The organism is Pseudoalteromonas sp. MER144-MNA-CIBAN-0113, assembly GCF_040308965.1.
In the GTDB taxonomy this organism is placed as follows: Bacteria; Pseudomonadota; Gammaproteobacteria; order Enterobacterales; family Alteromonadaceae; genus Pseudoalteromonas; species Pseudoalteromonas tetraodonis.
The window spans coordinates 1-57671 of record NZ_JBEOOG010000016.1 but is presented as its reverse complement, the minus strand read 5'-3'; the positions used below and the strand labels follow the sequence as shown (position 1 = coordinate 57671).

The following is a 57671-nucleotide window of genomic DNA, read 5'->3' as shown; positions in this document are numbered from 1 at the left end:
GCACAGCAACTAAAGATAGATTTATTTTGGTGGCAATGTGATGGTATTTGTATTGATAATTTAAGCGCTAAGTCGATTAAATTAACCTTGCCAAAAAGCGCTGAGAATAAAGACGATACGCCAACCGAAGCATTAGAAAAAATAACCTTACCCTTTAATATTGCATTAAAAAATCTAGCTATTGATGAATTTATTTTAAATCATTCAAGTGCAAATGTAACACTTAACACTCTGCAATTGTCGGCAAAGGCTGAAGGGTCTGATGTTACAATTAAACGCTTGACCATTCCTCGTATTAATGTGGTATTAAAAGAGCAAACCGCAGCTCAACAAGCAGCGGCTAATCAACAAACAACAACGGCTATTAAGAAATTACCAGCTTTACCCAATATCGATTTTATCTCGCCACTTAACATCAATGTTGAGCAGTTCAATATCACCAACGTGACAATAAATCAGGGCGAGCAACACTATTCAATTGATGATATTGCCCTGCAAATGAGCGTAGAAGATGCCACTATTAAGGTACAGTCACTATCGGCAGGTTATCAGCAGTGGCAGTTAAATACTCAGCTTGATGCAACACTGGAAGGGGCTATGCCTATTAACGGCAACATTAGCTTAAAAGGGAATGAACACGGAGCTACTCTTGATATAAATGGTGATCTAGCCAAGCTTAACATTGCGCTTGATACCACAGGATTATTTCCTTTAAATTTGAGAGCAACAGCCAACCTCAAACAGAAAAATTATCCCTTTAGTGTTAATGGCAAAATTAATCAATGGCTTATTAATACACAAAATAATGAGCTAAAGGTTAAAAAGATCAATTTAAGTGCCCAAGGTAATGCTAACGACTATCAATTAAGTTTAACGGGTAATACTCAGCTAGATGCTTATCCAAGTGTAGATTTAAATGCTCAGCTAAAAGGCACACTAACCAACGCGACGCTTGAAACGCTTGCTTTAAAAACTAACGATAGCGCTGCGAATATTCAAGCACAGCTTGATTGGCAACAGGGAATTAAAGCGGACTTTACCGGCGTTTTATCAAATTTAAAAGCGCAATACTTAACCGATGCCCTAACCAGTGATGTTTCAGGGACGTTTAAAGGCGTATTTAACGCTCAAGCCGATACCTGGCAGCTACAAATGAACAATACTAAGCTAGCTGGCTTTTTAAACAACATTCCCTTAGAGTTTGCTGCAAACTTTAAGTTAGATAATCAATTAAAAGCGGATATCGATAGTTTTTATTTAAGTAGTGGTGCTAACAAGTTAACTTTGAATGGGCAGGTAGATGATACATGGCAAGTTGACGGTGATATTACACTTAATAGTGATGAGCAGGCTAACCTTCCTTTTATTGCTAACGGTAAAGCGGATTTAAAAGTACGCGGCAATAGATTAACCCCTTCGGTTAACTTAGCCGTCATACTAGAGCGTTTTATTTTTAATGAGATAAACATTAATAAACTTGCTATAAAATCTCAACTAGATACGGCCGCTGATTGGCAAACTGATCTCAGTGTTAATGTTGCATCTGCACTGGTCGCTGGGCAGCAAATTAATAATATAAACATAGCTGCCAGTGGTGATAAAACAGATCATCAACTTAGCGCGTCGATTGATGCCGAAAAAGGCGCGGTGGAACTTGAGCTTAATGGCAAAATGAAAAATGCCATTTGGAATGGTGAGCTAAGTGACATAACCCTTAGTGATAAAAAGCTGAGTTTTAATAATACTAAAAAAATATCCGTTATGGTGAATACACAAAACGGGGATTTTGATGTGAGTGCTCATTGTTGGCAATCAGCTCAAAGTAAGTTGTGTATAGATACCTTGTCGCAAACAAAAGCGCTAGGGCAGTTTAATGCAAAGCTTGCTAACCTCTCACTTGCAGAGCTTAAGCACTTATTACCAGATAATATTCGCACACGCGGAGACTTAACAGGTGATTTTGCTGCTAATTGGCAGTCAGGTGCACTTAAAACACTCAGAGCTAATGTAAATTCTAATGGATTAAATGCAGTGCTAACCTCAGAAGAGGATCGATTTAAACTCCCAATAGAAACACTCAGTATTCGTGCTTTTTCAGATTCGCAAGTTGGTAAAATTAAAGCTAACTTGGCATCCAGTGTGCTAGGTAAAATAGCTACCGATATAAATATTGACGACATTCAAAACACACAAACACTCTCTGGTAACGTTAATATAGATAAAATTTTACTCTCAGACATTCAGCCATTTTTAGATACGCTTGAGCAACTTAAAGGGGCAATCAGCGGACAGGTTACATTAGCAGGAACGCTCAAAGATCCTCAGTTAGATGGTGAGCTTAAGATAGCAGACATTAATTTAGAGGGAGAGCAATTACCCGTTGCACTTAAAGACTCTAATATACATATTTTATTTAATAAAACCACGGCAACGATTAAAGGTAACTTAAGTGATCCTCAAGGCGGGCAAGTTAAACTTACCGGTGATGTTGATTGGCAAGGTGAGCAACCCGCGGTTAATGTTGCAGTTGTTGGCAATGAGTTTTTTGTTAGAGCGCAGCAGGGTGTGATATTTAAAGTATCACCCGATCTAAAAATCGGCATAGCAGATAACGCGCTTAACCTTGTTGGTGAAGTGGTTGTACCTTATGGGCGTATAGAAATTGAAGAGTTGCCCGAGGGCGCAGTGCAAGTAAGCGATGATGAAATAATTATTGATCAAAAAACACAAGAGGCTAAAAAAGTCCCTTTTGATTACGATATAGACTTAAAAGTAACAGTAAAAAATGATGTAAAAGTCGAATCGTTTGGACTCAAGTCTAAAGTAACTGGTGATTTAGCGCTTAAAATGAGCCAAGGTACGCCAATTATTGCAACCGGAGAGCTTAATTTAATAGAAGGGACGTATTTAGCCTTCGGGCAAGACTTGATAATTAGAACAGGGCAAGTAGGTTTTAGTGGCGCAATCGACAAACCGTATCTCAACATTAAAGCGATTCGTAACCCAGATAATACCGCTGATGGTGTGATTGCCGGGGTGACTTTAACCGGCAGTGTTGAGCAACCTACGTTAAAAGTATTTTCTGAGCCTGCGATGGATCAAGCCCAAGCCTTAGCCTATTTACTCAATGGGCAACCATTAGGAGAGGGCGACAGCTCTACAGATGCTATGTTAACTCAGTTATTACTTTCTCAAGGTGTGAGTCGCAGTGAGGGAGTGGTTTCTAAGGTGGGTGAAACCTTTGGTTTATCTGATGTAAGCTTAAGCTCTAAAGGCAGTGGTGAGCAAACAAAAGTAGAGATATCAGGTTATATAGCCCCAAGCTTACAGGTTAAGTACAGTGTCGGGGTATTCGACTCACTCAGTGAAGTGGCTGTGCGCTACCAGTTACTCTCTAAACTATACATAGAAATAACCAGTGGCTTATACCAAAACGTAGACATACTGTATAAGTTTGATTGGGACTAATAGATAACTATAAAAAAGGAAAGGTATGAAAAAGTGTGTAGTGACCCTTTTAGTGTCGGCCTTGTTAGGTGGGTGTGCCCAGCAAAGTACTCAATCATCAGCCTCATCGGCTAAAAAGCTAACAAGCAGTGAGATTATTGCGGCGGCTAAAGATGATGAATGGCGATGGGTCGAATCAGAGAATATTCTAAAGTTAACCCTGCCCACAGGCGCCGCATATATTGAGCTTAACCCCAAACTTGCGCCTAAACACACTGCGAATATTAAAAAACTGGCAAGACAAGGCTTTTATCAAGGTACTCACATTTACCGTTTTGTTGAAGGGTTTGTAGCTCAAGGTGGCGATAGTACGGGTAAAAAGTTAGCCAAAACTAAACATAGCACGGTGCCAGCGGAATTTTATTTAACCACCACTGAGCCACTTTCAATAACCGAGATGGGCAGTGATGGTTATGCACCCGTAACGGGGTTTTTAGGTGGCTTTGCGGTTGCACAAAACCAAGCGCATACACAAACGTGGCAAGTCCATTGTCATGGCATATTTGCAATGGCGCGCGATAACGATATAAACAGTGCCAGCAGTGAGTTTTTTGTCACCATAGGTCAAGGGCCGCGTTATTTAGACAAAAATATTACCGTGTTTGGTCGGGTGCTTAAAGGCATGGCACATTTTCATCAGCTAGCGCGAACGCCAACTGAGAATACCGAGTTTAACCCCATTACAGATCTACAAGTATTAGCGGATGTAGCAGACGATAGCAGTCAATTTAAAGTAATGAAAACAGACTCTGATTCATTCAAACAATTAATTATTGCTAGGGGTAACCGCAGCGAGGAATGGTTTGCGTACAGCCATAATTATATTGATGTGTGTGGCATGGCGGTGCCAACTAAGCAACTTAATGACTAAAAAAGGAGCCTCAGGCTCCTTTTTTGTTAAGGTAACGCGACACTTATTGTCGGTTTATTTTTACCGCAAATGGGGTTTCGTTATAATGTGTTGAGCGATATGGGTTTATATCAAGCCCACCACGGCGCGTATAACGAGCGTATACTTCAAGTTTTTTAATATGGAGTTGAGTGGTTAAGTCGCTGTAAATACGTTCCACACATTGCTCATGAAACTCATTGTGAGTTCTAAATGAAATTAAATAGCGTAATAATGACTCACGACAAACTTGCTCACCGGTATAGCGAATAATAATACTCGCCCAATCCGGTTGTGAAGTAATTAAACAGTTAGACTTAAGCAAGTGGCTATGCAAAGTTTCGGTGACTATTTTATTGCTTTGTGATTTAAGTGAATGGGCATCAATATGGTAGTTATCTATCTCAATATCTAACTCATCTATACACTCACCTGGCAGTGGTGTGCAAGGAATACAATTGTAGTCATCAGCGCTGTATAAGGTTACCTTTACAGGGCTGTTTACCGCATTGGATAAGTCGTCAATTAAATGTTGTTTAACAATTTCAATACTCCCAAAACGGCTTTGATTAAAGCTGTTTAAATAAAGCTTAAACGACTTTGATTCAATAATATGACTACTTTGACATTCGAAAGTAAACAATGCCACCGCAACTTGAGGCTTACCTTTAGTATTTAACCAAGACAGTTCGTAACCTGTCCATATGTCTTGGCCTTTAAACGGCAGCGCAGTTTCATCAATACTTAATGAATCACGATTAAGCTTGCGAGCAATAGGAAAAAGCAAGCTGGGCGTGTATTGATCGACATACTCAGTAGATTGACCAAGTACGCTGCCTTTAAGATCAGGAGAATTGCTGTAATCTGTCATGTTTGCTCTTAAATAGTTACAATGGGGGCATTATATATAAATTAAATGAGTTTCACAGTATGTCTGTTGCAATGCAATTAGCTCAACTTCACGAAAAATTTAGCCAACAAACGATTACTAATACACAAAAGCGCCCATTAATCGTCCACGATGAGCAATGGCCAAGCCCATGTGAAATAGGTAGCGCCGATGAACATGGTATGATCCAATGGCAAGCGATAGTTAGAGAGCCTTCAGGTTCATTAACCGATCTCGCTAACGCATTGGAGCTTGAGTTTCCAGAGGCGTTGAGTCAATTTTATGGTCATATGTTTGCTGGCAGTGTTGTAGCCAATATTGACGGACATCAAGTGGAATTATTACAAGCGTGGAATGAGGATGATTTTGACTTACTGCAACAAAATATCACGGGTCATGTTTTAATGAAACGTAAACTCAAACAAGCGCCAAGTGTATTTATTGGGTTAACCGACCAAGACGATTTGCTTGTTACCGTATTAGTAGAAACAGGTGAGGTGTGCCTAGAGTATGTAGGTAAAAAACCACATCATGTACTTGCCAAAAACCTCAGTGAATTTATAGCATCGTTGACAGTATAATTATAAGGTAGTTTTAAGGTGTGATGTTTTTAGACATAGCACCTTAAGTGTGGGATTTATTGAAAATCCCACGAAATATTAGAGACTATACCACACGGTTCACACCTAAAATCAAACAAGCCAAACCAAGGCTCGGGTAATTTCCATTCACCATGGCAACTCGGGCATTTACGCTCAAGTTCAGAGGCTTTATCAACCCCCCCCACACGGTATAAATAATAGTAAACAGGCTTTTTAGTTAAAAAACTAATCCGTTTAGTTATATCTTTACCACGGCGGTATAAATCACTTTGGGTGCTGGCTATTTCTTCAAGCGCTGGAAATTCACAGCGTGTTGCACCATTAATTTGAATTTGATCGCACGCTTGCCAATCTTCTTGCCATTTAATTAGTGTTTTATAGTCACCATTAGCAATCGCAGGAATATTAAATAGCGGCACGGGTAAAAAGTCATCGCCACAATACAGTGGGCTACATGTATGCACATAGGTGGTATATAAAATATAGCTTGATGGCTCTTTACAGCCATCGGCACCATTGGAGTGAATATCTTGGCCGATGACCTTTACTTTGGGAGCAAGCAAACCAGCGCCATGAAGCTTTTCAACACTGTGTTTAACAAACGCACTGTTATTAAGTGGGTGCATGGCGTCTTCGGTCGGGCACATTACACGAGTAATAAAATAGCCATCTTTTAAAACCGTTGGAAATTCCTCTCCAATGATTTGGCCATTAAAGCGTAATGCATTCACTAAGCGGTTTATTGCCTGCTCGGCTTGCTCTAGGGTTGTGTCTTGGTAGCAATCAAATGTTAAATCAACAACAAACATTTATAGTCTCAAATTATTTTTGCTCTAGCAAAGCAAGTAATCGGTCAAGTTTTTGCTCAATTCTATCTAACTGAGTGTTTTTAGGATCTGAGTTACTTGCTTGCTCGGGGGTTTTCATTAAATTATAAATTGAATCAGGATTATTCTTATATTGACTCACCGCAGCAATAATAACCGGCATTGGGGTCGGTGTTGTTAAACGACTTTTAGTTAGTGCAACAGTGGGAACTTTGCCTTCATCAAGAAGGACTTTAATAGCTTCAAATACAGCAGCATTCATTCAATTATAACTCTTTTATAAAGTAAGCTCGCAACATAGGCGCTGCGAGCGGGTATGGTATCAATAAAGTGGCTAAGGCACATTAAAATGCGCATTAAATTAATTATTTTTGACGAAGCCGTACGTCTAGTTCATCAATTACTTCACTCCAATCGCCATCAACCGCTAGCGATTCGGCAATAAAATGTTGTTGGGCTTCATCCCAAAAGGGAGCATCTTGCAACAAGGTTGTATCGGCAATGGAGTGCGAGGCAATAAATGCATCTATTTGCGCTTCTGAATCCGGTAGTCCTAGTTGGGCGAACAAGGTATTAATAGTATGTTTTGTTGTATCCATAATAATGCTCCTAAATGAATTAATACTTAGTACTTATTAACTCTAGGGGGGAATGGTATATCTAGCCAGTTTAACCCTTACTGAATTTACGCTTTATTTATTCAGTAGTAAGTCGCTAAAGCATGATCTGGCTCAATGCAGTGGATGAGCGTACTAACTAAAATGTAAATTCGCTTATTTGTCTCACTTAGGTATATAGTTATATAAGCATTTGGTCATCGTTGTAGTTCAAAATTAATCCCAAACAAGTTACGCGGCGTAATGACAACGGGTATAAAATAATAAAGGAAATAAAATGACAGCCACAGCAGAATCGACAGACGCCTTTAGTGTTCAGCATATTGCACCAGAGGATATAAGCACAGCAGCCAGCCTGATATATCAGGCATATCAAAACGATCCTATTTTACAAACTCTGCTAGGGTATAACGAAGACAACCCGCTCGATTATGAAAAAAAATTACGTGCACTTATTCGTGAAGAGCTCAGTAGCTTTTGGCAAGAGAAGCAGCCTTTAATTGGCCTTTACCGTAATGATAAATTAAAAGCGGTTGCCTGTGTGTTTGAGTCAAATAGCCAATTACAAGCTGAGCGTTATTGGCATTGGCGATTAAAGCTGATGCTAAGTGCAGGTTATTTACAAACGAATCAATTAATTGAAAAAGAAAAAACCATTCGTGACGCCTTAAAGCCGCAAGGGAATTATTACTTTTTAGCGTTTATTGCGGTTGATCCACACTTTCACGGGCAAGGGTTTGGTCGCACTTTACTTAAAGGTTTAGATGGCTTAATACACGATAATCCTGAGTCTTCTGGTATAGCGGTATTTGTGACTCGTGACGAGCATACGAAATTTTTTAAATCGCAAGGCTTTGAGCACTTTAAACAACTTTCATTTAACCAAGTTAAGGGTGAATTACTATTTAAAGTTGCTAATGCTCAATAAAGGTAGTTGTTCATAATGGCGTATCTTTAAGCCTATGTTCCAAATCGGGCACACCAGTGTGAGATATATCCTACATTAGTGTGCTCTTTGTCAGTTTAAATCCATTATTTATCCGTTTATAAGCATCAAGCTTCTGTTATTTATAGCTATTTTTGTTTTTTCAATTTTATGACCGTAATTTTTTTTGTTTTCCTCACTATCATACGAAGCCGTTTGCTTTAAACTTTACCTTGTCAAGACGACATAGCCCAATGATTGAGCTACTGCCACGGATAAGGAATCAGGCAGCATAGTAGTGACTAGCAGGAAGCGCAAAGGACAAGTTAACACGGATGCAGGGATGAAACAGGAAGTACACGGAGTACTAAAATAGCTGGGAGCTATTTAAAGGACACCAAGGATGATGCGATAGGAAATTGCAGGAGCGTTAGTTTACGCAGGATAGCCAAGGCGGCAAGTGGATATTGCAGGATGTAATGGAGAGTAAACACGGTAGTTTGCTCGTTCAGAGGATGATAAACAGGGAACAGGTAAAGGATACCTTACAGGATGTTTGCAATTGGGGCGTAACTGAGGTTACCCCTTAGTTTTTTGTGCTAAGAAATTATATTCTATGTGGTGGCACAACCACACTTTTTAGTTTTTCATCTTCCATGATTAATACCCCTTGGTAGGCGTTTTCACCGTCACTTGAAAATTCAAAAATAAATTCGCTTTTCATGCCCGGTTTGCCACTTTTTAAAATGCCAAATCGACGCTTGTTGCAAGCTACACTCATAAGTTGCACTTGCAATTGCTCGCTTTGGCGTTTGGCATGAACGTTCGCTGCTTCGGCTATTTTACGATTTAGCCAAAAAAAATAAATTACAGCACCAATAAGTATGAACGTCCATAAACTAGTCATTTAAGAGAATAACCTTCCAATTGCGCGAGCTAATGTCTCGCTTCTGTTTTCTTCACGTAATAAAGCTAATAAGTGAGGGCGAATAGTCGCAATTGCAACTAAATCTGCAAAAACGCTAGGAAATAATTCAGCTATTTTCTCATGATGCGCACAGTTATCCATAAACACATGTAAACGCTGTGGTTGTTCTAACTGTTTAAAGCAGCGACCAGCAATGGTCAACAAAATATCAGAATCTTGCCCTAAAGGTGAGTTAAGCGCGCAGTCAACAAGTTGTGCGCTAAGCCCTGCTGCTTGCCCTGATGATATTGCACGCAGCGCGGCAGAAGCCGTAACCACATCATTATTCTTAAGAGCGGTTTGTCCATAACTTAACATTAACTCACTTAACGTGGGTGGTATTTCGATGTGTTCAAGCATTGCGCTTAATGGTTGTAATACTTCAACAGGTAAATTAGGCCACGCAGCGTGTAAGTGTTTTAAGTTATCAGCACTGTTGAGGCGATAAGCAAAATCAGCAATACCTTGTAGTGCCACACTTTGCCAATTATCAAAACCAATCTGGCCACTAAAATAAAGCTGGGCATGCTCATAATACTGTGAGGCTGGTTGTTTTAATAACACTTTAACTTGTGCATTAAACGCCGCTAATTTATTAGCATTAGGAGTAAATACGTAAGGGTTGTTATCGAGTTTGCCATCGGCTTGTTCGCCGGTAATTTCTGTTCCTAGTGCTTGAATTACCATGTCTGCAAAGTGGTCGCGGCTGGCACTAACGAGTTTACTTTGTTCATCAAGTGGGAATTTTAAAAACCACACATAGGGTTCTTTGCTAGCTTTACTGTCCCAAAATTGAATTGCTAGCCATGCATGGCCTGCTAATGGGTAAGGGTAAGGAACTTGTGCTTGTTCAACAGCTAAAAATTGTTGTTTATCAAGCTTGGTAATATGCCTGCCAATATCAAAAGCACGCCATTGAGTTCCTGCACCGTCTAAAAGCTGGCCTAATGTGGCTATATGTTCACTCATGAATTTCCAACTGTTTTTACTACAAAATTACGCTAATTATACGCCATAGCGACTGTTGAGGGAACAGGGTATAATTGTGCAATATACAAAGTAAAGGGTGATTATGACTGAGCAAACCCAACTCTATTTAACACAATTAACTGCGCTACTTAAAAAGTATCAGCTTTGGCAGAATGAGCCGATTGACCCTGCATTGTTGCATTCAAGCGTCCCTTTTTGCCATGATACGCTTGCATTTGAACAGTGGTTACAGTTTGTATTTATAGAAAAAATTCAACAGATTATTACAATGAAACAACCGTTACCGCGTAATTTTGCAATTGCTCCTATGGCGCAAATGACACTCATTGATAAATCCGGAAGCGAAGAGATTATTTCTTTGCTGACGCAATTAGATTCATTGCTTGGAGAGTCAGATGACTGAACGTCCAGCGCCAGTTGAATACGGCGAACTGAACATTCTCTATCAAGATGAGAATTATGTAGCGATTGATAAACCATCAGGCTTACTTGTTCATCGCTCCTTTTTAGATAAGCATGAAACTCAATTTGCAATGCAAATGCTACGCGATCAACTCGGTCAGCATGTGTTTCCTGTGCACCGTCTTGATAGGCCGACATCGGGTGTGTTGCTGTTTGCTCTAAGCTCAGAAGCCGCGCGTGATATGAATCAGCTGTTTATTGAGGGTACGATCTCAAAGCGTTATTTAGCTTTAGTACGCGGATTTGCGCCTGAATCTATTTTTTTAGATAAACCGTTAAAAGAGGAGCTAGACAAAATTGCTGATAAATTTGCCGATCAGAATAAAGATGCTCAAGAAGCACAAACTCAGTTTAATTGTTTGCATCAAGCTGCGTTGCCTATCCCTATAGGAAAATACCCAACAGTTAGGTATTCTTTGGTAGAGTGTTTCCCTAAAACAGGACGTAAACATCAAATTCGTCGCCATTTAAAGCATTTGTCGTTACCGATAATTGGCGATGTAAATCATGGTGATAACCAGCACAATCAGTTTTTTAGAGAACACTTTTCTCTTAGGCGATTAATGTTATTCGCCACAGAACTGCGTTTTGTACATCCTTACAGTAATGAATCGATAATAATTAAAGCGCCACTAGGTGATGCAATGTTGAGTATTTGCAACCAGTTAGGGTGGCCAAGCGAAGAAAAGGATTATTAATGGCACATATTAGTATTTTTGTAGGCAGCGTGTATGGTGGTGCTGAACGTTTAAGTGAGCAAATAAGTGATACCATTGAGCAAGCCGGCCATCAGGTAAGCGTATTTGCAGCGCCAAGTTTAGAAGATCTAAAAAATGCATCGCATATTTTAATTGTCACCTCAACAACAGGACAAGGCGATATACCCGCTAACTTGGCAGAGCTTTATAATCAGCTTAACAGCACCTTTCCAATGTTAACTAATAAGCCATTTGGCATTGTGGCTATGGGTGATAGAAGTTATGGTGATACGTTTTGCGGTGCAGGGCGTAGCTTTGATGAACTATTACGTGACTTACAAGCCAAACCTGTGGGTAATCGATTAGAAATTGATGCCTGTGAAGACTTTGAGCCTTGGCCTGTCACCGAGCCGTGGTTACAAACTTGGCTTGATAAATTATCCTCTTAAATGCGCAGACTCTAAATGAAAAAATATAAACTGAGTTTAATTGTGCTTGCGGGTGGCTTAGGTAGTCGCTTTGGTGGCAATAAACAAATTGCAGAAATTCCAGGGCTAAATTGCACTATTATGGAGCTGAGTATTATTGATGCGCATGCTGCAGGCGTGACGCAGGTGGTGCTGATCATAAACCAAGCGGTACGTAGTGAAATAGAGCGTACTATTTTGCCACGATTACCTAGTGATCTTGATGTGGTGCTGGTGGAGCAACACATTGAACAGGTGCCCGAACAATTTAAAGCAACACTTTGCCAGCGAGTAAAGCCTTGGGGCACAGGTCATGCTCTGTTGTGTGCCAAAGCCCACATTAATAACCCCGCTATTGTGATCACTGCAGACGATTATTATGGCGCGTCTTCATTTTTATTGCTTAGTGAGCATTTCAAAAAAAGCGCTGAATGGGCAATGGTAGGGTATCCGATTATTGATACTCTTTCTGAGCACGGTGGTGTAAATCGTGGGGTATGTAATATTGCGAATGGAAAGCTTGTTGCCGTAACCGAGTATTTGAATATTCAACAAGAATCTGAGCATATTTTTGGCGATAACCCACAGGGTTTACGTGAAAAAGTTAGCCCAAATGCGCTTGGCTCTATGAGCTTTTGGGGGATAACCCCTTGCTTGTTTGACTATTTGCAACAAGGCTTTGAAACGTTTTTACAGCAATATAACGTGAATACTCAGCAAGAGTACTACTTACCTGATCAAATCCAGAAAGCTATTAATGTAAAAGCAAAGCCTGTATTTGTATACACTGCAAAAGAGCCTTGGTTTGGTGTTACCTATAAATCAGAACTGACAAACATTGCGGCTACTTTGTGCGCATTACGTCAAGCATAAAGATGGTAGTACCAATTTTATTATAAATATGATCAATCTAGCATGTTAAATAACCCGCTACATGCGTTAAAAATTATTGTCGCCTTGGGCGAAAAGAGTGAAGTAGAAAATGAATACAGTTCCTATAGAAGTTTATTTATCTGAGAGTTTTGGCCTTGACGAGAAGCATGCGAGCATAAAACCCATAGGCAGTGGGCATATAAATACTACTATGTTATTAAGTACTTCGAAGCGGTCACTGGTTGTACAAAAGCTCAATACGGTGGTGTTTCCAAAACCACAGTTACTTGTTGATAATGCGCGATTAATAGAGCAACACTTAAGTAAAAAACAACAAGCAGGTGAATTCAATCTAGCAATAGTACGCCATGTAGCGACGACTCAGAATGACTATTTAGTTAATAATGATGATGATACTTGGCGAGCACTTGAGTTTATTGGTGGCAGCTACAGTGAAGATGTGGTTAATACTGCTAGCCAGGCACAAACAGCGGCCAATGCATTTGGCCAATTTGCGCAAGCGCTACAAGACTTTGACGCGAACAATTTACATGCGGTTATTCCTAATTTTCATAACTTGGCCATGCGTGCAGAAGTCTTCAAGCAAGTGGTTAGCACCGATCCTCATAAACGTTTGGCTCATTGTCAGGAAGAGGTTGATTTTTGCCTGTCGCAGCTTTCACTTATCGATGAGCTTAATGCCCTTGAGGGAAAAGTGCCTATTCGTGTGTGCCATAACGATACTAAAATAAACAACATGCTATTTTGCTTAGACTCTAATAATGCAAAAGCGGTGATAGATTTAGATACCTGTATGCCTGGTTATTGGCTTAATGATTTTGGCGATATGGTCAGAACATTTTGCTCTGCAGAGCAAGAAGATTCAACGGCGCTTGAAAAGGTAGGTGTTCGTGAAGATATTTTTGCAGCGATTGTTAAAGGCTATGTTGAGCCACTAAAGGGGGTATTAACACCCGCCGAGAAACAAAGCTTTTGGTTAGGTGCTAAAGTAATGCCCTTTATGATTGGCTTACGCTTTTTAACTGATTATATAGATGGTGATAATTACTTTAGCGTTAAGCATAAGAGACACAACTTAGATCGCGCAAAAAACCAATTTGCCTTATACAAGGATATAGTAAGTAAGCAGCAGGTCTTAAAGGAGATTTTGACTCAGGTATAAACCCAATTAATTATATTGCTCAAAGCGTTATAACTAAAACTTTGAGCAATATAAATTGAGGTTAAACATTGAAAGTATGTGTTAACTTCCAACATCTCAATTTTTTACTTATTAAGCATCTGCTAGTTTTACACGGATTTTGCTTTTGTCTACTGTGGTTTGATTAAGCGCTTTTATTGCGCCCTTAACTTCAATGTCATTAGGCATTTCTACAAAGGCAAAGCCTTTAGATTGGCCTGTTTCTTTATCGAGTACCAAGTTACAGGTGGTCACTTTACCGTGAGCCGTAAATAACGTACGAAGTTCATGCTCAGTAGTGGCACGTGATAAGTTACGAACTAATAATTTCATATATAACCTAAATAATGGGTTCAAGCATAATTATCTCAAGTAACCTTGCTTTAACCTAACGTTATTTTATAAACAGTAAAAATAACTATTAAAAAACAAAAAAACCGCCTAATGGCGGTTTTTTATACATTGCGAGAGATTACTTTACTTCTTTACCCGCTGCTTGTTGATCTGCATGATAGCTTGAACGTACAAACGGGCCTGAAGCGGCGTGTGTAAAGCCAATTTCATCAGCATATTCTTTTAATGCGTCAAATTCAGCTGGTGGCACGTAACGCTTAACGGGTAAGTGATGCTTAGACGGTTGTAGGTATTGCCCTACAGTAAGCATATCAACGTTATGAGCACGTAAATCGCGAAGTACTTCCTCGATTTCGCTAATTTCTTCACCAAGGCCAACCATTAAGCCTGATTTTGTTTTAACCTCAGGATGGGCTTCTTTAAAGCGACGTAATAATTCAAGAGACCATTTATAGTCAGCACCTGGGCGCGCAAGTTTGTATAAACGTGGCGCCGTTTCTAGGTTGTGATTAAATACATCTGGCGGCGTTTCAATTAAAATTTCTAACGCTCTGTCCATACGGCCACGAAAATCGGGCACTAAAATCTCAATGGTAATTTCTGGATTATGCTTACGAATTTCGCGGATACAATCAGCAAAGTGCTGAGCACCACCGTCACGTAAATCATCACGGTCTACAGAAGTAATAACCACATAGCTTAACTTCATGTCTTTAATGGTCAGTGCCAGCTTTTCAGGCTCAGCGGCATCAGGTTTTAATGGGCGACCATGTGCAACGTCACAAAATGGACAACGACGTGTACAAATAGCCCCTAAAATCATAAAGGTCGCTGTACCGTGGTTAAAACACTCTGATAAGTTAGGACACGAAGCTTCTTCACATACAGAGTGAAGGCCATGTTTACGCATTGCTTGTTTTATGCCGTCAATCCGCTCGGTTGACTTAGGTAAGCGAATTTTAAGCCACTCTGGCTTACGGAGCATTTCGGTTTTTTCTGTTGGTAAAACTTTAACGGGGATCAACGCCATTTTTTCTGCGTCGCGTAGTTTTACACCTGGTTCCATTTTGACTGGTTTATTCATTCGTTTTCAAACCCTTCAGTATGCTTAACCTGTGTTGCATTAAGCTTCTTGATCATGTGTTTTACCAGCCCTTCACCTGCAGCTTCAAGGTTTTGAGGGCCATTTAGTTCTTTAGTTTGCACCATATTCATGCCCGCATAACCACATGGGTTAATGCGTAAAAATGGACTTAGATCCATATTAACATTTAATGCCAAGCCATGAAATGAGCAGCCACGACGAACTCGTAAACCTAAAGAGGCAATTTTACTGTCGTTAACGTAAACACCAGGGGCATCCGCTTTCGCGTATGCATCTATGGCGAACTCTGCAAGGGACTCAATGATGCACTCTTCAAGCCAAGTAACTAGCTCTCGCACCCCAATTTTTAAACGACGTAAATTAAATAATACATACATCATTTGCTGACCAGGGCCGTGGTAAGTCACCTGTCCACCGCGGTCAACTTTAATCACTTCAATGTCACCTGGGGCGAGTAAGTGCTCATCTTTACCGGCTTGGCCTTGGGTAAATACACTTTCATGCTCTACTAACCAAATTTCATCTGGCGTATTTTCATCACGGGTGTCGGTAAAGTCTTGCATTTTTTGCCAAATCGGCATGTAACGCTGACGACCCAGTTGGCGTACGATTAGGGTGTTTTCGCTCACAACAAATCTCAACTATAGCTTAAAGCATATGGCGCACGTCATCGATATTGCTGATCACGTTGTAAATTTCTTCAATGTGTTTGCCGCTTGTTACTGTGGCTACTAAAGTGACTGACTCATAGTTACCTTTACTGCTCGGTTTTACTTTTGGCGCATAATCACCCGGAGCGATAGGTTGTAACTTTTCTAAAATTTGATCAGTTAAGTTTACGTTTGCTAAACCCATAATTTTAAATGTAAACGGGCAAGGGTACTCTAGGTACTCATCAAATTTAGTGTTTTTAACAGGTTCAACCACGACGGGAACTCCTCAAACAAAAGTGTTGGCTCAACTTATACGTTAAGCTTAAAACTGACAGGCTAATGACAATCTTGAAATGATGTTACTTTTGACCTAAGCCAACGATAGTCATTCAATACGATTGGTATATATGGGGCGCATTCTAGCACTTTTCAAGCAAAAAAAAACGCCTCAAGAGTGAGTATATAGTAAAAACAGTGTCTATTCGCGTGTGAGTGAGTGGCAGCCCTTTACTGGAAATGCTTCTTTGGGGTATATAAAGCGTACATACTATGTATAATGGTGTGTACGCTTTTTTTATCCCTGAAGGCTTAGCAAGGCGATGGTCTCACTGCGTGAAGACCATCACCCTGCCAAAAGGGTATTTAAGGAATGATGGTCAAGTAAAATAATAAAGCCACTCCTGACGCTCGCACAGCTCACTACTCGCTAGGCATTTATGATTTTTCTTGACCATCCGCTGAAACACGTTTCTGGACAAAAATGAGTTATGACGAATGCGTGCTTTGTGCCATTTGCAGACATTAGCAACGCCTGAGCTCAGGTGCATTTGAGACAACGCCTGCTTTTGCGTTAGCAAAAAAGTGGGTGGCGGATCAAATGTCATCTGCAGAGACTTTTTAGGCAGCGTTCACCGTATTCTAGGAACGAGCGTTTACGAGGCACGTGCCGAACTGGCCTTTATGACTTTTGTAAACAACAAAAAAATATTTGGATCAAACTTCGTGTCCACTTCATGCTTCAAGATATTCATAGTTTCAAGGTGCGATTTAGCCATGCGGTATGGCCTGCTAGTCGTCAGTGCATCATACGCATCAATGATCGAAAGTATTCGACTACTCAGGGGAATATCGGCACCAGCCAGTCCGTCTGGGTATCCGCTTCCATCAAATGCTTCATGATGATGTCTGACAATAGACGCGACCTCGTCTCTGTTTGTCAGGAATGTCTCACTAATTATTCTCTCACCGATAACCGAGTGAGCCTTTATCTCTTCTCTTTCATCAGGTGTGAGCTTTCCAGGCTTCGAGAGAACAGTATCACGAACTCCAATCTTACCCACGTCGTGTAATTGACTGGCAATACGCAAGTCATCTAATGAGGGGGCACTCAAATCGGCCGCACGCCCCACTTCCAACGCAAGCGCACAGACGCGGTCACAATGGCCTCTAGTATACGCATCGCGCGCGCACAATGCCGTAATGAGTGATGGGTAAGCATTTTCTTGATCTGGTGCGAGGGCAAAAGCCATTGAATATCTCTCCTTGTTCAGCAACGCCTAACAATTTAATAGTGCGCTCATCACGCATATTTTTGCTGACTTCAAGCTCATCTATCCACATTCCAACAAATAACCGAGGGTATTTCAAGATTTTAAATAAATTTAAATGTAGGATATACGCGTTGCTCGTTTGCTTGACTATATGAATAAACGACACAACTTTATCTATTAATTAGCCCTAAATTTAGCCATCCTCAATGACCGGTTATCGCTCTTTGCCGAAGTTTGGCTAAGTGCCATAAGCGGATATTAATAAAGCGCCTTACCTTGATTTGTTAAGTTGTTTTGCTTTCTTTTTATCCCTAATCCATAAAACTGAGCCATTTGTTTTTTTCATCTCAAACAAATCTATAGCTTGAAATAAATCACTCAACTTCTTAAAGCCATAATTACGCTGGTCAAAGGATGCGTGATTTGAAATATGTGTACCGATTGGTCCTAACATGGCCCAGCCATCGTCTTCTTCGACAGCCTCAATTGCTTGCCTAAGCAAATTAATTAACTTGGTGTCACTTTTTATGTTCTTTTTTTGTTTTTGTATAGGAGGGTCTTTTTCGCTATCTTCGTCAAGATAGAGGAATAGTGAACAACTATTAACGAAAGCTAGTGGTGCTTTACGTTCACCAAAACCAATCACAAATTTACCATCAGCCAAAGAACGAGTTACCAAGGGAGTAAAATCACAATCGGACGACACCAGGCAAATAACATCAATGTCTTTAGTATACAGCACATCCATAACATCAATTACTAATGCCATATCTGTGGCATTCTTGCCTTTGGTAAGATCGAACTGTTGCATCGGCTGTATTGCAAATTCATGAAGCACGTCTTCCCACGGTTTCAGGTTTTGATTTTTCCAATTTCCATATGCTTTACGAATGTTGACTACACCATATCGCGCCAACTCGGATAGCACTTTATCTATCTTTTGAGCAGGTGCGTTATCTGCATCAATAAATACCGCAATTTTCTCTTTATCTCTCACAAAAGCTTCCTTGAAACTTAAAATCTTATTGACCACTACAGTAAACAGTTTCTCGACTTTTTCTAGTAAATACTTAGGCTATTATTTTCCATATTCCAGCCAAATAACAGTATTGTAGTGGCTTGGTTAATTTGGGACCCAAATTAGAGGCGTCTCCTTGTTGGTCATCTGCTGCTAGTTGCAACCATTTGAACTAATTAAATTGTTTATAAATGTTTTTTCTATAAGGTTTTCTTGGAGCCCATATTTAATTTTTATGTGTCTCCATTTTTTTACGTACTTACAATGAAAGTGCTTATCAAGTATATTTACTCATGTTTTTTAAAATATAAATTTTATGTTTTAGATCACTAAATGCTTAGTAATGATAGGTTACTTTGTAGTGGGGTAGGCTACTTTTTTAAGCTCTAAAACAGCTAAATGGTCAGTAACTTTATACGATTAATATAAGGTTTAATTTTTTCGAGGGGCACTATGAATTTAAAAAATACAACAACTCATTACAATACACTCTCCATTGCTTTGCATTGGCTTATGTTCATATTGATAGTCGCTGTTTACGCAAGCATTGAACTGCGCGAATTATTCGACAAAGGAACAGCAACCCGAGATGCCTTTAAAATGTGGCATTTTATGCTTGGTTTATCGGTTTTAGCCTTAGTAAGCGTTAGGCTAATTGCTCGCATAGTAGGTGGTTCGGCTCCTGATATAAAACCACAGCCAGCTAAATGGCAAAATAACCTGGCCAAACTAGTGCATGTTATTTTGTATGGGTTCATGTTTGCTATGCCTATTGCTGGATGGTTAATTTTGAGCATGGCGGGCAAACCAATTCCGTTTTTTGGTCTAGAGCTGCCGCCATTGGCCAGTAAAGATTTAGACTTAGCTAAAACCATAAAAGAGCTGCATGAAACCGCTGGGGAAGTTGGCTATTACTTGATTGGACTACATGCAGCCGCCGCCTTATTCCACCACTATGTTTTATCTGATAATACGGTTGCACGAATGCGTTTGCCTAAAAAAATAAGGGTATACGGATTTAATGGTTGATGGGGCACCTTTACCCCACCAACCTGATACCATTATCAGATGGTTGATAGATCGACTCCGTAGTTGAGTTCCTCTGCGAAGTCCGGCAGTCCGTAACCGATGGTTTTCTTGTAGAAAGGAGAGACCTTCGCAGTCGGTGCCTTCTTCTTGTGCTTCGTGGTGTAGAGCATTCGTGCCCGCATCACCTCGAAGGAGTAACCGCGCCCTTCACGGTTCTTGTCCTTGGCCAGTCGGTTGATGGACTCCGTGTAAGCGTTGGTGACGGGCATGTCCGTCTCGAAGTAGGTCATGGTCTCTTCGCGCCAGTTTCCCACTGCCCTGACCAGATCGCTCCAGACTTCCTTTTGGCCCTTCGGGATGGTGGCTATCCACTCGTCCAGGGCGGCTTCTGCCTGGAGCCGTGTGGTGGCGTCCCAGATGCCGTAGAAGCGCTCCTTGTGCTCGTAGGCGGCCAGCAGTTGCGGGAACGCGCCTGTCCAGGTCTCCATGATGAGGCGCTCCCGGTCTGAGACTTCGTGAGCGCGTTTCAGCAGGATTTTCCGGTCTCCCTTGAGAGTCCGGCTCTGGGACGGTTTCAGCTCCTTTCTGAGGCCCTTGCGCACTCTCTCTAGGGCATCGTTGGCCATGCGCACCACATGGAACTTATCGACCACGATACGGGCCTGGGGCAGCACAGCCTTGACCGCTGCCCGGTAGGGGTTCCACATGTCCATGCTGACGATCTCGACCTTCTGCCGGTCTTTCAGCTTCATCAGGTAGTTGGTCACCACGTCCTGGCGGCGGGTGGCCAGCAGGTCGAGCAGGGTTCGCTCCTCAATGTTGGTCAGAATGCAGCGGTAGCGCTTGTTCAGGTATAGCTCGTCAATGCCCAGGATGCGGGGCGTCTCGAAGCGGTGCCAGCGCCCCAGGAACTCGGCGCGGGCGTTGAAGATGTCGCGCACCGTCTTCTCGTCCAGGCCGGTCTGTGCCGCCACAAAGGTGTAGGGGTGGTTGAAGGATTCCTTCTCCACGTACTCATGCAGCCGCAGTGTCATACGGAATCCGTCCACCATCTCTGGTAGCTGGGGCCTGAATGTTGTCTTGCAGGCCCGGCAAGTGTATCGGCGGCGGACCACCCAGAGAGTGACCCGCTTGCCGTGGATGGGCAGATCACGATAGGGAACGTCACGCTTGCCGAACCGTACGAACTCACCCTGCACGCCGCACCCCTCGCAGGCTACTGGTGTAGGTGCTTCAAGCCGAAAATGTATGTCTTCATTCTGCTCATCAGAATCCACCAACTGGTACCCAGGAAGGCTTAACGAATTAATCATCTCCCGCCTTGATCAGAAAAACAGGTAGGTGGCGTAACCGGCAATCATCGCCATAGCAAAAATGACTGCTAAAAACGCCGCTAAAAGCTTCAGCGTGAACAAAGAGCGCAACAGAATGAGCTCAGTCAGGCTGGCTCCGGCACTGCCGATGATCAACGCTAGCACCGTCCCGGCACCCACGCCTTTGGCCATCAGAGCCGCTGCCAGAGGTATGACGGCTTCAGCGCGAATATACAACGGCACGCCGATGACAGCGGCAACTGGAATGGCAAAGGGATTATCTGGGCCTGCATACTGCTCCAATAAGTCAGTGGGCATGAAACCATAGACCACGCTGCCAATCGCAATACCGATGAGCAGGTAAGGCAACACATCGATAAAGTCCGACCAAGCTTCCCGCCACACACCACTGTACTTCCCTTCTTTCTTAACCGTGACAGTGGGTTGACTGTCACAGCATTCGCTAGACGTAGAGACTGTTGTCTTCCTATCAGCCCCGCAAGAAGCCGTCTTCGGAGTGGTGTCGCAGCTGTTGGTGCCGCAACTCGATGCGGTCGATGTAGCACTGCACGGGCTTGCTGATGAACTACATCCACTGCTCTCTTGTGTCGCCGTCCGGCGCACATAACGCTCGAAGCCAAGCGTGTGAAGCAGCCATCCGGCACCTACCGCGACCACCAAAGCGGCGAGCACATAGATAGCAGTAAGTGTCCATCCAAACGTGGCAACCAGCAGGCCGACGACGATAGGATTCAGCAACGGAGATGAGAAAAGAAACACCATCATCGGCCCAAAACCGGCCCGTGCCCGAATCAACCCTTTCAACATGGGGATAGTCGAGCAACTACAGAAGGGCGTTATAGCTCCTAAACCAGCAGCAAGAAAATAGCCTCGCTTCCCACTGGAAGTCAGTAACGCTTCCACCTTGGATGGTGGGATGTGACGTTGAAGAACTCCGACCAGCAAGCTAATGCCAATGAATAAAACCGATAGCTCGATAGCGAGAAAGGCGAACATGCCTAGAGCGTCTTGGAGTTGAGGTGACATTCAATATTACTCCTATATTTCTAGTTTTATCGAAATGATGTACGCAGCCTACTTGCGTTTATCCGACCTGTCAACTATAATTCTAGAAACATCGAATTATTGGGGCGTGCTATGGATCACGAAAAGGTTGCAGCCAGCTTAGCTGAGCTAGGGAATAGTCACCGACTGTCCGTGTTCCGCTTTCTGGTCAAAGCTGGCCATGATGGGGCTTCGGTCGGAGATATCCAGAAGGGGCTGGGTATTCCTGCTTCGACGCTATCACATCACCTTGCGCGCATGGCCAAGGTAGGGCTGATCCGGCAGGAGAAACATAGCCGCACGATTGTCTGTATATCCGAGTATGGGCACCTAGAGAATTTGATCGGTTTCTTACAAGAGGAATGTTGTGCAGGTGTTCGGATTGCGCATGAACCAGAACCGCTTTGACGCTTGCCCAGCTCTCGCTGTCCTCCCTAGTCAGCATCGCTATGAAGACTCAGGCGAAGGTGGAAACAGAAAATTGGCAGTAGAGTAGGCTGAAGAGGATCAATCAGATAATCCGCTGAGAAAGATTTTCTTCTTTACATCTTTGGCATTTTATCAACCAGAAATTCCGGATACCCAAAAATAACAGCTAATTAAGTGGTTAACCCGTTGTTTTCGCACATATTCAAGGATATGTGCGACGCGCGTATAGTGTTCTATTTAGATCTGCTTAAAGATAATAGAAAACTTAGTGATAGTAATATCTTAGCTAATTTGTTAAAACTGTGTAAAGTATACATATGAGTGTGGTCGGAGCAGAAAGATCCGCCCTTCGCGCACTATAAAATTATCCGTATAAAGGGTTTTCAACAATTGATGAGGCGCGTAGTTGGGTGTTGAAATTTAGCCACTGGTATAATTTTAACCACAAACATAGTGGCATCAAATACGTCAGCCCACATCAAAGGCATTCAGGATTAGCGGGTGACATATTGGCTAATAGAAAAGAAGTTTATCAAGGTGCTAAAGATGCTCACCCTGAGCGCTGGAGCGGTAATATCCGTAATTGGAATTTACCAAAAGAAGTGTACTTAAACCCTGAACAAAATAGTGTCAAGGCTGAGAGTGCATAACGTAGTGATCGCGACAACTAGTTTGACAAACACCGCTACTGTCCTTAGTGTACTGTTCTCTCGGTTATATACTCTCAGAAATCAAATCATGCATGGTGGGGCCACTTTTAATAGCTCAGCCAATCGTCAACAATTGAGATATTGTACAAATATACTGGATCTACTAGTACCAACGATCATTGAGATTATGATGAATAACCCTAATGACCTTTGGGGTGAACCGGTATATCCATATGTTGGGAAATAGATATATCAAACCCACTAGTAATTGCATAAATATTCACAATAACTGTATAAGTCATAATAAAGTAAGCATCACGATTGACATCCTAAACACCTTTATTCAAATGTGCATGCTTCCTAGTTTAACATTAGGTAATGTAGGGCAAATATTAGTGAATATTTATCGGCTCAAAATCTAGCTGTCACGGAAAGGGGCAAAAACGAGTTTGAAACTGCTAACCCAGCAGCTCTTTCAGATAGCTATTCCGCTTGTGAGAGTGACTAGGTGCCTCGGTGATCTGCTTCATATCATCGCTACTACCAACGATATGGATTTCACTTTCAGCTCTCGTGATTGCCGTATAGAGCCATGCTCTATCTACTATTCTTCCATTTTGCAGAGCGATGATGATGCGTGGAAACTGTGACCCTTGAGCTTTATGTAGGGTGATTGCGTAACCCAACTCCATGCAGTCGAGAACGGATTGTGTTATCTCGACCTTTTCACCTGTATCTAGCGTCACTTCACCGTAACTATCACCAGAAGGTTTGGCGTTGGTTAGCATACCAAGTGAGCCGTTCTGAATGCCTTTGTCGTAATGATTCTGCGTAAATAACACCTCATCATTCATGCGAAGTGGCAAAAAGAATTTGTCACCATTAATTTCAAACTCAAGGCTGTCACTGTTTGGGTTGACCGCTTGCTGGATGAGTTTATTGATTTCTGTTACGAGCGCCTTGGTTGGAGCCATGACACGACTGCTTTCAGGAGATTCTTGGTAAAGTTCGCAACAGACTTTGGCAATGTCTGTTTTACTGGTTTCGTGAAAGTGTATTGCACCTGTGCTTAATTGGTCAGGCATCACACCTTGATTGATGAGTTTTGAGTATTCGGGGATACCCGTTGAACCTTCCTGTCTCTTGACGATATCTAGCATGGTATTAGCCACCGTTTTCGCTTCAACGATGTCTGCCAACACCTTGCCGCAGCCGATGGGTGGAAGTTGGTCAGGGTCGCCAGTAAATATCAATCGTACAGAGGGATGAGTGTGATTAACAAGGCGATACATGGTCGGTAAGTCAATCATACTGGCTTCATCTATTACCAGTAAATGCTTTGGCTGGTCTGAACTTGGCTCAATAGGCTCTCTACGTAATAACTTAGCGATAGTTGAGGTGATAAAGCCAATTGACTCATGCAAGCGCATAGCGGCTCTGCCACTCAGCGCGACCGCATGTATTTCAAATCCCATTTGATGGTAGGCTCGAAGTGCGGTTCTAAGTACCGTTGTTTTACCTGTGCCAGCTCCGCCCGTAATACAGCTCACGGCGTTATCCAAACACGTTGTCACTGCTTCAATCTGCTTCTTGGTTAGCTCGTATGGTAATTCACCAACCGAAGAGCAATATGCAGAATTTGCAACTTCGTCATAAAGGTTGTTTTGATTAGCTAGTGCTTTAAGTCGTTTGGCAACGACATTTTCCATCAACAACTGGGCAGTTGGATGATAAGAGCCAGTGTCGGGGTTTAGGATGTATTGCGCTTTGTTGTGACCTGCTTTAAACGCTTCCGTCACCAGTTCCTTATCTTTGAGCAATTTGGTTAGGTATGGGCGTAAGCACGCTTGAGTTGTATAGGTGTGGCCTTTTTCAATCTCTTTGCGAATCGCGGTTTCAAGTGCGGCACTTAGTCTGCGGTGATCACAAGCTGTGATCTTAAACTGGTCAAAATTAACCAGTTTATCGACATCCGTAAACGACATCCCAAACCCAATAAGGACATACGGATTTTGTTTAATAGCCTCAATGGACTCTTCTCCATGATGCTTCAATAAGCGCTGCTGAATACTTGCTGGTATCTTGTGTTCGGTCATCCAGTTGCAGTAGGCCAGATTTTTATATTTGGCGTAACCTTCAAATAACGCATTGATAGAATCTTCACTCAGGACACTTCTAAGGCGCTCTCTTGATTCATGAGTGTCTTTTCCAACCGTTGGGTGAAAATCCTTTCCTAACAGTTCCCAGAGTGCTCTAGCTTTACTTTCACCGATACCTTTGAAATCACTTTCTCTGGCAATAAAGCGAATAAGCTGTTCACCCGTTTCTGGCAGGCTGCATTCGATGTGTTCTGGTGATTCATAGGTATGCTGCTGCATCACGTAATCACCCGTTTCCATTTCTTCTATTAAACGATGGCCTTTAACCGACCAGTGTTGGCCGAGGGCTGGTTGAACGGGGATGGCATCTGGATCAGCTTTGATGGTGACGTAATACTTGCCACTGTTAGTTTTGTATGAGTTTTTTTTCAGTGGCACGCCACTGAATATCACCATTTTGGTAGAGCTGTAAGGAATACTCGTGACACGCATTTGGTCTTGATGGAGTGCAACATTCATCGTGGCATGAACCCCATTTCTGACAAGGTTTCATTCAGTTCGCCAAACCGCTCTAGTTTACCTTCCAGCTCTTTAACTTTGGCTTTTAGCTCAATGTTTTCAGCCTCTAAGGTCGATACTCGTTTTGAGTCGAGCAGCTTGCGATTAGCCGTGTTGTCGTATTGCTTTGGTTTGTCAGCACTGTTCCTTGCAGATTCGGTCAGTGGCGGGAGTATACCTTTATCACGCAGTTTGTCTTCTAATGCCTTGAGCGCTTTTCTAAGCGCTGGATTTTGGTTAAGGGCAGACTTGCCGCAACCGACCCCTTTTGCTACTTCGATGCGGTTGAGCTTGCCTTTAAAGGCGATCTGCTTAAAGTCATCATCAGTTTGAGTGGCTTGCCATACTTCAAATGCTTCGAGGTTCTGCTGCGCTCTTTGCGGACCGTTCGCCATTAATCATCTACCTCACCTAACAACTTGCGTAGACCTGTCGCAAAGCCTCTAGGGAATATTTCTATGTTGTATTCCATGTCTTTTACTTGGCCAGCTTGTGTGGTTTGCCAGTTATGTTTTTCCATACATTCGTCAGAGATAGCGTAGGCTAAGGCTTTCTTCTCGGATTCGGTCAAGATGCCAGATAGTGAAGGCAAGACTTCAACACTCGGCTCTGCGCTTGCATCAAACTGACGTACAGGACGCTTATCAATGGTAATATTCGCGTGCTGTTTTAGCAGATTAACCTCTTTGCGATAACGGTTGCGCTCGGCAATAATCTGACCAAACAAAGCCCGTACCGCAGTGTCTGGAATACGCTCAAGCAGTTTATTATCCTGTGGAACAGACTTAGAGCGTGAGGTTGGCGATAACGGCTTTTTGGTGGTTGTTTTGCACTTTGCTGCCCATGCTTCAATCAAGGTGCGGTAGTGCTTGTTTTTGGTTGCTCGTAACGCTTCGTAACCTGGGCCACCCTCTGCTGCTGATACTCGCCCCATTTGTGTAATGGAGAAATCACGCTGCCCCGATTCTACATAGGCTTTCAGTATGTCGTTAAGCTTATCTAGGTTTTTTTGGGTTCTTGGCACTTTGTCGTCTTTTAGGTCAGCCAAGATGATATCAATATTAATCTCCATTAACCCTCCAAGAGCGCAGGTTGGGTGAGATTTTCGAGGTGCAATGCTTTACCAGTGAGCGCACTCATACCTGCACTAAATAGTTTGTTTTCTTCAAGGTATTCACCCGCTTCGATGTAATTAGCCACTTTACGGTAGCCTTCCATTTTATCGTCAGGGTCGGCTATCTTTGCCATTTGGCGTAGAATGGCATTACCAGCGATTAGCTGCTGTTTCTCATCCATTTCCAAGAAGATAGGTTCAAAACCCTTTTTCATCAGCATGCGACTAAGTTCAATGGAGCGCTTTTGAATGGCGGGCGTTTTACGAAGTTCATCCTGCAAGTCAGGGAAGAATTCGGCATCGTCACATAGCAAGGAGAGGTGTAAAAGCTCTGAGTCGGTTTCGATAAACTTCAAGGCGTAGCTGATATCTTGCTCCGCACCCACGGCAATCAGCTTATCTTTGGTGTCATCCTCATTTCTGGCTTCCTCGACACGAATGATTTTGCTGATTAGCTCGAAGCACGCTATCCAGTCTTTGGTGTATTCATCGGCCTCTACTTGTTGCTTTTCATAGCGGCGCTGTAGAACCTGCATGTCATTATGTTTGGTAAAGGGTGTGCCTTGCTCTTCACAGAAAAACTGCTCGTCTTTGAGTGCTTCTAGCTCACCCTCGATTTCAACCGATAGGTTAGCCGCTTGGTGCGCCTTGTAACTGAGTTGATTAAACTGAGCGTTAAGCGCTGGCAGGTATCGCGCCTCGGTAATAAACCAACGGCAACGAATGCAGTTTTCAGGGCCATGCGGCACGCTGCTATAGGTGCGATTAGCGGGAATACTTGAATCTCTAATCAACTCACCACCGTTCCAACACCCGCCCAGCGTACTGACTTCATCGGATTTTACGGTGTTGCCTCCGACCAAACATAGGCCAGATGAACGCTCCTCCCAGCCGATGGGGTTACGGTTAACCAGGGCTGCCTGAATACTGTCTTCTTTATGGTAGACCATATTGCATTGAATTTGTGCTAGTGAGGCATCTTTAAGGAAGTTGCGCACTGACTGCTTAGCTTTACCCTCAAGCTCCCCTTCGGCTTCACTCATTTTTTCCGCCATCACGGACGGGGTGATTTTGTTGTAGTAGATGGTCATTAGGATACGTGAGTGCCCTGCCAGTAGTTTGGATATGACAGGTAGTGGCAATTGGGTATCCATCGTGTAGGCAGTTATCAGCGATACGCGCAAGCTGTGCAGGGGGTGATTCGTGGCAACCTTAGCGCTTTCTGGAGTGCCTTCTGGGTAATCCACAATCAGTTTAAGTCGCTCTCCATTATCAAGCGTATTACCTTGCTCAGCAAGCTGGTTTTCCAGTGTTAGCAAGAGTTGATACCAGAAAGATTTCATCGCTTCTGTAATTATCGGTTTGTATTTATCATCACCGTTTGCTGATGCATCCCGAAAGAGAAAGGCGACTTCACCCATGCTCTCTAGCTGGGTTTGTGACTTCTTTTTCGAAGTATGTTTAGTTAACAGCGTGGTGCAGTCTGTCGGCTTAACTATAGGGTTATATTTTTCCTGCCAGTTACGCAGTTTTTCCAGCCAATATAATACTTCCTCATTCTGCCAAGGGATGATGTAACCCCGCTCAAGTTCGTCTTTATTTTGGTCAGCGGTTTTGTTGGTGTTGATATACAAACCTGTGGAATATTGCCCTGTCGTGGTGTCGTGTATGCGACGAAAGATGCCTTTACCAAAAGGGCGTTTTTCGCTACCGAGCGCAAAGTCATGCTTGTCATTGAGCTTCCAATGACCGCTTTCATAACGCCACGTATCCGCTTCACCACTGTCTAACATACGCACTTGATAGATGCGCAGTGGCAGATGCAGCTTCATAAATATAACCATCGCTTTGACAGGTGACCAGATTTGGTGGAGGGTGATTCTTTTACCATCTCTAGTCACCTCTTTGGTACGCCACACGCAATCGGGGTCGGTTTTATCAATCAAGTCAGGCTCAACTTCAAACCAATCGCCACTTCCACCTGTTTTGCCTTGCCCTGTCTGCTCTTGTGCCCATGTCCAATGCTTGAAATGGCGGTAGTGATAGCTAGGCAGTAACGACTCGCCTTGTGGTAGTTTTTGCTCAATCACTGTCAGTTCCGCTTTGTCTGGCAATGGACACAGAATTTGGCGCAGGTCTTGGATGTAGCGATACGGAAGTGGGTTACGTACGGTTTCAGTGTGTGAGAATTGCATCTTAATTTTGCTCAGCGGATTGCGAACCAGTGGTGTTAAGTTGCCGCTATCATCTTCTTCAGATAGATGATGTTCAATGACGTAATTAATGAAGTCACAGGGGTGGTTGATAGATCTTAATACTTCCTCGGGGGCGTTAATAGTTTTTCTCACAGTAGCTTCTAGCTCTTCAGTGGAGCAGATATGGCCATTGTAGCCCTTGAAAAACAGACCAACATCAGTTGCATAGGGAGCGCACTCCAACAGGTAGGACTCAAAAAAACGGCCCAACGCTTGACGCTTGTGGTCAACTCCCGCATGCTGTGTCGCCATCCACTCAGCGGCTAATTCCTGCCATTGCTCCCACTCAGGGCCAAGGGTGGTGAGCATCCATTTAAACGTTAAGTCCGATGCACGTCCGTCACGTTTCTTGCCTTTTTTTGCCATTATTTACCTCGTAATTTCGGATGCTTGCCTGTGAAATAGCCTTGCGGGTCAATATCGTCAAAACCGTGCTCGACCAACTCTTTCCAATCTAGCGATTTTACTTTGGACTCAGGATTTGCCAGTTGTAGCGTGGCCTTGTTGAGTTCATCGGAGATTTCCTGCTGCCCTTTACCTGTGTAGGGAACTTGAGACTCCAGTGATTTATGGTGCATACATCGTCGTATCACCAACGGGTTAAGTCCTGAACGCTCTAAGCGTCTGCCATAACTATGACGATGACCGTGCGGGTCTAACCCTTCCGATTTGTTTGGCTCTAAGCCAATGCGCCTTAATCCCGCCGCATAGCTTTGGTGAAACGCATTCAAAGTGTATGGGTTTCCAAGGGCGCTGTGATGGAATGAAATGAACGCATAGGGGTGATGGCAGTCAATACTGGCTCGATATTTTTGGTAGCTCTTCCACAGTGACATAAAAACCTTGCCATAATCCGTTGGAAACCACTGAACTTGTATGTAGTTATCTCGATGGTCTACAACTCTTGTTTTCCAGCCAACGTATGCCGTGCCTTTCATTCGTTTGCGTGGTATACGAGCGTATTTTTCTTGTAAATAGGCTTCTCTGGTTTTTGTCCCTGAGCGACTACGCCAACCTTCGGGTGCTTTACCATCGACTTCGTTGTAAATTCGAACTATCGCTTTTTCAGGGTCATACGGATCTTCAAGTACATCAGTCACCCACAGCATAATAGCTTCGCTTTCACGCAAACCGCCACCGTGCATTAAGAGCAACATAAGCTTATCTCTCAACGCAACTCGCGGATCTTTTGCTCCGCCAATACCATCTTTATAGAATGATTCCCAATGCTTATCTGGGAATGCTAAAGCATCGTCTTCGGCTTTCGTCAATGGAGTGCGTCCTTTCATTGTGCGAGCTTTACGGATGGTTCTATTAACGGTTTTATCTTCAATATGCCCAAGGAAGTCATTTTGTTTTTTTCGATACCATGCCGCATAATTCAAGCGTTGCTCATGAGGTGTGGCATCTCGCAAAGGGTTCATTGACTCTTCGCCAAGCTTGTTAGCCAGCCAATCAGTAAATGCCGTTAATCGATGAATATGTTTATTGACGTTATCAGTTGAGCTTGGCACCCAGTACAAGCCAGAGGGATCTAAACCATCTTCACCGATGGTGCCTGTGTAAAGACGCTTAGCAAAGGTTTGGAATAGCATTTTAGGATCTTCAAATAATCCTTTGTTGGCTTCCATGTAATCCAAGAGCAAAGAAGTGGCTTGTATAAAACCATTCATTAAAGCATTACTAGCACCATCAGCTTCCATCTTTAGCAAGTAATCGGTAACTGAACCAACTTCACCTTGTTCGGTGATCAAGATGGGGAGCTGACTTTTAATGCCAGTATTATCTTCTACGATAGTTGCTTTGACTTTAACCGATGACAAGGTTCATCCCTTTATACACGTTAAACATACAATACACTATAGCGCTAAAGCGTTTATTGTCAAATAAAAAGGCAGATTTCTCTGCCTTAATACACAATATACATAGTTCAAGGTACTATATATAAACAGAAGAGGCGTTCATATTACTTTACTCGTGCTTACATTATTTGTAAGCGTAAGTAGTCATATATTTTGCTGAAGAAGCTACCTTCTTGTATTTCTTCAAGCGTAACTAGCGGATATTGTGCAATATCTTCGCCTTCAAGTTGTAAAAACAGCGTGCCTACTTTAGTGCCTTTAGCTAAAGGTGCTTCAAGCGTATCGTCAAGCTCAAAGTTTGCTTTCAGGTTTTTATGTTGGCCACGAGGGATTGTAATAGGGGTGTCTTCTAAAATACCTAAAGAGACATTCTCTTTGTTACCCATCCAGATGCGTTGCTCTGCAAAACTATCGCCAGCTTTGTAAGGCGTAATTGTTTCAAAAAAGCGGAAACCGTAGTTAAGCAGTTTTTTACTTTCAACTTTACGCGCACGCTCACTTGAAGTACCCATAACTACCGCAATTAAACGCATGTCGTTTTTCGTTGCCGAGGTGACTAAGCTGTAACCCGCATCAGATGTATGGCCTGTTTTAATACCATCAACATCTAAGCTTTCATCCCATAACAACGAGTTACGGTTATATTGCTTTATACCATTGTATGTAAATGACTTTTCTTTATATAGTGCATATTCGTCCGGCACGTCTCTGATTAAGGCTGCACCAAGTGTGGCCATATCGCGTGGCGTTGTGTAGTGCTCGTCTGTATCAAGACCGTGACTATTAATAAAGTGAGTATTTGTCATGCCTATCTTTTCAGCATGGGCATTCATTAAATCTGCAAAGGCACTTTCGCTGCCAGCAATATGCTCAGCCATGGCAACACAGGCATCATTACCTGATTGCACAATAATACCGTGATTAAGTTCATCTACACTTACTTGCTTACCCACTTCAATGAACATTTTAGATGATTCAGGAAAGTTTTTTGCCCACGCTTTTTCACTGATAGTTACCATATCGGTGGGTGCGATATTACCTGCATTTATTTCAGTACCAATTACATAACTAGTCATCATTTTAGTTAAGCTAGCAGGAGCAAGTTTTGTATCAGCTTCACCTTCTGCAATCACTTTACCTGTGGTGAAGTCCACCAAAAAGTAACCTTTAGCATTAACTTGAGGAGGGGCTGGAATAATTTGTGCGGTGGCTGAAAATACGGCGGCAGAACAGACTAAGCCGCAAACACCAGTAAGAATTTTATGTTTAATAGATTTCATCATACTCATTAATGGTTAAAGTTAAAAATATGCATTCTCCCTATTCTAAAGGGCTTACTGAGTGTAAAGCAAGAACGCGTTTTGAAATTGATTTTGTTTTAATGTTTTTAGTACTTGTTGCGCGTGTTGGGCATCTTTTATCGGCCCTAAGTGCAATCTATAAATACCGTCTTTTTCGACGATATTTGTTGGTAATTTATATTGCTCTCGTAGTGTGTGTGCCAATGCTTCTATGTTGGCTAACGTACTACCTGCAGCTACTTGAACATAGGTTTTTCGTGCATGGGTATCTGCAAGGGTAATCGCTTCAAGCTTAACCTGTGCTGTACCGTATTTATGGTAGCCAAGTTTATAGGCTGCAGCATAAGAAAGATCAATGATTCTATCGTCATGAAAAGGCCCGCGATCGTTAACCCGTACTATAACAGATTGGCCATTGGCTGTATTTGTTACGCGCACAAAACTCGGTAAGGGCAAGGTTTTGTGAGCTGCCGTCATAGCGAACATATCGTAAATTTCGCCGTTAGAGGTGTGATAACCATGAAATTTTCGGCCATACCATGAGGCAATGCCCGTTTCTGAATAACCTGTTTCATCGAGCATAGGGGTATAACGTTTGCCCAACACTTCGTAAGGGCGTGTGGTGCTCGCGCTTTTTATAACTTTAGTGACAATAGCATCTTGCATTTCTAATTCAGTTGGTGCTCGCAGAGGCGCCGCATCATGGCGCATGCTGTAACGACTATTTGAACTGCTGCATGCACTTAAAAAGAGGCTAACGAGAATAATAATTATAAGTTGTTTGTAAAGGCGCATTATTTTAAGAGCATCCTTTTATCTGTGGCAATCGACATAATAATGCCAAATGCAGCCATCAGGGTCACCATCGAGGTACCGCCATAACTAATTAATGGTAACGGTACACCTACAACAGGCAGCAAACCCGATACCATGCCAATATTTACAAAAATATAAACAAAAAATGTAAGTGTGAGTGAGCCGGCTAATAGTTTACCAAACGCATCTTGTGCGTTAACCGCAATATAAAGCCCACGGCCAATAATAAATAAATATAAACTAAGTAAAACACACACACCAAATAAGCCAAACTCTTCACTCAGTACTGAAAAAATAAAGTCAGTATGTCGCTCAGGTAAAAATTCTAGTTGCGATTGCGTGCCTTGCAGCCAGCCTTTACCTTCGATACCGCCTGAACCAATGGCAATTTTTGATTGAATAATATGATAGCCAGAACCCAGCGGATCGCTCTCAGGATCTAAAAAGGTCAGTACCCTTTGCTTTTGATAATCGTGCATACCGTAGTGCCAAAATGGCCATGCTGCCAAAGCAACAACCGAGCTTAAAAAGCCGATTAAACGCCAGCTTAAGCCTGATAAAAACAACACAAATACACCGGAACTGGCGATTAAAATTGAGGTACCCAAATCAGGTTGCTCTTTAATTAGTAGGGTAGGCAGCATAACAATGGCAAAGCCAATGACTAAATGTAACGGACGCGGCGGCAAATGGTGGCGGCCAATATACCAAGCAACCATCATCGGAACCGCTAGTTTCATTAGCTCTGAGGGTTGAAAGCGAGTAATGCCTAAATCTAACCAGCGTTGAGCTCCCTTAGAACTTACACCAAATAGCAGTACCCCAACCAGCATGAGTAATCCTAGGCAATACATGGGAATAACTAAGCGTTTTAAAGTCGCTGGTGGAATTTGAGCAAGTACAAACATACCTATAATGGCGCCAGCCATTCGCGTAATATGGCGAACCATCATGGCAGAGTCTTGCCCTGAGGCGCTGTATACAATGGTGATACTACCGGCCATCATCAGCAATAACGCAATAAAAAGTGGCAAATCAATATGCAGTCGCAGCCAAATAGAGCGTTTATCATGTAAAGCCGTCATGGTGCTTTGTCCCCTGAAGGTTGGATTGGGTTAGCTGCAAAATAGTAATCCATTAATTGGCGCGCAATGGGCGCACCTACTGAGCTTCCCCCACCGGTATTTTCTACCACAATAGAGACAACAATTTGTGGGTTATTAAACGGGGCAAAACCTATATAAATGGCGTTGTCGCGTTGGCGCTCTTTGAGTGCATCGGCATCGTAACGCTCGCCCTGAGCAATACTGACCACTTGGGCTGTACCGGTTTTACCTGCAGGGTCGTAGGTAGCCCCTTTAAACGCACGGTGTGCTGTACCGGTGGTCTTTTTAACCGTGTTATGCATTGCATCAATAGCGATGCGCCAGTTATCCTCATTATTGAGAACAACAGGTGGCTTTTCTTCATTATTGAGCTGGGTGATCTGGTCTTCTTTTTTAGCCACTTGCACTAAGTGAGGAGGATGATTTATTCCCCGGTTAACTAGAATATTAGTCGCGTTGGCTATTTGAATTGGGGTGGCAGTCCAATAACCTTGGCCAATCCCTACAGAAATAGTATCACCACGCCACCATGACTCTTTGAAACGATCTTCTTTCCACTCTTTTGAGGGCAAAATAGCGGTTGTTTCTTCATGAATATCAATGCCTGATAGCTCACCAAAGCCAAAGCGAGCCATAAAATTACTTATTTTTGTGATCCCCATTCGATAGGCTGCGTCATAAAAGTAGGTATCGCATGACTCTTCTATTGCTTTATAAACATCCACATGGCCATGGCCCCAACGTCGCCAATCACGCCATCTATGCTCTACGTTGGGAATTTGAAAAAAGCCCGGATCCCACATGCTGGTGGTTTCTTGCACTATATTTTCTTCTAATGCCAAAATAGCCATGTGTGGTTTAACAGTAGATGCTGGTGCGTAGCGACCTTGAGTCGTGCGATTGATCAGTGGACGATCAGGGTTGAGTAAGGCTTTGTAGTCTTTACTGCTAATACCATGCACAAATAAATTGGGATCATAACTTGGGTTTGAATACAGCGCTAAAACGCCGCCATCTTTTGCATCCATTACCACAATAGCGCCGCGCATATCTTTAAGTGCATGTTGGGCTATTTGTTGTAAACCAATGTCGAGAGTAAGTACTAAGTCGTCACCCGCTTGCGGTGGATCCATACTTAAAGTGCGGATAATTCGGCCGCGGTTATTAACTTCAACTCGTTGTGAGCCAACTTGACCATGTAATAACGGCTCGTAGTACTTTTCGATACCCAGCTTACCAATATCATGCGTGGCTCGGTAGTTTGTGGCTTCATCTTGTTGTTCAAGCTTGTTTAACTCTTTTCTATTGAGCTTTGCGACATAGCCTAATGCATGGGTTAAAGTATCGCCAAAGGGGTAATATCTCGCTAGACGTGCCTCAATACTAAAGCCTGGGAACTTATGTTGGTTTACTGAAAACATCGCTACTTCGTTTTCATTTAAACGGGCTTTGAGGACTTGACTTTTAAAACGTCGAGTATGTTTTATATCATCAAGAAAATCAGCTTGTTGCTGCTCGGTTATTTCAATGATTTTGCTGATAGACTTCAAAGAGGCGGTTAAATCATTAACTTCTTCGGGGATCACCTCAAGGTTATAAACGGGCTTATTTTCGGCTAGTAAAACACCATTGCGGTCGTAAATTAAACCGCGATTGGGGGCTATAGGTATAACTTTTATACGGTTATCATTAGAACGAGTTTGATAATCTTGATGATCATCTACCTGAATTTTATACAAGTTAGACAGCAATATTGCTACAAGGACTAATATAAAAATAAAACCCACGAATGCACGCCGAGCAAATAAATTAGCTTCTGCTGAGTGGTCGCGAATGGTGGGTCTTCGTTTTAGCATGGCAAGAAACTACTCGCGATGATAAGGATGGTTGTTATTTAAGCTCCAGCCTCTGTAGAGGCTTTCAGCAACAATAATGCGTACTAAAGGGTGTGGGAGCGTTAAATTTGATAACGACCATTTTTGCTCAGAGGCAGCAATACACTCTGGGGCTAAGCCTTCAGGTCCGCCAATTAATAAACTGACATCGCGACCATCTAGTTGCCACTTTTCCATGTTTTTCGCTAGCTGATGAGTATCCAGTGCTTTACCGGTTACTTCTAGTGTGACAATACGATTGCCTTTAGGTATGGCGGCTAAGGTTTTTTCACCTTCAATGTGCAAAATACGCTTTATATCGGCATTTTTTCCACGTTTACCAGCAGGGATCTCAATGAGTTCCAATGCCATATCTTTGGGAAAGCGGCGTTGATACTCTGCAAAACCTGTCTCTACCCATGCTGGCATTTTTGTACCAACAGCAATCATTTGTATTTTCACGACGTTACTTCCAAGCGTTGTCTAAAATAGGGAGCAATTAGCCCCAAAGCTTTTCTAGATCGTAATAGCTACGTGCTTGATCTTGCATAACGTGAACAATCACATCACCTAAATCAACGAGTGCCCATTCACCATCGCTTTGGCCTTCATACCCTAATGGCTCTTCACCAGCGTGGCGAGCTTCTTTTGCTAAGTTATCAGCAATTGACAATACATGACGTCTTGATGTGCCTGAACATACAATCATGTAATCGGTTACGTCTGAGCTGCCAGTTACGTCAAGTTGAATCACATCACGTGCTTTCATATCGTCAATTTTGTCTAGTGCAAAAGCGAGTAGTTGTTTCGAATCCAAGGTTTTGTCTCAATTTAAAATTTAATAGCGGTTATTTTAACACGCTGAGGGGTTTATACCAATCACTCTTGATAAAGCTGGTGCTGCTTAATATAGTGACTCACGGTGTCGGGTAATAGTTCACTCTTTTTAATGCTTTTTTTAAGCGCTTGACGGATAGTGCTGGATGCGGCATCTAGCTGTTCTCCTTCTAAAAAGTAAAGGTGTCCGGCATTTTTTTCGTTCAGTAGGGAAATATCTTTGGTCACAGCCTGCTGTTTGTAGCCTTTAAGTTCACCCTGTGTATCACAAATTTGGCCAGGGCGTTGATACACCACTATATGGCAAAGACGAGTTATTGTTTGCCACTGATACCATTTATCAAGGTTGTTGAATGAGTCCATACCAATCAAAAATAAAATAGGGGTATCGGGATTTTCAGCTCTTAACTCTTGCAAGCTTAATAAAGAATAAGAAGGCCCGCTGCGTTGTAGCTCCCGTAAATCAAGCTTAAACTCTGGGTAAGCTGTAATTGCCGCTTTAAGCATTGCTATACGATGCTCGGTGCTGATCCCCGGTGCCGCTTTGTGTGTGGGTATTGCACAGGGCATAAAATAAAGTGAGTGTAATTCAAAAGTAGCCACACATTGCTGCGCCATATTAAGGTGCCCCAAATGAACGGGGTCAAAAGTGCCACCAAAAATTGCAATCATGATATTTTCCCTTTACTGACGGTTAGTATGACACGGCAGTGGAATATCGAGCGGTTGGCAAAACTTAATACAAATATGTGCCAATGCTTGATAGGGGGCAATTAATGCGCCTTGTTTGTAGCTTGCATCAAATAATGCCAGTTCACTGCTAATGCTTTCAAGGGTGTCAATGTTAAGTCTGTTTATCGCTGTTTGTACCGGCGCTTGGTGATTTTTCCATATCGCTTTTTGTTTAAACAGGGTGGCTAACGACTCACCTTGCAGTAACCCTTGCTGTACACTGAGTAAGGTATTTAGATCTTTATTGATGGCCCACAAAATACTCATTACTTCAGTATTATCACTGGCAAGCTTATTTAATACTTTTATTGCTTGTGTAGTATGGCCGTTTAACAGGGCATCACTTAAATCAAAAATATCGAATTTAGATTGGTTTAGCAGCCCTTGCATCACCAATTGTTGGGTAATGAGAGCGTTACCATGTATTAGCGACAGTTTTTCCAATTCTTGAAAACAAGCTAGTAAATTGCCTTCAGTGGCATTAATTAAACTAAGCTTAGCCTCGTTTTGTAAATTGAGTGACAAGCGTTGGCATTGTTCATCTAGCCAACGTTTTAAGTGATTACCACTAAGCGGATAGCAGGGTACAAATAGCCCTTGCTTATCGAGTGCTTTAAACCATGCTCCGCGTTGCACATCTTGGCTGGCCTTGGCGCCTTTAACAATTAAAATGGTGTCAGGGTTTTCAAGCTCAACGACCTTTTTAAAGGTGTTTGCGCCGGGGGTACCGGGTTTTTGCTGGTTTAAATCAAGCTCAATAATCGTACGCGCACTAAATAACGACATACTTTGGTATTGCGCTATGATTTCTTGCCAATCAAAGCCTTGGGCTAAAGTGAATTTAATTACTTCATCAAAACCTTGCGCTTTTGCGCTATCGCGTATGAGCTGTACACATTGCGCTTCTTGAAAAGGCTCTTCACCAAAAACCAAATAAAAAGGTTTTAACCCCTTTTTTAATTCGCTAGGCAGCTGATTTGCATAACAACGCATTATAGTTGCGACAACTCTCTAACAATTCGACGACTTGCTTGTTGACGAATTTCGCTGATCAGCAGTTCAAGCTCTTTTGCTTTGGCTAGTGCGTTGTCAGGGTCATCTTGGTAATTACGGTAAAGCTCAAAACGTTTTTCAATGGCTGCTTGTTTTGGGCGTTTTACAACATAACTTACACTGTATGCCAATTCATATTCAGCCACTTGTCCGTTTTGAAATAACGATAAGGTTTGACGCTCTAGCTGCTCTTTAAATAAGTAAAGTTGCGCTGATTGTTTACTCGCAGGGACTAAAGTAACATCGCTCATAGTCAACTCTGTTTGCAAATAGCTAAACAACGCTGATTTTTGATCATCACCCACCAAGGTTAGCTGTTTTAAATCATCGGGTAGGCTTGATGCTTTTTTAAGGTGAAAGCCACAGCTCGATAACAAAAAACAGACTAGCACTAAGGCTAGTCCGTTTTTAATGGCATTTAAAGCAGCCATATTAGTTAGCTACCACGTTAAGTAATTTACCGGGTACATAAATAACTTTGCGGATTGTTGCACCATCAGTAAATTTAGTGACGTTAGATTCTGCAAACGCAAGTGCTTCTACTTGCTCTTGCGTTGCATCAGCTGCAACCGTTAGTTTTGCACGTAATTTACCGTTTACTTGTACGATGATTAATTTTTCATCTTCAACTAGGGCAGATTCGTCAACTTTTGGCCATGCTGCATCTAAAATATCACCTTCTTTACCTAGATCTTGCCATAACTGATGCGATAAATGCGGTGTTATTGGTGCTAGCATAATAAGCAATGCTTCTAATGCCTCGTTAGCAATGGCGACATCTTGAGTATCGTTTAATGGCGCTTTTAATAACTTATTAGATAGCTCCATAATTGCGGCAATTGCCGTATTGAATGTTTGACGACGTTCAACATCATCGCTCACTTTTGCAATCGCTTTATGTAGCTCACGGCGAAGTACTTTTTGCGGATTTGTAAGCGCCGATTTATCAAGTGCTTGGAAGCCAACCGTTTTAACATCTACCGCGTATTTCCATACACGTTTTAAGAAACGGTGCGCGCCTTCAACCCCTGAATCTGACCATTCAAGCGTTTGCTCTGGTGGTGCAGTAAACATCATAAACAAACGCACGGTATCTGCGCCGTATTGGGCAATGACTTCTTGCGGGTCTATGCCGTTGTTTTTCGACTTAGACATTTTGCTCATGCCAGATGAGAACACAGGATCACCGTCTTTTTTATGCCATGCCTTGGTTACGCGGCCTTTTTCGTCGGTTTCGGTATTAACATCGCTTGGCGAAATCCATATATCGCCGCCTTTTTCATCTTTACGATAAAACGTTTCAGCTAATACCATACCTTGACAAAGTAAGCGGTCGAATGGCTCGTCTGAATTAACTAAACCAAAGTCACGTAATAATTTGTGGAAAAAGCGCGAATACAATAAATGTAAAATTGCGTGCTCAATACCACCAATGTATTGGTTTACTGGTAACCAATAGTTAGCTGCCGCTGGATCTAACATACCCTCGTCATGGCGCGGGCTACAGTAGCGAGCGTAATACCATGATGACTCCATAAAGGTGTCAAAAGTATCAGTTTCATGAGTGGCAGGTACACCATTTACAGTTGTTTTAGCCCATTCTGGGTCAGCTTTAATTGGTGAGGTAACGCCATTCATTACCACATCTTCTGGTAAACGCACTGGTAGCATATCTTCAGTGGCAGCAAGCTCATTACCATTCTCATCACTCAGCATTGGAATTGGCGAACCCCAGTAACGCTGACGGCTTACACCCCAATCGCGTAGACGGAAGTTTACTTTACGCTCTCCCACACCTAATGCTTCTAGCTTGTCGGCAACAGCGTTAAAGGCGTTTTCAAAATCAAGGCCATCAAATTCACCTGAGTTTACTAATACCCCTTTTTCGGTGAATGCTTCTTGAGCTAGGTTTACTTCAAGCTCAGAGCCTTCAGCAGGGGCAATAACTTGTTTAATATCTAGGCCGTAAGCTGTTGCAAATTCAAAGTCACGTTGGTCATGAGCAGGTACTGCCATTACCGCACCTGAGCCGTAATGCATTAATACAAAGTTAGCAACCCAAATTGGTAGTTGCTCGCCCGTTAATGGATGAGTAGCGTAAAAGCCCGTTGCAATGCCTTTTTTCTCCATGGTTGCCATGTCTGCTTCGGCAACTTTAGTGTTTTTGCATTCTTCAACAAACATTGCTATCGCGTCGCTATTTTTCGCCGCTTCTTGTGCAATAGGGTGGCCACCGGCAACGGCTAGGTATGTTACGCCCATAAATGTATCTGGGCGCGTAGTATATACGCTAAATTTTTCGTTGTTATCGGTACGTGTAAATTCTATGTCTAAGCCTTCAGAGCGACCAATCCAGTTGCGCTGCATGGTTTTAACTTGTTCAGGCCAGTCTTCTAATTTGTCTAAATCGTCTAATAGCTCTTGTGCGTAGTCGGTAATTTTAATAAACCACTGTGGAATTTCTTTTTGTTCCACTACCGCACCTGAGCGCCAACCGCGGCCGTCAATTACTTGCTCGTTAGCTAGTACAGTTTGATCGACCGGATCCCAGTTAACCGTTGACATTTTTTTGTACACTAGGCCTTTTTCGTAAAGCTTAGTAAAAAACCATTGTTCCCATTTGTAATATTCTGGGTGGCAAGTCGCAATCTCGCGATCCCAATCGTAACCAAAACCTAATTGCTTAAGTTGGTTACGCATGTAGTCAATATTTTCGTAAGTCCACTTTGCAGGGGCTGTTTTATTTTTAATAGCCGCGTTTTCTGCTGGTAAACCAAACGCATCCCAACCCATAGGCTGCATTACGTTTTTTCCTTGCAAGCGCTGGAAGCGAGAAACCACGTCACCAATGGTGTAGTTACGCACATGACCCATATGCAGTCGACCACTTGGATAAGGAAACATTGAGAGGCAATAGTATTTTTCTTTGCTCTCATCTTCTGTGGCTTTAAATACTTGGTTTTCTTCCCAGTAGCGTTGGACTTTTGACTCTATGTCTTGTGGGTTATATTGCTCTTGCATTTACGTTTCCAAACTTCTTGCATACTAATAAAAAATTGTCGATAGGATACCCCAAATAAAGCGCTATTCACAGCGTCAAAGCGGCGCTTTTTGTAAATTTGCGAGTAAATTAGTTTTCAGTACAGGTTAACCTATACTTATCTATGATATAGAGTAAATCAGCAGACGTTTTGAAGGAGTATAAAATGGCAGATTACAGAACATGGCTTAGTGATTTAACCGATTGGTTAAAAGATGTCAAAGAGCATGAAGTGAAAGCCGCAGTAAAGCGATTTATTGAATCTGAGCAGGCACTTAAAGATTTAGGTGAAGAAAAATATCAGCTTTATCGTAATTACTTAATGCGTGACATTTCTCATCTACAAGAAAATAACAACTACTATAATTCGCTTGCATGGCAGGAGCTTAAAGAGTCATTGTGGTTTGAGCTTTCTCATATTGAAGATAAAACACAGCTAGAATGGCAGTCGTTAAGTGAAGATTTTAAGCATAATGGTGTTTATCACGCAGGCGAATGGATAGCCATGGGCACATTAGTATGTAAGAATTGCAACCATAGCTACGATGTTTATCATGCGACGCAAATTATTCCGTGTACACAGTGTGATGGCATCTACTTTAGCCGCCAGGCTTTACAACCTTAAATATGAATATTGAGTGGCTTATATAGCCACTAAATATGTCCAAAACCTAGCGAATATGCTGGTAAAAAAAGAAGTTAGAATGACGAAAAAATTGCTGCCACTACCCGTATCAAATCTTGCACCGAGTATTTCATCGAGCCATGTAAACACCTGCATGAGCAACCCATACCCAGAGCAACTTACCTTTATAGGCCAACAACGTGCGCAAAGTGCCTTGGACTTCTCTTTAGGAATGGACCTACCCGGTTATAATGTTTATGTAATGGGAGAGGCGGCACACGGGCGTTTTACTTTAGTAAAAGACAAATTAAAACAACACGCTAAAGAGCGCACAACACCGCATGAATGGTTATATGTTAATAACTACGACGATCACCGTGAGCCTATTGCGTTATTTATGCATGCAGGGCAAAGCAAACAATTAGCCGATGATATTGACTCATTTATTGATGAAGTGCTCGACACTTTTCCTGCTGCATTTGATAACCCTGCTTATCAGCGTAAGAAAAAATCGATAGACCGTGAATTTAACGATGCTTACGACGGCGCAATTACCGCGGTAGAAATAGCTGCGCTTGAGCAAAGCGTGGCATTAATTGAAGAAAAAGGCGTGGTCGGGTTTGCACCGTTAATTGATGGTAAGCAACTTACCGATAATGAATTTTCTGATTTGGAAGATGATTTACGCGAAATGTTTTTTGAGCGCATAGAAAAATTAGAAGATGCCCTCATTGAAGCGCTTATTGAGTTACCGCGCTGGAAACGTGAATCCAAAGAAAAGCTCCGTAATCTTAAAAAGTCTACTGCTGAGCAAGCCACTAAACCGTTATTAAAAGATTTAGAACATAAATACGCCAGCCATATTGGTGTGCTGCGTTATTTAAAAGATATACGTGTAGAAATTATTGATGCCGTGCTCGAATGGCTTGATGATGAAGGCGAAAGCGAAGAAAACAAAGAAGACTTTGACCGTAAAGGCATGCTTACCGACTTTTTTGCGCCAAATATTTTAGTTGAATACAAAGAAGGCGATGCGGCACCGGTTGTTTACGAGCCAAACCCAACCTTTGGTAATATTTTTGGCAAAATTGAATATGCCACATCGCAAGGGTCGTTAATTACTAGTTATCGCTCAATTCAGCCTGGTGCGCTGCACCGCGCCAATGGCGGCTATTTAATTATGGACGCTGAAAAAGTAATGGCTCAACCCCAAGTGTGGGATGGGTTAAAACTATCGCTAAAAACCCATCAAATTAAAAATGATTTACCTTACCAAGACAGTGTTGTTGGCAGCAGCTTTACGCTTCGCCCGCAGTTAATACCACTTGATGTAAAAATTATTTTGCTAGGTTCACGTGAACTTTATTACACCATTGGTGAATACGATGAAGAGTTTGCCGAGTTATTTAGAGTACTTGCCGATTTTGATTATTACTTACCAAGTAGCGATAAGCTGCAGTATCAGTTTATTACTAAAGTAAGCGATTACTGTGAGCAGACATTAAAGTGCACGTTAAACGAATCAGCAATGGTGCGATTACTTAAATTTAGTTATCGCCAAGCTGAGCACCATAATAAACTTTCTGCCCGTTTTGCTGATGTGCTAGAGCTTGTGGCTGAGGCCAGTTTTTACGCTAAGCAAGATAAGTTGACGGTGATTGATGCTCGCCATATTGACGAAGCCATAGAAGGCAAGCAGTACCGTACGGGGCAAATTAGCGAAAACATGCTCAGCGATATAAAAGAAGGGCACACTTTAATAGCAACCGACGGGCAAGCTGTAGGTAAAGTTAATGGTTTAACGGTACTGCACATTGGTGATACCTCATTTGGCACACCTGCACGCATTACTGCTACCGTTTATGCTGGCGCTGACGGCGTTATTGATGTGGAACGCGAAGCCGAGCTGGGTAAAGCAATTCACTCAAAGGGGGTAATGCTGCTTACCGGTTATTTAGGTAACAAATACGCGCAGCACTTTAGCTTAACACTCAGTGCGAATATTGCTATTGAACAAAGTTATGGCTACATAGATGGTGATAGCGCCTCATTAGCCGAACTTTGTGCGCTAATTTCAGCAATCACCAGCCTACCCATTAGTCAGTCTATTGCACTAACTGGTTCAATCAACCAGCATGGTGATGTGCAGGCAATTGGTGGTGTAAACGAGAAAATAGAAGGCTTCTTTAAGCTATGTAAAATGCGCGGCTTAACGGGCGAGCAAGGCGTTATTATTCCAAAATCAAACCAAGTTAATTTAGTGCTTGATGACGAGATACTCAATGCCGTTGAGTTAGGTAAATTTAATATTTTCGCTGTGGAAACCGTTGACCAAGCGCTAAACTTATTAATGGATATTGAAGCGGGTGATATGGTTGATGAACACTACCCAGAAGACTCGGTCAATGGCATTGCATTAGCGCGTTTAAAAGACATTGCTGATATTGTTAATGGCGATAACAGCGACGAAAAAGACCACGACTCAGAAGATGAAAAAGGGGAGTTATGATCAATATAATTTTACTGATTGTTATTGCGATTTTTTGTGTTTTAATTTTTAAAAACAGTAAAAAAGCCAAGCAGCAAGCAATCGCAAACGCGCAAATTGAAAGTGATTATTTAATTGCTAATGCAAAGGTAGAAGGCATTCAAGAAACCGCGTCTGGCTTGCAATATAAAATAATCCATAAAGGACAGAGCGAAAATACACCTAGCCCAACGAGTATGGTGAAAGTGCATTATCATGGCACTTTAATCGACGGCACTGTATTTGACAGCTCAGTAGAGCGTAAAACTCCGATTAGCTTTGGCTTACATCAAGTTATTAAAGGTTGGACCGAAGGCCTACAACTGATGAGTCCGGGCGATAAATTTCAGTTTTATATACCGCATCAGCTCGCCTATGGTGAAAAGCGAGTAGGCAGCATCCCGCCTGCGTCATTGCTTATTTTTGAGGTGGAATTACTGGCTATTGAGTCGTAATTTTAAGGTAAAAAATATTTTAAGCCCTACTTTAATCAAGTAGGGCTTTTTTATTTGCTCTTATTAGCCAATCCTACTCAAGAATTTAAATCGTCAGTCGATACCTAAAATAGTGACAAATTCATTTTAGGGATAAAATAATGAAGATTTCAACCGCCTCAATTCAATATCAAGCATCTAATTATAACAATCAGCCTTTAATAGAATCAGAACAGCAACACATTGATGATAAGTCAGAGGAAGAGCCTGACTATGTTTTATCAGAGTTTTTAGATGCTAAGGTTCAAAAATACAGCGAAGATAACGCAACATTTGCTGAGCAATATCAAAATTTAGAAAAGGCATATAAATATTTCACCCAGCAAGTGGTTGCATTGCAAGAACAAGTAAATAAGCTTAAGCAGAGTACGGTACAACGGAGTTTAACCATTGATAATAGCCAATATGGGCCAGCTGAAGAGGTCTATCAGTTGACTATGGATGCTGAGCATATGGGAGCTAAAAAGTATAAAACCGAGCAACAACAAGAAGAGATAAATAGATTGGAGCTGCAACTTAGTGAGGTACAGTCACAGCAGGCAGCAATAAAACAACAAATTATTGAGCTAGTAATCAACGAAATGAAAAGGCGAGGCGACGACTTTACTATTTAACCAAAGTCTAACTGTATTAGTTCAGGTTATTTAACCTTGTAATGTACGCAGAAAAGTTAGTTTTTAAACTCAATTTTTCCAACCTCAAGCCTAAATTCTCCCGCTTGTTTACCTGCAATCATAAACCCAAGCTGCTTTATATCTTTAAAGTTAATTGTAGGTTGTTGTTCAAGTAAGCGGCCGCGATAAGTAAGCTGAAAATCCTCAGGTAAAAACTCAATATTAAGCCACTCGCTCTTTGTGGTACTAAACGAGCGGGTATAAGCCGCCCCATCCATGTACTCATTGGTTCTTAAACGTAATTGATAGGTTTGACCATCGCCCTTAACACGTAGCATAATTTTAGTGATGTCTTGGCTTTGTAAATCCAATAGCGTTCGAATAGAAGCAAACCCTCCATTGTTTGCAAGCGATACATTGCCTGTAAACACTAAATTGTCGTTTTCATACAAAACCTGACTATTAGAAATGCCACCCATCACCGAATCATTAACCACATACCAGCGAGCATTGGCGTTTGCCTCGGTTGTGGCAAACAGTAAGTGAAAAACGAAAAGTGATGAGAGTTGTTTGGTGGTCATGAGCTCTTCCTCGTAGCTTTTATATTTAATACGATACGATAGATTAATTGTTCACTCTTTTAAGAATTAATCTATTACTAGCGGCTATTTTAAATGTGAACTCTCGTTATCCATTTTATTCGCTTGAGCAAAAATTAAAAAGCGCGTAATTTAACCGCGTTACCTATTTTAATAACAAGTATAATAATGAAAGCACAAGAATTAGAACAATTAGCGTTATCTAAAGCCGAAACTCGAGAAGTGATCACGCCATATGCCTTTGAGGTTGATAATGCTTTACTTGGCTTGCCTTTGGCTTCGCCGACTCGGCGCGCATTAGCTATGATTATTGATGTTGCATTAATATTCATAGCTGCAAAGCTCAGTGCGACTATTATTGCATTCGTTGCTGCGATGGCTTTTTACAAAGGAACGGCGCAGCAATACCTTCCTAAAATGTCGAGTGTGTGGCGAAGAATATTAAAAATAGTAGCAGCAAGTATTTTATTTGTAAGCGCTCTTGCTGTGCTTTCAATTGGCATAGATTACTTAGAAGGCGATGACCCTGTTCAAGGCTTAACTGTTAAAGGCTTAAAAATACAGGATGACATTCAGCTTACCTCCACAGAAAAAAAGCAGGTAAATGCCTACTTAGTGCAAACAGCCGACGAAAGCTGTGAGCAACTTTGCCAACAAAATGCGCTTGATAATTTGATAGGGCAAGTACCCAAATTAGCCGAAATGGACGACTTACAAAACCCACAACTTGCAAAAGCATTTTTACAATTATTAGTGTTTGGTGAAAATAATGAATTAAAGCTTGCGCAGTTAATAGAAGATAAACCCGCACAAACAACCACGCACAGTATTTTGCAGTGGGGTAAAGGTATTATTCAAGATTTAGGTTTGGGTTTTGGCTGGGCGGCTGTGTACTTCACACTGTTTTCTTTATTATGGCGTGGTCAAACCCCTGGTAAAAAGCTCTGTAACACCCGAGTGGTTGCATTAAGTGGTGAACCGCTGGGTTTACTTGATTGTTTTGGCCGCTACGGTGGTTACGGCGCAGGTTTTGCCACCGGCTTGTTAGGCTTTTTACAAGTGTACTGGGACCCAAACAGGCAAGCCATTCAAGATAAAATATCAGCAACGGTGGTAATACAAGGCGATTTAAATCAGATAGTGAATACGCATACAGTTAAAGAGGCAGTGAAGGATTAAGTTTAATTGAGAAGAACAGTTCTAAGAAGGTAGATGTATGATTTATAAAGGTGATTTACTTATATTTTTCTTAACTTTATTTAGACAAGCAAAAAGTTGTATTGTTAAATAATGTATGTGAATCTGTACTAATATTAGTCAATATTTTCAAGTGAGTATCGAAGGAAATGAGTTCATATAAATTTAGGAAAAATGCTGAAATAGGTAAGCTAGAGGCTGAAACCGATTCTTTTTTAGAGTCTTGTTTTTATGAGTCAGATGTATTTAAAGGTATTCTTGATTTTGATAGTAGTGAGAATAACCCTGATTTTACTCGAAGAATTATTGTTGGAAGAACTGGTAGTGGGAAAACTGCTTTATTAAAACAGATTATTAATAGCGAGAATGTCAAAGTTCACGATACGATTGAAGCTGAAAATACAGTTTTTGAACACATAAAAAATAATATATTCATATCTGATCTAATTGATAAGGAAATTGATCTAAGGGTTTTTTATAAATCATTATGGCTACATGTTCTTTTAGTAAAGGTTATTAACCTCCTTCACCGTTCCTCGTATGATAGCTTTTTTGAGTCGATTAAAAGACTAATCAGCTCTAGTAAAAAAAGGTATAACCCAGAGGTTGCGAATGAGTATGTTGAAGCTTATAAAGATAATTTTTTTAATGATAATGTGATCACTGAAATAACGAATAAAATGCAAGAATCTTTATCCGGTGGAGCAAATGGCGGGATTTTTAAATTTGAAGGTAAGCAGCTCGAAGAAAACTTACAAAAAATACAGTCAGTGACATCAAGTTATGTTAGTAAGGAGCTTCTTAGAAAACAAAAAGAGCTTATCAAAGTAATTCAGGAAGAGTTTTCTAATGAAAAACAAATAAGAATAATCATTAGTATAGATGACCTTGATAAATCATGGTTGAGTTCGAGTGCCATACGATATGATTTTATAAATGCTTTATTAGAAGCGTTCAAAGAACTATTAGATATAAAATCGGTGAAAATCTTAATTTCCATTCGAACAGACATTATTATGGGAATATATAAAAATAGCCTGAGGCAAGATGAAAAAGATCAGTCTTTGATTTACGCGATATCTTGGAACCGGGAAGAGATTAGAGGAATCTTAGACTCACGTATAAACCACCTTGTTAGAAATCAGTATCAAGGAACTAAGGTCGTTACCTTAGCAGATGTATTTAATTTCAAAGTAAATGATCTAGATGCAGATTTATATATTTTAGAGAGAACAATGCTTCGCCCTCGGGATGCGATTAGCTTCGTTAATTTATGTCTAGGTGCTTGCGATGGTAAGGTTGAATTAAATGAAGATATTATCCTTGAAGCTGAAGAGAAATTTTATTCTGGACGAAAGAAAGCGTTAGTTAAAGAATGGGCAAGTATTTATTTTCATATTGAAAGTTATTTAGATAGCTTATCTTTTATACCAACTAATGAATTTAAAGTTTCTGATATATCTCAAGCTATTATTGATCAAGTGTCAAATTATCTACTTGATATACCGGTAGCAAAAGATGATGAAGAGCACGATCGGCGCGCAATGGATGTAAATGAGCTAATAAAGGTTTGGTTTGCAGTAGGTGTTATAGGTATTAAAAAATCTAGTACTTTATTTATTTATTCATCTTTTGAAAAGCCAGAACTAGATATCACTGATTTAAATAAGAGGTTTGTGATACATCCTCTATTTTTCAGGAATACTTAATAGCTGTTTTTTATTAATTATAGGGTAGGTTAAAGATATATTAGTATCGCTTTAACCTACCAGCAAACCCAGCAACTCCCAATAACAACACAAATCCCCATACAAACATGTTTCCGTATTGGCTGTATACGCTGTCGCCTTGTATGAGCTTTATGTTGGCTTTAAGTGTTGTTGCTTCAAACTGTGGCATAGTTTGGCGTGTTTGGCTTATGGGGTCATATACACCGCTTATACCGTTGTTGGTAACACGTACTAGTGGACGTTGTAGTTCTAGGGCGCGCATACGGGCAATTTGCATATGCTGGTGGGGGCCGATTGAATCACCAAACCAAGCATCATTACTCACCGTAAATAATATGTCTGAGTCGCTTTTGTAGTTACCACGCACTAAATCGGCAAATACTATTTCGTAGCAAATAGCAGGCAATAGGTTAAAGCCATTCGCACGTAAATTATCTTGTACTTTATCTCCGCGAGAGAACGATGACATAGGTAAATCAAATAACGGAGCTATAGGGCGCAGTATGTCTTCAAAGGGAACAAATTCACCAATAGGCAATAACTGATGCTTTTGATAGCGGTTACTACCTAAGTAACGGTAGTGGCCGTGTTCATCATTTTGCTCTTTGTTACCGACCACAATCAGCGTATTAAAAATGGTTCTTGTATCGCGTTGATAATCGACAATACCCGTTACTAGCGCGGTTTTATTAAATGAGGCGGCACTGTCTAAGCCTGCTAAATATGAATCAGCGAGGGCTTCTATTTCAGGGACTGCGGCTTCAGGCCACACAATTAAATCAGCATCCCAGTGACGGCGCGTCATATCCTGATACTTACTCATAGTGGTCCAAAACTCACTGGGGTCAAAGCGCAAGTGTTGTTTTATATTACCTTGTACAAGCAGCACAGAAAGGTCTTTATTGGAGTAATGGGGTGCCTTTGTAAAATGTGCACCTGCAAAAGCTAAAACAACCACAGCAGCGGTAATAGCAGGCACTTTATATTGTTTTTGGGTTAAGCAGTACAATGCAAAACCAATGGCAATACATAATAGCGTGAGTCCAAATTCACCAATAAAAGGAGCAAGGGCATTTAGTGGGCTATCTGTTTGTGTATAACCAAAGCTTAACCAAGGAAAACCGGTTAATAGGTTGGCTCGAAAATACTCACTAATCGCAAAACAAGGGAGTAGTAGCGCTGCACAACTTATGGAGCTGTTTGAAAAACGAGTGGTTGCCCACAGCGCCAACGCAGGAAATAATGCAAGGTAGCTGCACAGTAATACCATTAACGAAATGGAAGCGATAAGTGGCATACCACCAAAGGTGGCAATAGATACATGCACCCAACTAATGCCTGCACCAAACCAGCCTAGACCAAATATAAAGCCATATTTAGCCGCCGTTTTAGCGTGGTTTTTTCCGGTAAGGTTTGCAGGGATACAATAAAATAATGCGGCCAAGCTAAAAAATACAATTGGCCAAATACCAAAAGGCGCGTAGCTAAAAGTCAAAACAAGGCCCGCAACCAGTGCGAGCCATGCTTTTTTATCTTTTGCCAGTAGGGTGAGGCTAGTTAGCAGTTTCTTCACTGTCGTTATCATCAGCCTTAGGAATGGTGACTTGCAGTTGTAATATACGACGGTTATCAGAATTAGTTACTTTAAACTGAAATCCGTCTATATCAATGGTTTCGCCACGACTCGGCATATGGCCAAAGGCATGTAATACGGTACCACCAATAGTATCGGCGTCTTGCGAACTATAGCCTGATTTAAAATGCTCGTTAAAGTCATCTACAGGCGTTAGTGCCTGCACAACGTAAACATGTTTAGCTAGTTGACGAATATCTTGTTGTTCTTCTTCTTCATCGTGCTCATCTTCGATTTCGCCAACAATGATCTCAAGAATATCTTCAATGGTGACCAAACCCGATACACCGCCGTACTCATCAATTACAATCGCCATATGGTAGCGTTGCTGACGAAATTCATTAAGCAGGGTATCAACCCGTTTACTTTCAGGCACTACCATAGCAGGGCGTAAATAATCACGTAGCGATGGTAAATGCTCATCTTTATTTAAAATGAGGGGTAATAAGTCTTTTGCGAGTAAAATCCCTTCTACATGGTCTTTATCTTCACACACCACCGGAAAGCGAGAGTGGGTAGAGTCAACCATCATAGGTATATGCTCTTCAAGCGGGCTATCAATTTCCAAAGTGACCATTTGTGAGCGCGGGATCATAATATCTCGCACTTTAAGCTCAGACACACCAAGCACACCTTCAATCATTTCTTTGGTTTCAGGATCGATTACATCCCGCTCTTGGGCATCGGCAATTACCTCAACCAGCTCTTCTCTATTCTGGGGTTCCCCTTGCAACATGTGGGTTATACGGCCCAGCCAAGTCCTGCCAGAAGAACCCTGGCTAGATTGCGAGTTATCGTCGCTCATTACGTCTAATTGCTCCGTTTATTTAAATATCGTCCCGGTATGGGTCTGCTATGTCTAGTTCAGCAAGTAATTGCTTTTCTATACTTTCCATCTCTAACGCATCTTCACTCTTTATATGGTCAAATCCAAGTAAATGCAAGCATCCATGAATAACCATATGGGCAAAGTGGTCATGAAATGACTTTTCTTGCTCTTGCGCCTCAGCCAAAACGATGGCTGGACAAATAATTAAGTCACCCACAAGTGGGATATCAATGCCCGGTGGCGCTTCAAATTCAAACGATAATACGTTGGTAGGCTTATTTTTACCACGGTAGTCATTATTGAGCTGTTGCGACTGTGCTTCATCGCTAATGACAATGGTCAGCTCAGACTCATCGCGGTATTGGCTAAGTACTTTATCGGCCCACATTGCAAACTGCTCAAGGCTGGGTAAGTTGTCAAACTCACACGCTATTTGTAAATCAAGTTCTGTTTTCACGATATTACTCTTTAGTCGCAGGTTGCTCATGAGCGGCAAGCGCTTCTTTAGCTTGTTGTTTCTCTAATCGCTTAAGGCGCTCACGTTCATCGTTGCGCTCATAGGCTTCAACAATACGTGCTACCACAGGGTGGCGTACTACATCGTGCGATTTGAAAAAGTTAAAGCTAATTTCATCAACGCCATCTAACACTTCAATAGCATGACGAAGGCCAGAGCGCGCGCCACGAGGTAAATCAACTTGGGTTATGTCGCCGGTGATCACCGCTTTAGAATTAAAGCCAATACGGGTTAAGAACATTTTCATTTGCTCTGTGGTGGTATTTTGGCTTTCATCTAAAATAATAAACGCATCATTAAGTGTGCGTCCGCGCATATAAGCCAGTGGCGCAATTTCGATGATGTTTTTTTCAATCAGCTTTTCAACACGCTCAAAGCCAAGCATTTCAAATAAGGCATCGTAAAGTGGGCGTAAGTAAGGGTCTATTTTTTGGCTTAAATCACCAGGTAAAAAGCCGAGTTTTTCACCCGCTTCAACCGCAGGGCGAGTGAGCAATATACGACGTATTTCTTGGCGCTCTAGTGCATCAACTGCCGCCGCAACGGCAAGATAGGTTTTACCTGTACCCGCAGGGCCAATACCAAAGGTAATGTCGTGGTGCAAAATATTAGCAACATACAAGCCTTGGTTATCGTTACGCGGTTTAATAACGCCACGACGGGTTTTAATCATCATTTCTTTACCGTAGGCGCTACTTGAGGTGTCTTGCTCAAGCGCTTTAGACTCAGTGATGGCTAAATGGACGTTGTCAGGCTCAATTTCGCCAATTTCCCCACGGACAGGCTGAGTATCAATATAAAGGTTTTTTAAGATCTCTACCGCGCCGGCGCTACTGTGTAGTTTACCGGTTACTTTAAAAAAGTTATCACGATGAATAATTTCAACACCTAGACGGCGTTCAATTTGTTTGATGTTTTCGTCAAACGGGCCACATAATGAAGAAAGGCGTTTGTTGTCGGCAGGTTCTAAATAAATCTCTAATGTTTTTAACTGATTACTCAAAATTACTTCCTATTACAGTGCGCCAGCGTTAACTGGCACAATGAATTTTTGCAACTAAGGTACGAAAGTAGCAACGCCAATTTCGTTAGCTGTCTCGGCTTTTTGCTCACTCGCTGCTTTGGTTAAAATAGCAGAAGGGGCAATTTCGCGGCGTAAGTTCATTTCTGATTCTGTACGAATTAAATCGCCACGTAAAGAGTTTGGTAGTGCCTCGGTAATACGTACATCAACAAACTGACCGATCACTGTGTGTGGGCCAACAAAGTTAACTACACGGTTGTTTTCAGTTCGGCCACGTAATTCCATTGGGTTCTTCTTAGAAGGACCTTCAACTAAAATACGTTGTTCGGTATCAAACATTTGGCGGCTAATTTGCTGTGCCATTTGTGTAATACGGTTTTGTAATAAGTACAGGCGCTCTTTTTTCTCTTGCTCGGTTACGTCATCTGGTAAATCTGCCGCTGGCGTACCAGGGCGCGCACTGTAAATAAAGCTAAAGCTCATATCAAAACCAATATCGTTGATAAGGTTCATGGTGGCTTCAAAATCGGCCTTGCTTTCACCTGGGAAACCTATAATGAAATCTGACGACATACTTAAGTTAGGGCGAATTTTACGTAGCTTACGAATTGTTGATTTGTACTCAAGAGCAGTATGGCCGCGTTTCATTAAGTTTAAAACACGGTCTGAACCACTTTGGACTGGAAGGTGTAAGTGATCAACCAGCTCAGGCACATCAGCGTACGCATCAATTATGTCAGGCGTAAACTCAACGGGGTGTGAGGTGGTGTAACGAATACGGTCAATCCCGTCAATTGCAGCCACTAAACGAATTAGATCTGAGAAATAGCAAATTTCACCATCGTGTGTATCACCACGGTACGCATTTACGTTTTGACCTAGTAAGTTAACTTCACGTACCCCTTGCTCGGCTAACTGTGCAACTTCTAATAATACATCATCAACAGGGCGGCTTACTTCTTCACCACGGGTGTAAGGCACAACACAGAAAGTACAATATTTAGAACACCCTTCCATAATTGATACAAACGCAGAAGGGCCTTCCGCTTTAGGCTCAGGTAAGCGGTCAAATTTTTCAATCTCAGGGAATGAAATATCAACTACAGATGAACCTTTATCGCCTTGTACTTGTTTAATCATCTCAGGTAAACGGTGCAAAGTTTGTGGGCCAAAAATAACATCGACAAACGGCGCGCGTTGACGAATTGAATCGCCTTCTTGCGATGCTACACAGCCGCCAACACCAATAATCAGGTCTGGTTTGTCATCTTTTAATAACTTCCAACGACCTAATTGGTGGAATACTTTTTCTTGCGCTTTTTCACGAATTGAACAGGTGTTAAGTAATATAACATCAGCATCAGCAGCTTCTTCAGTTAGCTGATAGCCGTTGGTCGCATCTAGAAGATCAGCCATTTTCTGAGAGTCGTATTCGTTCATCTGACAACCCCAGGTTTTAATATGCAGCTTTTTGCTCATTGAAATATAGCCTCGTGTTCAATTCGATAGTGGCACAAACATGTGCTAGAAACAGGTATAAGTGGCGCAATTATTAAATTTTGCTCGACTTAAAGGACGCGTATTTTAGCTGGATACACGCTCAAAACCAAGTATAGATTTCATGTTTGTGATCTGAAATCAATATAGTATGGGTTTAATAAGAGAATTAAGCGAAGCGCTCACACAGAGCAAACTAATTACGATACAATCAAAGCAGAGTTAAGTCAGAAGTAAAATGATGAAAAACATGGCTAAAAATAATGTAATTGTAGTAGGCGGCGGCATGGTTGGCGCCGCTATGGCTATTAAATTAGCGCAACAAGGTAAAGCCGTACGTGTTATTGAAAAATACCCAATAGATGCATCACTAGTGCTTAGCAGTGATGCAGTTGATATACGAGTATCAGCTATTAACCGCTTTTCGGAAAAACTGCTTGATCAGCTTGGTGCTATGCCATTGCTGCGCGAAAATAGACTCGCTCCCTATGAGCAATTAGAAGCCTTTGAGCGTGGTAACGATCATTTATTATTTGATTGCCATGCCATCAATACCACGCATTTAGGTCATTTAATCGAGAATAAGTTAATTCAAGCAAGCTTATGGCAGCAATTTGGGCAGCATAATATTGAAATGATTAATCCTTCATCGGCTTTAACTGCAATAGAGCAAAACCCTGATAGCATTACCTTGCACTATAACGAACAAAGCTATACTGCTGATTTAGTCATTGCAGCCGATGGTGGGCAATCACAATTACGTAGCAAAGCCAATATTGGTATAACTGGGTGGCAATATCAGCAGCATTGTATGGGCGTGCTAATAAAGCTCGATGCACCACAACAAGTTAAAACATGGCAGCAGTTTACACCTACAGGGCCTGTTGCGTTTTTACCTATGCAAGCACCTTATGCAAATTTAATTTGGTATGACGATGCAAATACCCTCAAAGCATTTAAAGCCCTACAACCTAGCGCATTAAAAGCTCATATTATTGAAAAGTTTCCCAAGCTCGCTGGTGATTTTGAAGTACAAAGCCATGCTATATTTCCTCTAGCAAGGCAGCATGCTAATAATTATTCACAAGGGCGACTCGTTTTAGTGGGTGATGCGGCGCACACCATTAATCCTCTGGCAGGACAGGGTGTTAATTTAGGTTTTCAAGATGTGGCTGCATTAGCTGAAGTGTTGCGTACAGCAGATGATGTAGGTTGCCCGCTAATACTTAAAGAGTACGAGCGTAGTCGTCGTAACGCCAATTTATTAATGATGAGTATGATGGATGCTTGCTATTTTGGTTTTTCAAATCAAATAGCCTCGTTAAAATGGGCGCGTAACACGTTTTTAAAGTTAGCTAATAATGCAGGGCCGGTAAAAAACTGGGTGCTGAAATACGCAATAAGCGGTGAGCTTAGTTAAATAACAGTTAATAATACCAATCCGCAATAATACTTAATCATTTTGAGGGGCTAAACGTGTCGCTACCTGTGTTAAAAAATACTCATTTAGAACAACTAAATAGCGAATTTTTTGCCTAGCTATCAACACGTTTTTCCACCCTCAAAATAGCTCACTTAATTAAGCGAATTGGTATAAAAGGCTCAAATTTGGGTCTTTTTTTATGCCTGTAAAAAAATTATGTTGATTTATTAAGATAGAGGAAAAGATATAAATCAGGGGATTTATCAAGTCGTAGAACAGAGTAATCAAGGAAGTGTGCAAATTGGCTGGGATACCAGGATTTGAACCTGGGAATGCCAGGATCAAAACCTGGTGCCTTACCGCTTGGCGATATCCCAACTCTAAATTTGGATGATTTTAGTTCTAGTTAAAGAACATGGTGCGGAAGGAGAGACTTGAACTCTCACATCCTAAGATACTGGAACCTAAATCCAGCGCGTCTACCAATTCCGCCACTCCCGCAGTTCTTATTCTTATACAACATTCTTTGGTAGAAGAAGTTGGCTGGGATACCAGGATTTGAACCTGGGAATGCCAGGATCAAAACCTGGTGCCTTACCGCTTGGCGATATCCCAACTAAGAAATTGCTGATAATTTTAATTCTTATCAAAGAATATGGTGCGGAAGGAGAGACTTGAACTCTCACATCCTAAGATACTGGAACCTAAATCCAGCGCGTCTACCAATTCCGCCACTCCCGCAGTTCTTATTCTTATACAACATTCTTTGGTAGAAGAAGTTGGCTGGGATACCAGGATTTGAACCTGGGAATGCCAGGATCAAAACCTGGTGCCTTACCGCTTGGCGATATCCCAACTAAGAAATTGCTGATAATTTTAATTCTTATCAAAGAATATGGTGCGGAAGGAGAGACTTGAACTCTCACATCCTAAGATACTGGAACCTAAATCCAGCGCGTCTACCAATTCCGCCACTCCCGCATCGAGTATGCAGGTAATACTGTTTTGGAACCTAAATCCAGCGTCTAATTCAAGACAACTGCCAATTCCGCCACTCCCGCATTATCACTTTGAATTAATCAAAGAAATGGTAGTTATTTTAAACTCTTCATTGAGTTGCAATTTAACTCTTGCAGAGCCACTTCTATAAAAGAAATGGTGGCTAAGACGGGATTTGAACCTGTGACCCCATCATTATGAGTGATGTGCTCTAACCAGCTGAGCTACTTAGCCAT

54 protein-coding genes and 7 tRNA genes (1 of these 61 running past the window's edge) are annotated in these 57671 nt (G+C 41.8%); 19 read left to right on the top strand and 42 right to left on the bottom strand.

Features of this window, described 5'->3' with window-relative positions:
* Positions 1-3468, top strand: the 3' portion of a protein-coding gene (tamB, locus tag AAEY57_RS06430) for an autotransporter assembly complex protein TamB (protein ID WP_350606990.1). 219 nt of this gene lie to the left of the window's left edge; the window shows 3468 of its 3687 coding nt (coding positions 220-3687); the start codon falls outside the window, past its left edge; the stop codon is at positions 3466-3468.
* A gap of 25 nt (positions 3469-3493) precedes the next feature.
* Entirely contained in the window at positions 3494-4378 is an 885-nt protein-coding gene (locus AAEY57_RS06425) for a peptidylprolyl isomerase (protein WP_033103789.1), read from the top strand.
* Positions 4379-4421: 43 nt separating this feature from the next.
* On the opposite strand, the gene queF is transcribed toward AAEY57_RS06425, so the two are convergent.
* Positions 4422-5267, bottom strand: coding sequence for an NADPH-dependent 7-cyano-7-deazaguanine reductase QueF (gene queF / locus AAEY57_RS06420; protein WP_013465371.1), 846 nt, complete (start codon positions 5265-5267; stop codon positions 4422-4424).
* Between the two features lie 59 nt (positions 5268-5326).
* Here queF and syd point away from each other — a divergent pair, with 59 nt between their 5' ends.
* On the top strand, positions 5327-5866 hold the full coding sequence (syd, locus tag AAEY57_RS06415; protein ID WP_013465370.1) for a SecY-interacting protein: 540 nt from the start codon (positions 5327-5329) through the stop codon (positions 5864-5866).
* A 56-nt stretch (positions 5867-5922) separates the two neighbouring features.
* Here syd and AAEY57_RS06410 read toward each other — a convergent pair whose 3' ends face one another.
* The 3 genes from AAEY57_RS06410 to AAEY57_RS06400 all read right to left on the bottom strand — a co-directional run bounded on the left by AAEY57_RS06410 (position 5923) and on the right by AAEY57_RS06400 (position 7313).
* On the bottom strand, positions 5923-6696 hold the full coding sequence (locus AAEY57_RS06410) for a Zn-ribbon-containing protein (RefSeq protein ID WP_013465369.1): 774 nt from the start codon (positions 6694-6696) through the stop codon (positions 5923-5925).
* A gap of 13 nt (positions 6697-6709) precedes the next feature.
* Positions 6710-6976, bottom strand: coding sequence for a hypothetical protein (locus AAEY57_RS06405; RefSeq protein ID WP_350606985.1), 267 nt, complete (start codon positions 6974-6976; stop codon positions 6710-6712).
* 103 nt (positions 6977-7079) lie between these two features.
* A complete protein-coding gene (locus AAEY57_RS06400; protein ID WP_008109413.1) occupies positions 7080-7313 on the bottom strand; it encodes a DUF2789 domain-containing protein in 234 nt (77 codons plus the stop codon).
* Between the two features lie 295 nt (positions 7314-7608).
* Between AAEY57_RS06400 and AAEY57_RS06395 the strand changes: the two genes are divergently transcribed.
* Positions 7609-8259, top strand: coding sequence for a GNAT family N-acetyltransferase (locus AAEY57_RS06395; protein WP_008109415.1), 651 nt, complete (start codon positions 7609-7611; stop codon positions 8257-8259).
* A 604-nt stretch (positions 8260-8863) separates the two neighbouring features.
* On the opposite strand, the gene AAEY57_RS06390 is transcribed toward AAEY57_RS06395, so the two are convergent.
* Positions 8864-9163, bottom strand: coding sequence for a DUF3301 domain-containing protein (locus AAEY57_RS06390; RefSeq protein WP_335675367.1), 300 nt, complete (start codon positions 9161-9163; stop codon positions 8864-8866).
* Entirely contained in the window at positions 9164-10192 is a 1029-nt protein-coding gene (locus tag AAEY57_RS06385; protein WP_350606982.1) for a DUF3549 family protein, read from the bottom strand.
* A 103-nt stretch (positions 10193-10295) separates the two neighbouring features.
* Here AAEY57_RS06385 and AAEY57_RS06380 point away from each other — a divergent pair, with 103 nt between their 5' ends.
* The 5 genes from AAEY57_RS06380 to AAEY57_RS06360 all read left to right on the top strand — a co-directional run bounded on the left by AAEY57_RS06380 (position 10296) and on the right by AAEY57_RS06360 (position 13896).
* Positions 10296-10616, top strand: a complete 321-nt coding sequence (locus tag AAEY57_RS06380; RefSeq protein WP_008109420.1) for a YqcC family protein — start codon at positions 10296-10298, stop codon at positions 10614-10616.
* A complete protein-coding gene (truC, locus tag AAEY57_RS06375) occupies positions 10609-11373 on the top strand; it encodes a tRNA pseudouridine(65) synthase TruC (protein WP_008109421.1) in 765 nt (254 codons plus the stop codon). The genes AAEY57_RS06380 and truC overlap by 8 nt, the downstream gene beginning before the upstream one ends.
* Entirely contained in the window at positions 11373-11822 is a 450-nt protein-coding gene (locus AAEY57_RS06370; protein WP_008109422.1) for a flavodoxin, read from the top strand. The genes truC and AAEY57_RS06370 overlap by 1 nt, the downstream gene beginning before the upstream one ends.
* 15 nt (positions 11823-11837) lie before the next feature.
* A complete protein-coding gene (locus tag AAEY57_RS06365) occupies positions 11838-12713 on the top strand; it encodes a glycosyltransferase family protein (RefSeq protein WP_008109423.1) in 876 nt (291 codons plus the stop codon).
* Positions 12714-12822: 109 nt separating this feature from the next.
* Complete coding sequence (locus AAEY57_RS06360; protein ID WP_008109430.1) at positions 12823-13896, top strand: phosphotransferase enzyme family protein; 1074 nt, start codon at positions 12823-12825, stop codon at positions 13894-13896.
* Between the two features lie 111 nt (positions 13897-14007).
* On the opposite strand, the gene AAEY57_RS06355 is transcribed toward AAEY57_RS06360, so the two are convergent.
* The 6 genes from AAEY57_RS06355 to AAEY57_RS06330 all read right to left on the bottom strand — a co-directional run bounded on the left by AAEY57_RS06355 (position 14008) and on the right by AAEY57_RS06330 (position 18573).
* Complete coding sequence (locus tag AAEY57_RS06355) at positions 14008-14247, bottom strand: RNA recognition motif domain-containing protein (protein WP_008109433.1); 240 nt, start codon at positions 14245-14247, stop codon at positions 14008-14010.
* Between the two features lie 139 nt (positions 14248-14386).
* Positions 14387-15352 carry a lipoyl synthase gene (gene lipA / locus AAEY57_RS06350; protein ID WP_008109434.1) on the bottom strand — a complete coding sequence of 322 codons (966 nt, stop codon included), beginning with the start codon at positions 15350-15352 and terminating at the stop codon, positions 14387-14389.
* Positions 15349-16002, bottom strand: a complete 654-nt coding sequence (gene lipB / locus AAEY57_RS06345; protein WP_008109436.1) for a lipoyl(octanoyl) transferase LipB — start codon at positions 16000-16002, stop codon at positions 15349-15351. Before lipB ends, lipA begins: the two co-directional genes overlap by 4 nt.
* A 19-nt stretch (positions 16003-16021) precedes the next feature.
* Positions 16022-16300 carry a DUF493 family protein YbeD gene (gene ybeD, locus AAEY57_RS06340; RefSeq protein WP_008109437.1) on the bottom strand — a complete coding sequence of 93 codons (279 nt, stop codon included), beginning with the start codon at positions 16298-16300 and terminating at the stop codon, positions 16022-16024.
* Between the two features lie 658 nt (positions 16301-16958).
* Complete coding sequence (locus tag AAEY57_RS06335) at positions 16959-17555, bottom strand: HD-GYP domain-containing protein (RefSeq protein ID WP_004589546.1); 597 nt, start codon at positions 17553-17555, stop codon at positions 16959-16961.
* Positions 17556-17847: 292 nt separating this feature from the next.
* The gene (locus tag AAEY57_RS06330) at positions 17848-18573 is read right to left on the bottom strand and encodes an NYN domain-containing protein (protein WP_010555486.1); all 726 of its coding nucleotides are present in this window, start codon (positions 18571-18573) and stop codon (positions 17848-17850) included.
* A 474-nt stretch (positions 18574-19047) separates the two neighbouring features.
* Between AAEY57_RS06330 and AAEY57_RS06325 the strand changes: the two genes are divergently transcribed.
* Entirely contained in the window at positions 19048-19623 is a 576-nt protein-coding gene (locus AAEY57_RS06325) for a cytochrome b (protein ID WP_350606976.1), read from the top strand.
* 35 nt (positions 19624-19658) lie between these two features.
* Here AAEY57_RS06325 and AAEY57_RS06320 read toward each other — a convergent pair whose 3' ends face one another.
* Both AAEY57_RS06320 and AAEY57_RS06315 read right to left on the bottom strand, forming a co-directional pair.
* On the bottom strand, positions 19659-20936 hold the full coding sequence (locus tag AAEY57_RS06320; RefSeq protein WP_000610830.1) for an ISL3 family transposase: 1278 nt from the start codon (positions 20934-20936) through the stop codon (positions 19659-19661).
* Positions 20937-20948: 12 nt separating this feature from the next.
* A complete protein-coding gene (locus AAEY57_RS06315) occupies positions 20949-21983 on the bottom strand; it encodes a permease (protein WP_024602395.1) in 1035 nt (344 codons plus the stop codon).
* Between the two features lie 111 nt (positions 21984-22094).
* Here AAEY57_RS06315 and AAEY57_RS06310 point away from each other — a divergent pair, with 111 nt between their 5' ends.
* Together AAEY57_RS06310 and AAEY57_RS06305 are read left to right on the top strand one after the other, a co-directional pair.
* Positions 22095-22409 (top strand): ArsR/SmtB family transcription factor, encoded by a 315-nt coding sequence (locus tag AAEY57_RS06310; RefSeq protein WP_008294929.1) that lies wholly within the window; start codon positions 22095-22097, stop codon positions 22407-22409.
* 530 nt (positions 22410-22939) lie between these two features.
* On the top strand, positions 22940-23080 hold the full coding sequence (locus tag AAEY57_RS06305) for a hypothetical protein (RefSeq protein WP_158522947.1): 141 nt from the start codon (positions 22940-22942) through the stop codon (positions 23078-23080).
* A gap of 458 nt (positions 23081-23538) precedes the next feature.
* On the opposite strand, the gene AAEY57_RS06300 is transcribed toward AAEY57_RS06305, so the two are convergent.
* The 15 genes from AAEY57_RS06300 to leuS all read right to left on the bottom strand — a co-directional run bounded on the left by AAEY57_RS06300 (position 23539) and on the right by leuS (position 41708).
* Entirely contained in the window at positions 23539-25698 is a 2160-nt protein-coding gene (locus tag AAEY57_RS06300) for an AAA family ATPase (RefSeq protein WP_350606970.1), read from the bottom strand.
* Positions 25695-26132, bottom strand: coding sequence for a VPA1267 family protein (locus AAEY57_RS06295; RefSeq protein ID WP_179808294.1), 438 nt, complete (start codon positions 26130-26132; stop codon positions 25695-25697). The genes AAEY57_RS06300 and AAEY57_RS06295 overlap by 4 nt, the downstream gene beginning before the upstream one ends.
* Entirely contained in the window at positions 26132-26809 is a 678-nt protein-coding gene (gene gmtX / locus AAEY57_RS06290; protein WP_179808295.1) for a gamma-mobile-trio protein GmtX, read from the bottom strand. The genes AAEY57_RS06295 and gmtX overlap by 1 nt, the downstream gene beginning before the upstream one ends.
* Positions 26809-29472: a gamma-mobile-trio integrase GmtZ gene (gene gmtZ, locus AAEY57_RS06285; RefSeq protein ID WP_179808296.1), complete on the bottom strand. Its 2664-nt coding sequence runs from the start codon at positions 29470-29472 to the stop codon at positions 26809-26811. Before gmtZ ends, gmtX begins: the two co-directional genes overlap by 1 nt.
* Positions 29472-30929 carry a gamma-mobile-trio recombinase GmtY gene (gene gmtY, locus AAEY57_RS06280; RefSeq protein ID WP_179808297.1) on the bottom strand — a complete coding sequence of 486 codons (1458 nt, stop codon included), beginning with the start codon at positions 30927-30929 and terminating at the stop codon, positions 29472-29474. Before gmtY ends, gmtZ begins: the two co-directional genes overlap by 1 nt.
* A gap of 158 nt (positions 30930-31087) precedes the next feature.
* Positions 31088-32248: a serine hydrolase gene (locus tag AAEY57_RS06275; RefSeq protein WP_008468004.1), complete on the bottom strand. Its 1161-nt coding sequence runs from the start codon at positions 32246-32248 to the stop codon at positions 31088-31090.
* Positions 32249-32302: 54 nt separating this feature from the next.
* Positions 32303-33064 (bottom strand): septal ring lytic transglycosylase RlpA family protein, encoded by a 762-nt coding sequence (locus AAEY57_RS06270; protein WP_350606966.1) that lies wholly within the window; start codon positions 33062-33064, stop codon positions 32303-32305.
* Complete coding sequence (gene rodA / locus AAEY57_RS06265; RefSeq protein ID WP_013465351.1) at positions 33064-34170, bottom strand: rod shape-determining protein RodA; 1107 nt, start codon at positions 34168-34170, stop codon at positions 33064-33066. Before rodA ends, AAEY57_RS06270 begins: the two co-directional genes overlap by 1 nt.
* Positions 34167-36047, bottom strand: a complete 1881-nt coding sequence (gene mrdA / locus AAEY57_RS06260; protein WP_350606963.1) for a penicillin-binding protein 2 — start codon at positions 36045-36047, stop codon at positions 34167-34169. The genes rodA and mrdA overlap by 4 nt, the downstream gene beginning before the upstream one ends.
* Before the next feature lie 9 nt (positions 36048-36056).
* Positions 36057-36527: a 23S rRNA (pseudouridine(1915)-N(3))-methyltransferase RlmH gene (gene rlmH / locus AAEY57_RS06255; RefSeq protein WP_002958522.1), complete on the bottom strand. Its 471-nt coding sequence runs from the start codon at positions 36525-36527 to the stop codon at positions 36057-36059.
* 37 nt (positions 36528-36564) lie between these two features.
* On the bottom strand, positions 36565-36882 hold the full coding sequence (gene rsfS, locus AAEY57_RS06250) for a ribosome silencing factor (protein WP_013465348.1): 318 nt from the start codon (positions 36880-36882) through the stop codon (positions 36565-36567).
* A 62-nt stretch (positions 36883-36944) separates the two neighbouring features.
* On the bottom strand, positions 36945-37574 hold the full coding sequence (gene nadD / locus AAEY57_RS06245; RefSeq protein ID WP_350606960.1) for a nicotinate-nucleotide adenylyltransferase: 630 nt from the start codon (positions 37572-37574) through the stop codon (positions 36945-36947).
* A gap of 12 nt (positions 37575-37586) precedes the next feature.
* The gene (holA, locus tag AAEY57_RS06240; RefSeq protein ID WP_008109460.1) at positions 37587-38627 is read right to left on the bottom strand and encodes a DNA polymerase III subunit delta; all 1041 of its coding nucleotides are present in this window, start codon (positions 38625-38627) and stop codon (positions 37587-37589) included.
* Positions 38627-39118: an LPS-assembly lipoprotein LptE gene (locus AAEY57_RS06235; protein ID WP_008109462.1), complete on the bottom strand. Its 492-nt coding sequence runs from the start codon at positions 39116-39118 to the stop codon at positions 38627-38629. The genes holA and AAEY57_RS06235 overlap by 1 nt, the downstream gene beginning before the upstream one ends.
* 1 nt (position 39119) lies before the next feature.
* A complete protein-coding gene (leuS, locus tag AAEY57_RS06230; protein ID WP_008109464.1) occupies positions 39120-41708 on the bottom strand; it encodes a leucine--tRNA ligase in 2589 nt (862 codons plus the stop codon).
* Positions 41709-41893: 185 nt separating this feature from the next.
* Here leuS and AAEY57_RS06225 point away from each other — a divergent pair, with 185 nt between their 5' ends.
* The 4 genes from AAEY57_RS06225 (at position 41894) to AAEY57_RS06210 (ending at position 45987) form a co-directional block, all read left to right on the top strand.
* Positions 41894-42352 (top strand): zinc ribbon-containing protein, encoded by a 459-nt coding sequence (locus AAEY57_RS06225; protein ID WP_008109466.1) that lies wholly within the window; start codon positions 41894-41896, stop codon positions 42350-42352.
* Between the two features lie 79 nt (positions 42353-42431).
* Positions 42432-44861 carry a Lon protease family protein gene (locus AAEY57_RS06220; protein WP_193371758.1) on the top strand — a complete coding sequence of 810 codons (2430 nt, stop codon included), beginning with the start codon at positions 42432-42434 and terminating at the stop codon, positions 44859-44861.
* Positions 44858-45334, top strand: a complete 477-nt coding sequence (gene bamJ / locus AAEY57_RS06215) for a BamJ family beta-barrel-assembly machinery protein (protein WP_008109476.1) — start codon at positions 44858-44860, stop codon at positions 45332-45334. The genes AAEY57_RS06220 and bamJ overlap by 4 nt, the downstream gene beginning before the upstream one ends.
* Before the next feature lie 140 nt (positions 45335-45474).
* The gene (locus tag AAEY57_RS06210) at positions 45475-45987 is read left to right on the top strand and encodes a hypothetical protein (RefSeq protein WP_350606956.1); all 513 of its coding nucleotides are present in this window, start codon (positions 45475-45477) and stop codon (positions 45985-45987) included.
* Positions 45988-46043: 56 nt separating this feature from the next.
* Here AAEY57_RS06210 and AAEY57_RS06205 read toward each other — a convergent pair whose 3' ends face one another.
* Positions 46044-46568 (bottom strand): CIA30 family protein, encoded by a 525-nt coding sequence (locus tag AAEY57_RS06205; RefSeq protein ID WP_350606953.1) that lies wholly within the window; start codon positions 46566-46568, stop codon positions 46044-46046.
* Between the two features lie 186 nt (positions 46569-46754).
* On the opposite strand from AAEY57_RS06205, the gene AAEY57_RS06200 reads away from it, so the two are divergent.
* On the top strand, positions 46755-47765 hold the full coding sequence (locus AAEY57_RS06200) for an RDD family protein (protein WP_138560805.1): 1011 nt from the start codon (positions 46755-46757) through the stop codon (positions 47763-47765).
* A gap of 167 nt (positions 47766-47932) precedes the next feature.
* On the top strand, positions 47933-49492 hold the full coding sequence (locus tag AAEY57_RS06195; protein ID WP_138560803.1) for a P-loop ATPase, Sll1717 family: 1560 nt from the start codon (positions 47933-47935) through the stop codon (positions 49490-49492).
* A gap of 40 nt (positions 49493-49532) precedes the next feature.
* Here the strand turns inward: AAEY57_RS06195 and lnt are convergent, their stop codons facing one another.
* Genes lnt through miaB form a run of 5 tightly spaced genes read right to left on the bottom strand, consistent with a single transcriptional unit; the run spans position 49533 to position 54995 of the window.
* Positions 49533-51086 carry an apolipoprotein N-acyltransferase gene (gene lnt, locus AAEY57_RS06190; protein WP_350606948.1) on the bottom strand — a complete coding sequence of 518 codons (1554 nt, stop codon included), beginning with the start codon at positions 51084-51086 and terminating at the stop codon, positions 49533-49535.
* A complete protein-coding gene (corC, locus tag AAEY57_RS06185) occupies positions 51067-51951 on the bottom strand; it encodes a CNNM family magnesium/cobalt transport protein CorC (protein WP_013465334.1) in 885 nt (294 codons plus the stop codon). Before corC ends, lnt begins: the two co-directional genes overlap by 20 nt.
* Positions 51952-51973: 22 nt before the next feature.
* The gene (ybeY, locus tag AAEY57_RS06180; RefSeq protein WP_076922165.1) at positions 51974-52432 is read right to left on the bottom strand and encodes an rRNA maturation RNase YbeY; all 459 of its coding nucleotides are present in this window, start codon (positions 52430-52432) and stop codon (positions 51974-51976) included.
* Positions 52433-52436: 4 nt separating this feature from the next.
* Complete coding sequence (locus AAEY57_RS06175; protein WP_008115160.1) at positions 52437-53495, bottom strand: PhoH family protein; 1059 nt, start codon at positions 53493-53495, stop codon at positions 52437-52439.
* Between the two features lie 54 nt (positions 53496-53549).
* Complete coding sequence (miaB, locus tag AAEY57_RS06170; protein ID WP_008115161.1) at positions 53550-54995, bottom strand: tRNA (N6-isopentenyl adenosine(37)-C2)-methylthiotransferase MiaB; 1446 nt, start codon at positions 54993-54995, stop codon at positions 53550-53552.
* 256 nt (positions 54996-55251) lie between these two features.
* Here miaB and AAEY57_RS06165 point away from each other — a divergent pair, with 256 nt between their 5' ends.
* Positions 55252-56433: an FAD-dependent monooxygenase gene (locus AAEY57_RS06165; RefSeq protein ID WP_350314725.1), complete on the top strand. Its 1182-nt coding sequence runs from the start codon at positions 55252-55254 to the stop codon at positions 56431-56433.
* A gap of 305 nt (positions 56434-56738) precedes the next feature.
* Here AAEY57_RS06165 and AAEY57_RS06160 read toward each other — a convergent pair.
* The 7 genes from AAEY57_RS06160 to AAEY57_RS06130 form a co-directional block, all read right to left on the bottom strand.
* A tRNA-Gln gene (locus tag AAEY57_RS06160) sits at positions 56739-56813 on the bottom strand.
* A 39-nt stretch (positions 56814-56852) separates the two neighbouring features.
* Positions 56853-56937, bottom strand: a tRNA-Leu gene (locus tag AAEY57_RS06155).
* A gap of 39 nt (positions 56938-56976) precedes the next feature.
* Positions 56977-57051 (bottom strand) — tRNA-Gln (locus tag AAEY57_RS06150).
* 41 nt (positions 57052-57092) lie between these two features.
* Positions 57093-57177 (bottom strand) — tRNA-Leu (locus AAEY57_RS06145).
* A 39-nt stretch (positions 57178-57216) separates the two neighbouring features.
* A tRNA-Gln gene (locus tag AAEY57_RS06140) sits at positions 57217-57291 on the bottom strand.
* A gap of 41 nt (positions 57292-57332) precedes the next feature.
* Positions 57333-57417 (bottom strand) — tRNA-Leu (locus tag AAEY57_RS06135).
* Positions 57418-57592: 175 nt separating this feature from the next.
* Positions 57593-57669 (bottom strand) — tRNA-Met (locus AAEY57_RS06130).
* Positions 57670-57671 lie beyond the last annotated feature (2 nt).

What these genes read in the sequence shown, in the direction of transcription:
- AAEY57_RS06425 (WP_033103789.1), top strand. Translation starts at nt 3,494, where the DNA reads ATGAAAAAGTGTGTAGTGACCCTTTTAGTGTCGGCCTTGTTAGGTGGG.
- queF (WP_013465371.1), bottom strand. Translation starts at nt 5,267, where the DNA reads ATGACAGATTACAGCAATTCTCCTGATCTTAAAGGCAGCGTACTTGGT.
- syd (WP_013465370.1), top strand. Translation starts at nt 5,327, where the DNA reads ATGTCTGTTGCAATGCAATTAGCTCAACTTCACGAAAAATTTAGCCAA.
- AAEY57_RS06410 (WP_013465369.1), bottom strand. Translation starts at nt 6,696, where the DNA reads ATGTTTGTTGTTGATTTAACATTTGATTGCTACCAAGACACAACCCTA.
- AAEY57_RS06405 (WP_350606985.1), bottom strand. Translation starts at nt 6,976, where the DNA reads ATGAATGCTGCTGTATTTGAAGCTATTAAAGTCCTTCTTGATGAAGGC.
- AAEY57_RS06400 (WP_008109413.1), bottom strand. Translation starts at nt 7,313, where the DNA reads ATGGATACAACAAAACATACTATTAATACCTTGTTCGCCCAACTAGGA.
- AAEY57_RS06395 (WP_008109415.1), top strand. Translation starts at nt 7,609, where the DNA reads ATGACAGCCACAGCAGAATCGACAGACGCCTTTAGTGTTCAGCATATT.
- AAEY57_RS06390 (WP_335675367.1), bottom strand. Translation starts at nt 9,163, where the DNA reads ATGACTAGTTTATGGACGTTCATACTTATTGGTGCTGTAATTTATTTT.
- AAEY57_RS06385 (WP_350606982.1), bottom strand. Translation starts at nt 10,192, where the DNA reads ATGAGTGAACATATAGCCACATTAGGCCAGCTTTTAGACGGTGCAGGA.
- AAEY57_RS06380 (WP_008109420.1), top strand. Translation starts at nt 10,296, where the DNA reads ATGACTGAGCAAACCCAACTCTATTTAACACAATTAACTGCGCTACTT.
- truC (WP_008109421.1), top strand. Translation starts at nt 10,609, where the DNA reads ATGACTGAACGTCCAGCGCCAGTTGAATACGGCGAACTGAACATTCTC.
- AAEY57_RS06370 (WP_008109422.1), top strand. Translation starts at nt 11,373, where the DNA reads ATGGCACATATTAGTATTTTTGTAGGCAGCGTGTATGGTGGTGCTGAA.
- AAEY57_RS06365 (WP_008109423.1), top strand. Translation starts at nt 11,838, where the DNA reads ATGAAAAAATATAAACTGAGTTTAATTGTGCTTGCGGGTGGCTTAGGT.
- AAEY57_RS06360 (WP_008109430.1), top strand. Translation starts at nt 12,823, where the DNA reads ATGAATACAGTTCCTATAGAAGTTTATTTATCTGAGAGTTTTGGCCTT.
- AAEY57_RS06355 (WP_008109433.1), bottom strand. Translation starts at nt 14,247, where the DNA reads ATGAAATTATTAGTTCGTAACTTATCACGTGCCACTACTGAGCATGAA.
- lipA (WP_008109434.1), bottom strand. Translation starts at nt 15,352, where the DNA reads ATGAATAAACCAGTCAAAATGGAACCAGGTGTAAAACTACGCGACGCA.
- AAEY57_RS06335 (WP_004589546.1), bottom strand. Translation starts at nt 17,555, where the DNA reads ATGGCTTTTGCCCTCGCACCAGATCAAGAAAATGCTTACCCATCACTC.
- AAEY57_RS06325 (WP_350606976.1), top strand. Translation starts at nt 19,048, where the DNA reads ATGAATTTAAAAAATACAACAACTCATTACAATACACTCTCCATTGCT.
- AAEY57_RS06320 (WP_000610830.1), bottom strand. Translation starts at nt 20,936, where the DNA reads ATGATTAATTCGTTAAGCCTTCCTGGGTACCAGTTGGTGGATTCTGAT.
- AAEY57_RS06315 (WP_024602395.1), bottom strand. Translation starts at nt 21,983, where the DNA reads ATGTCACCTCAACTCCAAGACGCTCTAGGCATGTTCGCCTTTCTCGCT.
- AAEY57_RS06310 (WP_008294929.1), top strand. Translation starts at nt 22,095, where the DNA reads ATGGATCACGAAAAGGTTGCAGCCAGCTTAGCTGAGCTAGGGAATAGT.
- AAEY57_RS06300 (WP_350606970.1), bottom strand. Translation starts at nt 25,698, where the DNA reads ATGAATGTTGCACTCCATCAAGACCAAATGCGTGTCACGAGTATTCCT.
- AAEY57_RS06295 (WP_179808294.1), bottom strand. Translation starts at nt 26,132, where the DNA reads ATGGCGAACGGTCCGCAAAGAGCGCAGCAGAACCTCGAAGCATTTGAA.
- gmtX (WP_179808295.1), bottom strand. Translation starts at nt 26,809, where the DNA reads ATGGAGATTAATATTGATATCATCTTGGCTGACCTAAAAGACGACAAA.
- gmtZ (WP_179808296.1), bottom strand. Translation starts at nt 29,472, where the DNA reads ATGGCAAAAAAAGGCAAGAAACGTGACGGACGTGCATCGGACTTAACG.
- AAEY57_RS06275 (WP_008468004.1), bottom strand. Translation starts at nt 32,248, where the DNA reads ATGAAATCTATTAAACATAAAATTCTTACTGGTGTTTGCGGCTTAGTC.
- AAEY57_RS06270 (WP_350606966.1), bottom strand. Translation starts at nt 33,064, where the DNA reads ATGCGCCTTTACAAACAACTTATAATTATTATTCTCGTTAGCCTCTTT.
- rodA (WP_013465351.1), bottom strand. Translation starts at nt 34,170, where the DNA reads ATGACGGCTTTACATGATAAACGCTCTATTTGGCTGCGACTGCATATT.
- mrdA (WP_350606963.1), bottom strand. Translation starts at nt 36,047, where the DNA reads ATGCTAAAACGAAGACCCACCATTCGCGACCACTCAGCAGAAGCTAAT.
- nadD (WP_350606960.1), bottom strand. Translation starts at nt 37,574, where the DNA reads ATGATTGCAATTTTTGGTGGCACTTTTGACCCCGTTCATTTGGGGCAC.
- holA (WP_008109460.1), bottom strand. Translation starts at nt 38,627, where the DNA reads ATGCGTTGTTATGCAAATCAGCTGCCTAGCGAATTAAAAAAGGGGTTA.
- AAEY57_RS06235 (WP_008109462.1), bottom strand. Translation starts at nt 39,118, where the DNA reads ATGGCTGCTTTAAATGCCATTAAAAACGGACTAGCCTTAGTGCTAGTC.
- leuS (WP_008109464.1), bottom strand. Translation starts at nt 41,708, where the DNA reads ATGCAAGAGCAATATAACCCACAAGACATAGAGTCAAAAGTCCAACGC.
- AAEY57_RS06225 (WP_008109466.1), top strand. Translation starts at nt 41,894, where the DNA reads ATGGCAGATTACAGAACATGGCTTAGTGATTTAACCGATTGGTTAAAA.
- AAEY57_RS06220 (WP_193371758.1), top strand. Translation starts at nt 42,432, where the DNA reads ATGACGAAAAAATTGCTGCCACTACCCGTATCAAATCTTGCACCGAGT.
- bamJ (WP_008109476.1), top strand. Translation starts at nt 44,858, where the DNA reads ATGATCAATATAATTTTACTGATTGTTATTGCGATTTTTTGTGTTTTA.
- AAEY57_RS06210 (WP_350606956.1), top strand. Translation starts at nt 45,475, where the DNA reads ATGAAGATTTCAACCGCCTCAATTCAATATCAAGCATCTAATTATAAC.
- AAEY57_RS06205 (WP_350606953.1), bottom strand. Translation starts at nt 46,568, where the DNA reads ATGACCACCAAACAACTCTCATCACTTTTCGTTTTTCACTTACTGTTT.
- AAEY57_RS06200 (WP_138560805.1), top strand. Translation starts at nt 46,755, where the DNA reads ATGAAAGCACAAGAATTAGAACAATTAGCGTTATCTAAAGCCGAAACT.
- AAEY57_RS06195 (WP_138560803.1), top strand. Translation starts at nt 47,933, where the DNA reads ATGAGTTCATATAAATTTAGGAAAAATGCTGAAATAGGTAAGCTAGAG.
- corC (WP_013465334.1), bottom strand. Translation starts at nt 51,951, where the DNA reads ATGAGCGACGATAACTCGCAATCTAGCCAGGGTTCTTCTGGCAGGACT.
- miaB (WP_008115161.1), bottom strand. Translation starts at nt 54,995, where the DNA reads ATGAGCAAAAAGCTGCATATTAAAACCTGGGGTTGTCAGATGAACGAA.
- AAEY57_RS06165 (WP_350314725.1), top strand. Translation starts at nt 55,252, where the DNA reads ATGATGAAAAACATGGCTAAAAATAATGTAATTGTAGTAGGCGGCGGC.